This is a genomic window from Mesorhizobium sp. M0088 (genome assembly GCF_040322895.1).
Classification (GTDB): Bacteria; Pseudomonadota; Alphaproteobacteria; order Rhizobiales; family Rhizobiaceae; genus Mesorhizobium.
Genome location: NZ_JAMYUI010000035.1, coordinates 1 through 54,873 on the forward strand (window position 1 = coordinate 1; position 54,873 = coordinate 54,873).

Sequence of the window (54,873 nt, forward strand, 5' to 3'; positions counted from 1 at the left end):
CCTCGGGCCGGATGGCCATCCGGCCCGAGGCTCAATCGCTTCCATCGCACATAATCATCTCGTGCAGATACAAGGGGCAGCGCTAACTTTGCTGGCTACAGCTCGCCCTCATACGTCAGTTGCGCCTGCGTCAGCGCCCGATCCAGCCTTTCGCCCTCGGCATATCCAGCCAGATTCTGCGGCCGCTCCACACCGGGCAGCAGCCTCGGACACGGCTCGGCGGCGCCGACCACCATCCGCACCGGGATGACGCCGGCCCACACCGGATGCCCGTAATCCTCCTCGTCGTCGCCGACGCCCTTGGCGCGCACTTTGGCCGATGCCTCCTCGATGCGCATGCCGATCACCGTCGTCGCCTTGGCCTCCTGCACCGAGATCGGCCGCAGGGTCTCGCTCCGGCCGGGGTAGAAGCGGTCGACGACGCCGGCCAGCGCCTTCAGTTTCTCATCAGGCTCATCGATGATCCGCGCCGTGCCGAAACACATCGCCGAGCGGTAATTGGCGGAATGGTTGAAGCCCGAGCGCGCCAGCACCAGCCCGTCGAGATGCGACACCGTCAGACACGCCGGCGTGCCGCCGCGCAGATTGCGCAGCATGCGGCTGGCCGACGAGCCGTGCCAGTAGAGCATGTCGTCCTCGCGCCAGTGGATGGTCGGCGTGCAATAGGGCTGGCCGTCGAACGTATAGGCGACATGGCACAGCAGCCCGGCATCCAGCACCGCGAAGACTGCCGCATGGTCGTAGCTGCCGCGCTCGTGCAGGCGCTTGACGCGGTTGCGGCTGGTGGTCGGAAAGCTGGCTGGCGTGTCGTTCACAGCTTGCATCCTTGGTTGTTGTCTGCCAACCATGCGCCATGACATTGGTTGATAAAAGAGCCAATCCGATGAAGAAAAACCAGACCAATTTGCCGGATTGGTCGGCGCTGATCCCGGTCCTCCCGGGCGACGGCCCGCGCAGCCGCGAGCTTTATGCGGCGCTCAGGCGGCTGATCGAGACCGGCGCGCTGGCCGCCGGGGCCAAATTGCCGACCACCCGGGATCTCGCACAGCGCTTCGGACTATCGCGTTCGGCGGCGGTTGCCTGTTTTGAAATGCTGGTCTCGGAAGGCTTCGCCGTCGCCAGGATCGGTGCCGGAACCTTCGTCGCGCCTGACGTGCCGCATCTGCCGACAACACTGGTCAAGCCACGGCCACCCGAGATCGATGCCGCCACCTCGCTGCCTTGCGGCCTTGGCGTGGCGGTGTCCGATCCGCGCACGCTTAATTTGTTTCGCATCCTTCTGTCGCGCCACCTCGCTCGCCCCGGGCCGGAGCATTTCCGCTATGGCGATCCGCGCGGCGGCCTGCCGCTGCGCACGGCAATTGCCACCTATCTCAGGACCGCACGCGGCGTGCGCTGCGATGCCGGCCAGATCGTGCTGACTTCGGGCACGCAGCAGGGGCTGGATCTTCTGGTGCGCGCCGCGCTCAGCCCCGGCGATGCCGTCTGGATCGAAAACCCCTGCTATCCCATGGCGCAGGCCGTGCTGGCCGGCAGCGGCGCCAGGGTTTTTGGGGTACCGGTCGACGCGGAAGGGCTCGATCCCGAGATCGGCGAAAGCCTGTGCTCCAAGGCGCGCGCGGCCTATGTCACGCCCTCGCATCAATATCCGCTCGGCGTGACGATGACGATGCGCCGCCGTCTCGCTTTGCTCGACTGGGCTCGGCGCAACGATGCCTGGATCATCGAGGACGACTACGACAGCGAGTTCCGCTATGCCGGCCCACCGCTGACCTCGCTGCAAGGCATGGACGGTTCAGGCCGTGTCGCCTATCTCGGCACCTTCTCGAAAATCCTCTTCCCCGGCCTGCGCATCGGCTATGTCGTGGTGCCCGAAGCGCTGCTCGATGCCGTGATGGCGGTCAGGGCGCGCTCCGACCGCTTCCCCTCGACGCTGGCCGAAGGCGCGCTGACCGACCTGTTGAACGAGGGCCATTTCGCCGCGCATCTCAGGCGCGTGCGCCGCCGGGTGCAAGCCGCGCGCGACATGCTGGTCGCCGGCCTCGAGGCGCATTGCGGCGATGCCCTCGAAGTAACCGTGCCCGAACAAGGGCTGCACTTGATGGCGACGCTGAAGGACGCCGGGCCGGACACAGCGATCGTCGAGGCGGCGAAGGCGGCGGGTGTCGGCGCCAGGGCCTTGTCCTCCATGTTCATCGGTGGCCCGCCCCGGCAAGGCCTGGTGCTGGGTTTTTCGGGGTTTTCGGATGAGGAATTGATGGGGGCGACGGTGCGACTGGGCGGGGTGATGGGATATTGAGTGACAATGGGCAAGCACAGCGCTGCCCCTCATCCGCCTACCGGCACCTTCTCCCCGTATAGTGACGGGGAGAAGGGAGCTGCCGCGATCCTGGTGCCTTTGCCTGTGGGGATTGGCGAAAGCGCCGATGCCAGCGTCTTTCTCCCCGTCACTATACGGGGAGAAATGTCCGGCAGGACAATGAGGGGCGGCGCAACCCTCTGAGGTTCAATCCGCATCACCTGCAGGCCCGGCCTTGCCGCACTGCGCCAGCACCTTGCCGATGGCCGCGCTCGACCCCTTCAGCGGAAAGCTGATCTCGCTATATTTGGCTGAACTGACCGACACATCGCCCTTCCCACGCAACAGGTCCAGCAACGGATCGGCTTTCGCCAGATTGACCACGAAGTAGTTGTACATCGCCTCCAGCTGCAGCGTCTTCGTTACCGTCTTGCCGTCGGCCTGGAACGCGAACGAACCGCTGATGCCAGGCTCCAGCTGCTGGCCGGTGGCGCCGAGATCGTAGCTCAGCACCGGTGTGTCGAAACAGGTGAGCATCAGATGCGCATCGCCTTTCGGCCCGCCGCAGACCGAGGCGGTCAGTACACTGCCGCCCTCGTCTTCCTCCATCTTCGCACTCCAGCCGCTGCATGACGCGGCAAACACCGGCTGCGCGGCCTGCAGGACCGCTACCGCACCGGCGACGACGAGATATCCAGCTCTCATGACTTCCCCCCAATTGACTCCCTCTAGGGCATTTGCAGCACCAGCAGGCATTCTATAGGAAAAGCTGTCCTGTGGCATTGCCTGTTGCGGCGATGTCGCCCGGTCTGATTTTGCGGAGAGCGGCGTTGAAAGCCTGTGTTCGTCTGTGTTTTCTGTTGGCCGCCCTGCTAGCCTTGCCGCTCACCGCCCATGCCGAGTGGAAGCCGGTCGAGAAAATCGAGCCCTACGCGATCTCGGGCCGGTCCGGCGCCGAACTCTACCGGTCGATCGGCGAGAAAGGGCCAAAGCTCGGCATTGCCCGCGCCATCGCCTACACCAATTTCAAGCTGACTTGGGGGTTAAGGGACTACAAGCCCAGGGGCAAGGACTGCGTGCTGACGGCCGGGCGGCCGAAGCTGATCGTCACCTACACCTTGCCAAAACCCTCCGGCTCCCTGCCGCCCGCCGTCCAGAAGAACTGGGAAACTTTCATCGCCGGCGTCGCCGCCCATGAGAAGGTGCATGGCGCCAGCATGGTCCAGATGGTCCACGACATCCAAGCCGCGACGAACGGCCTGACCGTCGCCGACGATCCCAACTGCAGCAAGACCAGGGCCGAGGTGGTCAAGCGGCTTGACGCGATCTCGAAGGCGCGGGTGCTGGCAAGCCGCGGTTTCGACCGCGTCGAATTCGGCGATGGCGGCAATTTACAGAAACTGGTTTTCTCGCTCGTGACCGGCCCCTGACTGGAGCGGACCGTAGTCCGAAGTTGACGGCAGTGCTATCTTCGACCGCTGGCGCCGGCCGCTTCGCCCAGCTCACCGCGTTTCAGCGCTCGCCCTCAGCTCCGCCCGCTTCTCGTCCGAGACGACGGCCAGATCCAGCACCTTCTGCAATTCGGCGGCATGGCGGAAGGACGGTTCGGCTTGCACGCCGGTTCGCACCGCGTCAATGAAACGCTGGTAGTTGGTCGGCACCGTGCCGGCGTCGAGCTCTTCCCATATGGCGTTCTCGACGTTTTCGCCGATGCAGGCCTTGAGCGCCGAGCCGTCGAGATTATGCACCACTTCGATGCCGCCTTTCTCGCCATAGATGCGCAGGCGCAGCTCGTTGAGATGGCCAGTCGCCCAGCGGCTGGCATGCACCACGCCGAAGGCGCCGTTGGAGAAATCCAGTGTCATGGCGAAGCTGTCATTGGCGTCTAGCCCGTAGTCGCCGATGCGGTTGCCGGGCGCCTTGTCGAAGGCGCGCAGCCGGCAGAAGACATGGTCGATGTCGACGGCTGCGCCATAGCTGGCGAAATCGAGGATGTGGATGCCGACATCACCGAGCACGCCATTCGAACCGTGCCCGCGCGACAGGCGCCACAGCCATTTCGGATCGGTGCGCCAGTCGCCCCAGAATTTCGACACCAGCCAGCTTTGCAGGTAGGACGCCTCGACATGCCTGACGGTGCCGATCTCGCCCGCCTGCACCATCTGGCGGGCCCTTTGCAGCGCCGCCACATTGCGATAGGTGAGGTTCACCATGTTGACGATGCCGGCGGCCTCGGCGGCGTCGGCCATCTCGGTCGCCTTGCCATAGTTTTCGGCCAGTGGCTTCTCGCACAGCACCGGCTTGCCGGCGGCGATCAGCGCCATGGTGGTCGGGTGGTGGATGCGGTCCGGCGTGACATTGGCCACCGCGTCGAACTTACCCCATGTCAGCGCCTCCTCCAGCGCGGTAAAGCGGTTGGGAATGTCAAAACTGTCGGCGAACTCGCCGACCCGTGCCGGATCGACATCGACCGCGCCGACAATGTCGACGCCGTCGATGGCGGTGAAGCGCCGCGCATGTTCCTGCGCCATCCAGCCGGTGCCGAGTATCAAAAGCCGCATTCTTTGCTCCTTGGGGTGAGATGCCGGGATCCCCTCCCGGCCGACGCCCTCAAATAGCGCGTATGATGCCGCCGTCGACCCGGATGTTCTGGCCGGTGATGTAGCCGGCGCCTTCGGACGCCAGGAAGGCGATGGTCGCGGCGATTTCTTCCGAGGTGCCGTAGCGCTGCATCGGCACACTGTCGCGGCGTTCTTCTGTGGCCGGCAGGCTGTCGATCCAGCCGGGCAGCACGTTGTTCATGCGCACATTGTCGGCGGCGTAGGTGTTGGCGAAGATCTTGGTGTAGGCGGCAAGCCCGGCACGGAACACCGCGGACGTCGGGAACATCGGGCTCGGCTCTACCACCCAGGCGGTCGAGATGTTGATGATGGCGCCGCCCTTCTGCTTGACCATCTGCGGCGCCACGATGCGCACCGGACGGATGACGTTCAGCAGATAGACATCCATGCCGGTGTGCCATTGCTCGTCGGTGATTTCGAGGATCGGCGCGCGCGGCCCGTGGCCGCCGCTGTTGACCAGCACGTCGATGCGGCCAAAACGTTCGAGCGTCAGGTCGACGAGACGCTGCAGATCTTCATTGGATTGGTTGGAGCCGGTGACGCCCAGCCCGCCCAATTCCCCAGCCAGCGCCTCGCCCTTTCCGGACGACGAAAGAATGGCGACCTTGAAGCCGTCCGCCGCCAGCCGCTTGGCCGCCGCCGCACCCATGCCGCTGCCGCCGGCCACCACCACAGCTACTTTTTCTACACTCATCGGATTTTCCTCTCAGGGTTTGCGGGCACCGCAAGCGGTGTTTTCTGGAGCTGAGCGTTGATATAGCTGGTTTTCCCCGCTGGTTCGAACCAGAATGCCTGAAATCAACCTGTAGAAAAACTCCTGCATGCCCGAAGCCTTCCTCAGCCTGCCGCCGTTGAATGCGCTGCGCGCCTTCGAAGCCTCGGCGCGTCATCTCAACTTCCGCATCGCCGCCGAAGAGCTCAATGTCACGCAAGGGGCGGTCGCCCGGCACATTCGCGGGCTGGAAGCCGATCTCGGCACAAAGCTGTTCGAGCGGCTGCCGCGCGGCCTGGCGCTGACCGATGAGGGCCGCGCCTATGTCCCCAATATCCGCCGCGCCTTCGACCTGATCTCGGAGGCGACGCTGCTGCTTCGTCCCGAGCCGGCGCGGCTGACGATCAGCGTGACGCCGAGCTTCGCTACCAAATGGCTGATCCCGAGATTGCACGACTTCGTCGCGCACAACCCTCTGGTCGATTTGCGCGTGCTGGCCAGCGAGAGCCTATCGAGCTTTCAAGCCGATGGCGTCGACATCGCGGTCAGGCAAGGCCGCCCGCCCTTCGGCGCTGGGCTGATCGTCGACCTGCTGTTTCCCCAGCAGATCGTCGCCGTCTGCAGCCCGGCCTTGCTGCCGGAAGGTGTTGCTGAAATCGCAGCCTCCGAAATCCAGCACCATGTGCTGCTGCACGATGCCCACAATCTGTGGCCGGAATTCATGGAGAAAGCGGTCGGCCTGAAGATGACGACCGAATTGAAACGGATGCGCTTCAACCAGACGGGCCTGGCCATCGACGCGGCCGTCGCCGGCCAGGGCATTGCGCTGGCCAGCCGCTTCCTCGTAGCCGCTGATCTCGCCACGGGCCGCCTGGTTCAGTCCGTCAGCGGCGAAATGCGCGGCACGCAGGATTTTTATGTCGTGATGCCGAGAAAACAGCGCCACCCCGAGCCGACGCAAGCCGTGCGGCAATGGTTGCTGGATGCGGGAGAAAGGCCGCTGCTCTAGATCGGCAGCAAGGCGTCGGGCTTCACATTGGCGATCGAAGCGTAGGTGTGTGTCTCCCGCACCCCGGGCAGCGGCAGGATGACGCGCTGCAGGAAATCCTGGAACATCGCCATGTCGGCGATGCGCGCCTTGACCAGATAGTCGAAGCCGCCGACCACCATGTGGCATTCGATGATCTCGGGCGCCCGCAGAACCGCCTCGGCGAAGCGGTCGAACACATGCGGCGCCGTGTGGTCGAGCCGCACCTCGATGAAGACGAGCTGCGCCTGCCCGATCCGAGCAGGATCGAGCACCGCGCGCACGGCGCGGATGAAGCCTTCGGCGAACAGCCGCTTGACGCGCTGCGTCGCCCCGGTCGGCGACAGACCGACCCGGCGCGCCAGATCGAGCGTCGTGCGGCGGCCGTCCTCCTGCAACAAACGCAGCAGCGAGCGGTCGATACGGTCGATATCGTCCATTTCAGGATTCACACTTTTTGACCAGAACAAACGTGATAATCACGCAAAAATAGCAAAAGCAGTATATTTCATCACGCTCCCGGACCGCAATACCGTTGCCGTGCAACCGACAACGAAAGCGGATCCCATGACATCAGCGATATCGACCTCCCGCAGCGCCCAGGTCAAGGGTGACATGCCCGTACTCATCCTGAGCGAGGCCGAGGTGAAAACCTGCATCGACCTGCGCCAGCTTCTCGACGTGCTCGCCGGCGGCTTCAAGGCCTTGTCCGGCGGCAAGGTGGTCAATCCGGCACGGCCGCAGCTCGACATTCCGCAGGCCGGCTATTCGCTGGCGATGTCGGCATGGATGGCGGGCATGCATCTGACGGTGAAGATCGTCAACGTCTTCGAGGGCAACATCGCCAAAGGCATCCCCAGCCACCTCGCCACCATCCATCTGTTCGACCCGCAGACGGGCATGCCGGTCTGCGTCATGGACGGCACCTACATCACCGCCGTGCGCACCTCCGGCTCGGCCGTGCTTTCGGTGCGTGAACTCGCCCGCCGCGACGCCAAGGTCGCGACGGTGGTCGGCGCCGGTGTGCAGGCCGGCCAGCATCTGCATCTTTTGCCGCTGGTGCGCGATTTCGCCGAAATCCGCGTTGTCTCCAAGGAATTTTCAGATGCGCAAGCACTTGCCGCGCAACATCCGGGTGTCGTTGCCGTCGCCGATATCGAGGCCGCGGTGCGTTCGTCCGACGTCGTCTGCCTGGCAACGCATTCCTATGCGCCGGTGATCTCGGCCGAATGGGTGCGGCCGGGCACCCATGTCTCGTCGGTAGGCGTCGCCCCGCCGGGCGGCGAATTGCCGGTCGAGCTTGTCGGCCGGGCCAGCCTGTTCGTCGAGACCAGGGATGCCTTTGCCCCGACGCCGGTCGGCTCTTGCGAACTGGCGGGCATTGATCCGAAAGCCGGAATCGAGCTCGGCGACATGCTGCTCGGGCGGCGGCCGGGACGGGTCAGCGCCGATCAGGTCACCGTCTACAAGGCCATGGGCGTCGCCATGGAAGACATGGTGGCCGCCGATCTCGCCTACCGCGAGGCGGTTCGGCGGGGAATGGGACGTGTAGTTGCGCTGTAGCGGAGCCGCTCAATTGTTGGAGCCAGCGCCGCCCGTCGATAGGATCGTCCTTCTCCCCGTTTACGGGGAGAAGATGGCGGCAGCCAGATGAGGGGCGGCACCAACGTGGAGGGTTGGGACCAGCCCCTACCCGTCCACAGTCTCCAGCACGCTCAGCAGCGCGCCCTCCATGTCAGGCTCGTCGCCGGAGCAGACGCAGAGCATCTCGGCGTCGCCCTCGCCCACCGACAGATAGGCGTGACCCATGGTGGAATCGATATAGACGCTGTCGCCCTGTTTCAGCCGCACCGGCGCGTACTGGTCGGTGTGCAGCTCGATCTCGCCCTTGAGCACGATCAAAAATTCCTCGCCGGCATGCCTGGTCAGCGGGCCGAATTCCTGCGGCGTGCGGGCGCGTGCATAGGCGTGGATCGGCACCATGCGCTTGCGCACCAGATCGGTGGCCAGATAGCGGTAATCGTAGTTGCGGGTCAGCTGGCGCAGCGTGTTGGACTGAGAGGTCACCGAGCGGCGGGTGCGCGCAGACGGCTGCTTGCGGTCGCCGCTCAGCAGCTCGGTGACATGGATGCCCAGCCCCTCGCAGATCTGCAGCAGCTTGTCGTAACTCAATGACATCTGGTCGTTCTCGACCTTGGACAGCGTCGACACCGCGACGCCGGTCAGCGTGCTGACCTCCTGCAAGGTCCAGCCATGCGTCTTCCTCAAGCCGCGCAGACAATCACCGAGGTTCGGTTGCTCCGACATCGTCAGCTCCTGGCGCGGCCACCGGGCCGCTTCTTCACCCTAGGTAGTCCAACTCCCTGCCGCCATCAACAACGCTAAAAATTTTCTTATACGCTAAATATTGACTGGATACGAAATTATTTCTACCCCTAGGACATGCAGTCCAAGTCTCTCCAAAAAATCGTCGTCATCGGCGGCGGCATTGCCGGCCTTTCGCTGGCGGCGGCCGTGCAATCCTGGGCCGAGATCACCGTGCTCGAGCGCGAGCCGCATCTCGGCTACCACGCCAGCGGCCGCTCCGCGGCGCTGTTTTCCGAAACCTATGGCAATGCGCTGGTGCGGGCGCTGTCGCTGGCCAGCCGACAGGCGATCATCAATGGCGGCTTCGCCGCCCACCGGCGCGGCGCGCTGCACGTCGGCGGTGTCGAAGACAGTGCAGCCGTCGACCGCATGGCGGCCGAGATGCAGGCGCTGGTGCCGAGCGTACGGCGCCTGTCAGCAGCAGAAGTCACCGCGCTGGTGCCGGTCATCGCCACGGCAACCACCTGCGGCGGCGTGCATGAACCCGGCGCGCTCGATGTCGACACGGGAAAGATGCTTGCAGCTTCAGCCTCCGCGCTCAAGGCCGGCGGCGGCGTGATCCGCACCGGCGAGGAAGTGCTGGAGATTTCCCGCGTCGCAAATGGCTTCAGCGTCACCACCAATGCCGGCGCCTACCAGGCCGACATCGTCGTCGACGCCGCTGGCGCCTGGGTCGATGTCGTCGCCGGGCTGGCCGGTCTCTCCGGTCTCGGCTTCCGGCCGAAGCGCCGCACCGCCTTCCTTTTCGATCCGCCCGCCGGCACCGACATCAGCGCCTGGCCGCTGGTGGTCGATTTGCATGAACAATTCTACTTCAAGCCCGATGCCGGCAGGCTGATCGGCTCGCTGGCCGACGAGACCGATTCCGAACCCTGCGACGCCTATCCGGAAGACATCGACGTCGCCATCGCCGTCGACCGCATCGAACAGGCGACGTCGCTGCGCATCGGCCGTCCGTCGACGCCATGGGCGGGCCTGCGCACCTTTTCGCCCGACCGCACGCCGGTCATCGGTTTCGACCCGCGCCTGCCCGGCTTCTTCTGGCTCGGCGGCCAGGGCGGCTACGGCTTCCAGGTGTCGCTGACGCTGGCGCGGCTGGGTGCGGCGCTGCTGCGCGGCCAGCCGCTGCCGGACGATCTCACGGCACGCGGTATCACCTCCGCCGCGCTTGCGCCCGACCGTTTCATCACCCCGGCGGCGACGCCATGAACTTCACCGGCCTGCCCTTCCCTCAACCCGTAAAGTGTCATCAGGAGCGTTTGCGATGAAATCCGTTCTGCGCGCAGTCCTTAGCTCGTCCTTGCTGGCCTCGTCCGTCCTTCTTGGCGGACAGGCCTACGCCAAAACCCTGGTCTATTGCTCGGAAGCCAATCCCGAAACCTTCAACCCGGCGATCGGCACGGCGGACTCCACCATGGATGCCGCCGCCAAGACGATCTTCAACCGGCTGGTCGAGTTCAAGCCTGGCACCACCGAGGTCGGGCCGGCGCTGGCCGAAAGCTGGGAGGTCTCAGCCGACGGCAAGATCTACACGTTCCACCTACGCCACGGCGTGAAATTCCAGTCGAACGACCACTTTTCACCGTCGCGCGAGTTCAATGCCGACGACGTGCTGTACACCTTCAACCGCCAGCGCGACGCCAGCAATCCCTACCACAAGTTCGGCGGCGGCGCTTACGAGTACTTCAACGCACTGGGCATGGGCTCGCTGATCGACAAGATCGACAAGGTCGACGACCACACCGTGCGCTTCACGCTGACGGCGGCCAACGTCACCTTCCTGCCCGGCATTGCGCTCGACTATCTCTCTATCCTGTCGTTGGAGCAGACCGAAAAGATGGTCGCCGCCGGCACGCCGGAACTGATCGATAGCGAGCCCGTCGGCACCGGCCCGTTCGTGCTGCAGGCCTATGTGCCCGACAGCCAGATCCGCTACGCCGCCAACAAGGATTACTGGCGCGGCGCGCCGAAGATCGACACGCTGGTGTTCGCCGTCACGCCCGAACCGACCACGCGCGTCGAGCGTCTTAAGGCCAATGAGTGCCAGGTCGCCGCCCCGCCGCCGCCAAGCGCCGTCGCCGATTTGCGCACCGATCCCGACATCACCGTGCTCGACCTCAAGGGCCAGAACATCGGCATTCTCGGCTTCAATGTCGAACATCAGCCGCTCGGCGATGTGCGCGTGCGCATGGCGCTGGCCAAGGCCGTCGACCGCAAGGCGATCGTCGACGCCGTCTATGCCGGCGCCGGCACGGTCGCCGGCAGCGTCGTGCCGCCGGCGCAGATCGGCGCCGTCACCGATGCCGGCATCGACTATGACCCGGATGGCGCGAAGGCGCTGCTGAAGGAAGCCGGCCACGAGAGCGACCTGAAAATCAGCCTGTGGGCGATGCCGGTATCGCGGCCCTACAATCCCAATGCCAAGCGCATGGCCGAGATGATCCAGGCCGACTGGGCGAAAGTCGGCGTCAAGGCCGAGATCGTCAGCTTTGAATGGGGCGAATATCTCAAGCGCACCGCGGCGGGCGAACAGGACGCCTATCTGCTCGGCGGCAGCAGCGACAATGGCGACCCCGACAACATGCTGAGCTACCTGCTGTCCTGCGACGGCGTGAAGGGCGGCTCCAACCGCTCGCGCTGGTGCGATCCGGCCTTCGAGAAGCTGCTGCAGGACGGCCGCGTCGCCGCCGATCCGAAACAGCGCGCCGACATCTACGCCAGGGCGCAAGCGATCCTGAAGGTCGAGGTGCCGGTGGCGCCGATCGCCCATTCGGTGGTGGCGATCCCGATCCGCAAGAGCGTGCTCAACTACGTGCTCGACCCCTTCGGCCGGCAGAACTTTGCCGCGGTCGATATGACGGAGTGAAGCTTGGCGACCCTGCCCTCGGGCTCGGCCCGAGGGCGCACCGACATGAATAAAACCAGCAATTTGGCGGCGAAAGCAGAATCCATGCGTGAAGACCTGAACGCCCTCCTCAAGACCTATCTCACCGATGGCGCGGTGGGCGCCTCGCTCGCCTACTCGACAGGCGCCGCACCAACCGCCCTCACTGCCGGCCTCGCCGACCGGGAGCATGGCATTGCCGTCTCGCCCGACCGCCTGTTCAAGATCGGCAGTTGCACCAAGACCTTCGTCGCCGCCGCATTGGTCAAGCTCGCTCAGGACGGCAAGCTCGACCTCGGCGCGCCGATCGCCTCCTGGTTTCCCGACCTCCCGGGAGCAGAAGACATTTCGGTGCGCCAGCTGATCAACCACCGCAGCGGCCTGCCCGAGTTCGAATATTACATTCCGATGGATCCGAGCCGGCAATGGACGCCACAACAGCTGGTCGACATAGCCTTCGTTTCCGACAAGCAGAAGGCGCCGGGCTGGCCCGCCGTCTACAACAACACCGGCTATGTGCTGGCCGGCATGGTGATCGAGGCTGTCACCGGCCAGTCGCTGGGCGGCTATGTCAGAAGCGCGGTGCTGCAGCCGCTCGGCCTGACAAACACCTGGTCGCCGGCCACCGAGGCCTTTCCGGAGAAATCGATGGTACGCGGCTATTACCACCGGCCGCCGCCGGCGGCGAATGCGCCCGCCGATATCGCCTCGGGCGGCGAGATGTGGCGCATGGACGGCGTGCTGCCCTATTCCGACGACTTGCAGGATTCTTCCGATTCCTTCCCGTTCGGCGCTGCCTATGGCTGTGGCGACATGGTGTCGACGCCGTCCGACATGGTGGGTTTCATGCGCGGCCTGTTTTCCGGAAAGCTGCTGTCGCCGCCGTTCTTCGCCGAGATGTTCGAACACCGCGTCCCGGCAAGTTTCCCTGGCACACGCATGCGCGAAACCGGCGCCGGCATGTTCCAGAGCGCCTACGCCGATCGCGCCTTCTACGGCCACCAGGGCAGCATCCCCGGCTACGTCGCCGTGATGCTGCACGACCCGCTGTCCGGCCTGACCATCGCCATGACCAGCAATGTCGGCTCCGGCAACCGGCTGTCCTTCCAGGCCAGTGGCCTCCATCCGGTGGTCGATAAGGCGATCAGGATCATTCTGGAAAACTAGCCGCGAAAGATCGCCACGGCGGCAGCGATGATCGCCGCGTTGTCCTTCGCCACAGTTCCATCGGCGAGCGTATTGCCGTCTTCCAGACCGACCCGTGTCGACCAGCGCTTGCGATGCGCAACCTTGACGAAGGGCCAGACAGTTGCATCGACGCCATGCAGCAGGATCGGCCGCCGTACCCCGGCGCGCTCGAGCACGGCGACGATGCCATGCGCTTCGTCGAGTGCAGCGGACAGGTCCGGGATGTCGATCTCGATCAGAATGCGCAGCACCTGGTCGTGGCCGGGAAGCGCTACGAAGCGCTCGGCATCGGCGACGACGGCAAGCCCCGCCTCGATGCCGACACCACGCTGGCGCAGCAGTTCCATCACGGCGGGCGCATCCGGTTCGGACAGGTTGACCGAAGCATAGTCGGGCAGGTCTCGCCAGCCGGCGATCGCCGTGCGGGTCCGCTCGACGTCGTTCTCGATCCAGGCGCCGGTCGACACGCCGACCAGTGTTCCCGGGCAGGTCCGGCGCACCGCCAGCACGGTGGCGTCGACGGCTGCCAGGCTTTCGCGCCCGTCAGTGCCGCGCGGATGGATGTGCAGTTCGGCCGCTCCAGCGGCGACGCAGGCTGCCGCATCGCTGGCCATTGCCTCGGCAGTCAGCGGCAGCTTCGGGTGGAAATCGCGCACGCGCGCGCCGTTGATGCAGGCCTGGACGATCATCGGTCTCACCTTGCGCAGGAAGTTGACAGTCTAATCACGCGGCGGTGAAGCCGCCAATCTCCCCCGTGTGGGGGAGATCTTCAATCTCATCAAGCGTGCAGGCTGCGAAACAGATCGAAAATCTGATTGTTCAGGTCGGCAGGACAGCGCCCCCCTTTATCCTGCCGGACATCTCCCCCACGGGGGGAGATTGGCAGCATCAACGCCGCGCGCCTCCCCGCAACATTCGGCGGCATTTGAATAAAAGCCGCTTGTGGATATTTACCCGGCGTTCCCTCGTCTCCGGCAAGGTCTTCTAGGGCGGGATCATGGAGGGACCATTGACCAGCGATTTTTCAGCCGCCCGCATCCACCTCGAACGAGCCTATCATTATCTGCAAGGCAACGACGAGACGAGTCGCGCGGCCTGTGAAGCGCTCGATCTGTTGATCGAAGCGGTGACGGAAGCGCAGCACAGGCGACCCGAGGCTGGAGTGCTGGAGTTTCCGCAATCGACGGCGCGGCGAACCGGATAGAATGCGGCGAGTTTCAGGTCAGTTCGGCCTGGCCTGAAACTCGCCGCACCCGGATCACGATGCCTTGCGGGCCGTCGCTCCCTTGGTCGCACGCGCGACAATTCGTTCCAGCGGCTCTGGCCGGTGCAGCAAAAATCCCTGGCCGAAGGCGACGCCCATGTCGCTCAACATGGCCAGCGTGTCCTGCTGTTCGATCTTCTCGCCGACCACGTCACAGCCGAGGCTGCGGGCGATGCTGGTGATGGCCAGCACGATCTCGCGGTCGAAACGGCTTTGCGTGATGTGTTCGATGAAGGAACCGTCGATCTTGATCGTGTCGACGGGGAACCGCCGGAGATATTCGAACGAGCTCATACCGGCGCCGAAATCATCGAGGCTGACCCGGCAGCGCCGCTCGCGCGCCTTGCGCACAAACTGTTCGGCGGCGTCGAAATTGGTGACGGCGGCGGTTTCGGTGATCTCGAAGCCGATGCCCGAATGCGGCGCCCCGGTTTCTTCTATGACGTTGTCCACGAAGTCCCAAAGCTGCGGGTCGCTCAGCGTCTGCGCCGACAGATTGAAGCCAAGCGTCAACACCCCCGAACGCAAGGCGGCACCATGCCGCGACAGCGCGGTGCGGATGATCCAGCGGTCGAGCCGCGACGCTATGCCGAACCGCTCGGCCACCGGAATGAACTCGCCGGGTGGCACCAGCCGGCCGTTGCGGGCGGCGAGCCTGGCCAACACTTCGACATGGCGGCTTTCCAGCCAGGGACGGCCCAGCCGATGGATTTCCTGGCCAAACAGCTTCAGCCTTCCGTCTTCCATGGCATCGACCGTATCGGCGACGACGCGCGCCGCGTTGAGGCCACCCGAACCCGATGCCGTATCGGTGGAGAAGACGGCAAATCGGTTCCGCCCGGCGGCCTTGGCCGCGTAGCAGGCGTCGTCGGCGCAGGCCAGCGCGTCGGCCACCGTCGTGTTGGCGTCATCGACGAAAGCGATGCCGATTGAGGCCGCCAGCTTGCGCGACGTGGCCGTCGATCCTAGTTCGGCATCGCGAACCGCGGCAAGTACCGCATCGGCCAGCCTCCCGGCCTGCGCCGTATCGCAATTGGGCATCAGCAGCGCGAACTCGTCACCGCCCAGGCGCGCGGCATGCGCCGTCGGGGGAAGGCAGCCCAGAATGCCTAGGGCAACGCTTTTCAGTGCCAGGTCGCCGGCCGCGTGGCCGGCAAAATCGTTGAGCGCCTTGAAGTAGTCGAGATCGACGTAGAACACGGAAAGCGGCAGCAACTGCGGGGCCACGATGTGATCGGCCAGCAGCCGGTCGAACGCGGCGCGGTTCAAGAGACCGGTGAGCGCGTCATGGCGGGCCGCATAGGCAAGCTCCTGCTCGCGCTGCTTGTCTTCGGTGATGTCGCGCACCGTGCCCAGGATCTGCCCCGCCAGCCGGCGGTCCGGGATCTGCGGGTCGGCAATGAAACGCAGCAGGGATTCTATGTGCCGGACCTCTCCGTCGCGCCGAACGATGCGGTATTGCACGGCGGTGACCTTGTCCGTTTCGAGCGGCACCAGATGCGCGCGCGACGCGGCCTCCTTATCGTCCGGATGCAGATAGCCGAACCAGTGGTCGCGCTCGACTTCGGCGGTGTCGGAGACAAGCCCGAAAATCTCCCTGGTGCGTTCGTCCCAATAGCTTTTGCCGGTGGCGAGGTCGTGGTGCCAGATGCCGGTACCGCTGGCGGCGAGCGCCAGGCGGAAGCGCACATTGACCTGCTCGAGTTCGGCTTCGGCCGCCTTCTGCTTGGAGATGTCGGTCTGCACACCCATCAGCCTGAGCGGCTTTCCCATCGCGTCGCGCTCGACGGCGCCGCCGCGATCGAGCACCCACACCCAGTGTCCCTGCTTGTGCTTCAGCCGCAATTCGGTCTCGATGGCGTCAGTCAGGCCGGCAATGTGGCGGTCGCCGCTGGCCAGCGCCCGCTCGCGGTCGTCGGGATGGGTCAGTTGCAGCCACAGGTCGCTGGTGTTGGCAAGTTCGCTCTCATCATAGCCAAGCATCCGCGCCCAGGTCGCGGAATAGAAGCAGTCGCCGGTCACAAGATCCCAGTCCCAGACGCCGAGATGGGCGCGCTCCAGGGCCTTGGCCCAGAACGTTCCATTGCGACTTTTCTTGCCCTGACGCGCCATCGTCTGCTTCGCCTGCTCCACCGCGGCGCAATCTGCGGCAAACCAGAGAACAAACAGTTACCGCGGCGGGCGGGCTGCTTTGTCGGCTCCTCACCTGCCGCGTCTGCTCTTCGATTGGCCGGCAAGAACCGGAGTTTCGCATCGGCCGGATCTTCCTAGTGATGGCTCCAGATCATCGGCCAATCCGATGATCCCATGCAGAGACAAGAGGACCTCCCAATGACCAAGCAAGAAGACAACAAGGCCGTCGTCGTCAGATGGTTCACCGACTTCTGGGGTGAAAGCTGCGACCTGTCCGTCGTCGACGACATCGCGGCACCCGACATGCTGCTGAAATACTCGCTGCACGAGCCGCGCCGCGGCCGCGACGACATCAAGGCCTTCATGAGCGGCTTCCGCGCCGCCTTCCCGGATCTCAACTTCTGGGCCACCGCCGACCTGATTGCCGAGGGCGACTATGTCGTCGGCCAGTGGGAGGGCGGCGGCACGCATACCGGCCCGGCCTTCAGCGACTTCCTCGCCGGTTCGCTGCCGGCCGCCACCAGCCGCACCATGCGCTTCACCGGCACCACGGCGCTGAAGGTGGTCGACGGCAGGATCGTCGAGGAGATCGGCCTCGATGACGGCGTCACCGCCCTCACCCAGCTCGGTCTGATCAAGGCCGCTTGATTCGAAAGGAGCCATCGCCATCCGGGCGATGGCCCACCTTCAACGGATCGGATGCTTCGATCGGATAGTGCTTGTCCTCATAAGCCTCGATCAAAGTTGCGAGAACGTCAAAGCGGTCACCATCGAGAGAGCCGACCTCCGGCTCATTGCCGAAATATTTGGTGATTTCGGCAATTGCCCAATCGTAATCGGCTTCGTCCTTAATGGGTCGAATGTTTTCCATCACACCTTTTCCGGATCAATCTTGTCATACTCTTTGTGCGTCCCGACGAACAGGCCTGCACCCTCCTGACAGTTGGCAGGAAACGGGTGGCGAGGCCGGCTTTTGGCGGCTTCAATGCGGCCATGTTCATCACTCTGGCGAAAAATCTGAAATCCGCGCCGCTGCCGGTTGCCGACGATCCGCGCTGGGCGCGCATCGTTGCGCGCGACAAGTCGGCCGACGGCGCATTCTGGTATTCGGTGGCGACGACCGGCGTCTATTGCCGGCCTTCCTGCCCGTCTCGGCGCGCCAATCCGAAAAATGTGCAGTTGCACGACACGCTCGATCAGGCCAAGGCCACCGGCTTTCGCCCGTGCCGGCGCTGCGACCCGGATGGCCCGTCGCTCGAGGCCGGCAACGCGGCGATGGTCGCCGCTGCCTGCCGCAGGATCGAGCAGAGCCAGGAAGAACCGTCGCTGGCTGAGCTGGCTGATGCTGCCGGCCGCAGCGCCGGTTATTTCCATCGTATCTTCAAGGCGGCCACCGGGCTGACGCCGAAGGACTATGCCGCCGCGCACCGCGCCGCCAGGGTCCGCCAGGGCCTGGAAGACGGCGCCAGCGTGACGACGGCGATTTACGATGCCGGTTTCAACTCAAGCGGACGTTTTTACGAGAAATCCACTGGCATGCTCGGCATGACGCCGACGCGCTATCGCGCCGGCGGCGCCGATGAAGAGATCCGCTTCGCCGTCGGCGAGACCTCGCTCGGCACCATCCTGGTCGCGTCCAGTCAAAAGGGCGTCGCCTCGATCCTGCTCGGCGACGATCCCGACGCGCTGGTGCGCGATCTGCAGGACCGTTTCCCCAGAGCACGGCTGATCGGCGGCGACCGCGATTATGAGGCGCTGGTCGCCCGCGTCGTCGGTTTCGTCGAAGTTCCGGCGCTCGGTCTCGATTTGCCGCTCGACGTGCGCGGCACCGCCTTCCAGCAGCGTGTCTGGCAGGCTTTACAAGACATCCCCGTCGGCCGCACGGTTTCCTATGCCGAGATCGCGCAGCGCATCGGCGCGCCGAAGGCAACCCGTGCCATCGCCGCCGCCTGCGCCGCAAACAATCTTGCCGTCGCCATCCCCTGCCACCGCGTGATCCGCAGGGATGGCGCCCTGTCCGGCTACGCCTGGGGCGCTGAGCGCAAACGTGCACTGCTCGACCGCGAGGCGGACGGGTCGAACGCACCCGGCAGCGCTTACCGATCCGCGCGGAGATGACGGCCAAGCATGCGCGCGATGGCAAGATCTCACGACAGCGTCACCGATGGGACAGCCCGCACCACCGCCGCCGGCAACCGCGCCCAAGAGGCGAAGTCCCAGGTCATGGCCGCCATCGGCGGGCTGGTCGATGAGGGTAAGGCTGAGTGGAACCACACCGCAACCGGCGACATCGAGCTGCGCCTGCTGAGCGGTGAAGTGTTCGTGCTCGGCGAGGTGTCGGTCACGCGTGTCGAATGAGCACCATCAGCGCTCTACGGCGCCCCCCTCTGTCCTGCCGGACATCTCCCCCACAAGGAGGGAGATTGGCAGTTCCGGCGCCGGCTCTCGTCCTGCAACGTTGGAGATTGGAGAAGGCCGTGATGACAGCCAATCTCCCCACCCGTGGGGGAGATGTCCGGCAGGACAGAGGGGGGCGCCGTAGAGCACCTACCTTTGCGCCTTCAGGCAGATTTGAATTTGAAAGCAAGCACCGGAGTGAGACACGGCCGGCACGTGGCTAGGGTTCAGCCGCAAACAAAGGAGTGAAGGCAATGAACCTTATACAAACCGGCATGCCGGTGGCCGCCTGCAACGTCGCCGCCCTCGGCACCATCGCTTACGCCATCGGCGAATCCTCCATCGGCAAAATCCTGACGGCGCACAGCCACATCGGCGTCTGCGCCATCCTGATCGGCTCCGACGCCGACGCGCTGGAGCGGGACCTTGGCCATCGCTTCCCCGGCAAGATACTGGTCGAGGACGAGGCCGCACTGCGCGACGATCTCGCGGCAATCGCGCGCTTCATTGAGACGCCCGGCGGCGGCCTCGACCTGCCGCTCGACATGCGCCATGGCACGCCATTCCAGCAGCGTGTTTGGGACACGCTGCGTTCGATCCCGTGCGGCGCCACCATCACCTACACCGCGCTCGCCCGGCATATCGGCCAGCCGAACGGCGCCCGCGCCGTGGCGAGGGCCTGTGCGGCCAATGCAATCGCGCTGGGCATTCCCTGTCACCGTGTTGTCCGCGCCGCCGGCACGCTGTCGGGCTACCGCTGGGGCCTCGAGCGCAAGCGCGCCCTGCTCTACAAGGAGGCTACGATATGAATGCCCATGCCAAAATTGCCGCATCGGTGGTCGAAGCTGCTCAGACACGCATCGCCGGTTACGACTGGCCGGCCCTTGCCGCCGAACTGGACGGCTTCGGCTGCGCGGTGTTTGAAAAGCTGCTGTCGCCCGAAGAGTGCCGACAGATCGCCGACCTCTATCCCGAGGAGAAGCATTTCCGCAGCCACATCCATATGGCCAGGCACGGCTTCGGCAAGGGCGAGTACCGCTATTTCCGCTATCCCTTGCCCGACCTCCTGGGTGGCCTGCGCAGCGCGCTCTATCCCAGGCTGGCCGAGGTCGCCAATCGGTGGAACGAGCGCATGGGGCAGGCCATGCGTTATCCCGCGACGCATGCCGCGTTTCTCGAGCAGTGCCATGCCGCCGGCCAGACACGGCCGACGCCGCTGCTGCTGCAATATGTGCCTGGCGACTTCAACTGCCTGCACCAGGATCTCTATGGCGATCTCGCCTTTCCGCTGCAGGTGGCGATCCTGCTCTCCGAACCGGGCCGGGATTTCACAGGCGGCGAGTTCGCGCTGACCGAGCAGCGGCCGCGCATGCAGAGCCGAGTCGAAGTGGTGCCGCTGCGGCAGGGCGACGCCGTTGTGTTCGCCGTCCACAACCGGCCGGTGCAGGGCACCAAAGGCAATTACCGGGTCAACCTGCGCCATGGCGTCAGCCGGCTGCGCTCAGGCATGCGCCACACGGTAGGGATTATTTTCCACGATGCCAAGTGAGCGAGAGTGCCACTTCACCCCAACGGCGCGTAGCGGTTGACCACCATACCGCAGGCATAGGCCTTCGAGCCGAGCAGCGCCAGGTTTTGGAAACCGCCTTGGTCGAAGATGCGGCGTCCGGCACCCAGCACCGCTGGGTTGATGAACAGCTGGAACTCGTCGACCAATCCGGCCGCGATCAGCGCCGACGCGAAGCCGGCGCCGCCGAAGACGGCCATGTCGCCGCCCTCGCCCCCCTTCAGCAAATTAACTTCACGCGGCAGGTCGCCGCTGGCGACCCATGTGCGCTCCCAAGCCGGCTCCCAGGCCGATTGCTCGAGCTTGTCGCTGAGCACCACTTTGCGTGCGTCGACGATGCGCTGCGCAAAGGCGTAGAACGGATCGCGCGGAAATTTCTTCGCCGCATTGCCCCAATGGGTGAGATAGCCCTCCTGTGCCATCTTGCGGCTGAGCAGGATGGTATCGACGCCTGCGAAAACGGCGTTGAAGTCCTGCTTCAGCGCGTCGTCCCAGGCGCTGTCGTCGCCCCATTCCCAGAGCTGCCAGGGATGGTCCTCATTGGCGCCGACAAAGCAGTCGACCGACATCTGCATCTGAAGGATCAGCTTTTTCATCGTCGTTCTCCTCGGTCGTCCGGCTCAAAGCGTGCGCCGGTGAGCCATCGCGATCATAAATGGTTTACATTTGGAACCATTGACGCGTAGTCAAAATGATGTCAATAGTAAAGTGATTTAAAAATGGAAGCATAGATGTCGACGCGCGAAAAATCCGGCTGCCCGATCAACCTGTCGCTCGAACTGATCGGCGACCGCTGGACGCTGCTCATCATCCGCGACATGGCCTTCGCCGGCAAAAGGCACTTTCGCGAATTCCTGCAATCCGACGAAGGCATCTCCTCGCGCACGCTGGCCGAGCGGCTGCAAACGCTTCAGGAGGAAGGCATCCTCACCAGAAGCGACGACCCGACGCATGGCTTGAGAACGGTCTACCGGCTGACCGAGGCAGGTATCGACCTCTTGCCGGTGCTGGCGACGCTCGGCGCCTGGGGCAGCAAGCACCGCAAGGCCGACGATAAGCTGGCCAGGATTGCCGGCGAATTGGCGGCAGGCGGCGAAGCGGCGCTGGAAAAGATGAAAGCGGCGCTGCGATCGGAGCATATTGTCTAGGCGTTGCGCTGTTTCCCTTCTCCCCCTGTGGGAGAAGGTGGATCGGCGCGCAGCGCCGAGACGGATGAGGGGTGTTCCAGCGGAGTGAGACGCTGGCGTTCCCTGGAACACCCCTCATCCGTCGCCTTCGGCGACACCTTCTCCCACAAGGGGAGAAGGGGGAGCTTTCCACAGCTTGCTTGACAACGATCCACCTTTGTTCTTTATTTGTTCCAATCTATCAGCAACTGCGGATGTGCGGTCGATGGAAACGACAGCCACCATCCTGCATGCCGATCTCGACGCTTTCTACGCCTCGGTCGAGCAGTTGCTCGATCCGTCGCTGCGCGGCAAGCCGATCGCGGTCGGCGGCGGCGTCGTGCTCGCCGCTTCCTATGAGGCCCGCGCCTTTGGCGTGCGCGGCGGCATGCCGGGGCGCAAGGCGCGTGAGCTGTGCCCGCAGCTGATCTTCGTCGGCGGCAATTTCAGCCACTACCAGCGGCTGGGCGACGCGGCGATCAAGGTGCTCGACGATTTTACCCCGGTGGTCGAGCGCATCTCCATCGACGAGGCGTTTGCCGACGTCGCCGGCTGCACGCATTTGTTCGGCTCGCCGCAGGAGATCGCAACGACCATCCGCCGCCGCGTGCGGGCCGAACTCGGCCTGCCGATCTCGATCGGCGTGGCGCGCACCAAGCATCTGGCCAAGATCGCCTCCCAGGTGGCAAAACCCGACGGGCTAGTGGTGGTCGACCCCGGCAGCGAGCTCGCCTTCCTGCACGACCTGCCGGTCGGGCTGATGTGGGGCGTCGGCCCGGTGACCAGGGCGCGGCTGGCGGAAATCGGCGTCGAGACCATCGGCCAGCTGGCCAGGACGCACAGCGGCGCGCAGTCGCGGCTGCTCGGTCCCGCCGCCGGCGAAAAGCTCGCTGCCTTGTCATGGAACCGCGATCCGCGAAAGCTCGAAACGCATCGCCGCGCGCATTCGGCCGGCGCCCAATCGGCGCTGGGCCAAAAACCCGCCGTGGCGCGGATCATCGTGCCCACTCTGCTGCATCTGGCCGACCGCGTCGCCAGCCGGCTGCGCGCCAAGGCGCGGCCCGGCCGCACGGTGACGGTGCGCGTGCGCTTTGCCGATCTCAGCGCCGTCACGCGCTCGATCACGCTTGACCAGCCGATCTCGGCGACCGCGATGCTGGCCGAGATCGCCGGCGATCTGGTGCGCGGCGTCCTCGCCGACAACCCCCACGAAAGAACGATCTCGCTGCTGGCGATCTCGGTGTCGCATCTTGAGGAAAGCTTCGAGCTGCAGCTCGAACTGCCGCTCGGCCTCGCCGACGAGAAACGCCGGCCCGGCACCCGAAAAGGCCTGGCACGCTTCGACGCCGACCGCGCCATCGACAAGATCCGCGAACGCTTCGGCAAACAGGCGGTCGGCTACGGCACGGTGGCACTGGAAGCGGCGCGCTCCGTGCCCGACGAATTCAGGGAGCTGGCGGAGAAGGAGCTTTGAGGCCAGGGCAAGGCTATGGGCCGGTACGCGAGTAGCGATGGACCCGGACGCCACTAGAGCTTGTCCCGTGCCAGGGCTCGCAGGCTATGCCGTCATGGTCGGCATCGTGAGTCGGCCAATAGCCAGGTTCGCCCCTATGCGCAGAGGCGAGGCCAACGGCACGGGCGGCAGTGCAGTTCGGGAATGCCGCAAGGTGCCTCAGCACCGAGAGAGATGTATCAAACCGAATGCCGATGAAGCCATAGATGATATAGCCCGACAACAGAATGAACGGCGCAAACAAGGCCACCCATCTCAGCCTGCCAAGGCGGCGACGGTGATAGGGTGAAGGCCGTCGCAAGAATGGCAGGAGCATTCCCCGCCAACTCCCCGGTTGGAGTGCCCGAACCAGACTAGCGTCACCCAGGTACAGTAGCAATAACGGTCATCTCCGAACGGTTTCCTGCGTTCAGAGCGCGGCTATTGGATAGCGAAACGCCAGTTCTATGCCTCGCCGTCCCAGTACCGCCTCACCGCTCCCATGTCGAAAATGCCGTCGCGCCGGCGCAAGGCGTCGACCGCCATCTTGTTGGAATCGGGATAGACGCAGACCTCCTTGGGATTTTTCTCGCCGATCATCAGATAGCGGCACGGTTCCGTACCGCTGTTGAGGAAGGAATGCCCGACCGTCAGGCCGGCGGGAAAGCAGACATAATCGCCGGCCTTCATCTCGTGACGCTCCTCGCCAAGCAGCAGCGTCACCTGCCCTTCCAGAATCAGCGCGTGCTCCTCTTCGAGCATGTGGTAGTGCCTGGGCGCCAGGCGCATGCCGGGGGCCGGCGCCTCGATCAGCATGCCGACATGATAGTCTGGTCGTCCCAAAGCCGCATAGGTCAGATGCCTGGACCGGCCGCCGAACCGCGGGCCTTCGCCCTCGACCTTCCATTCGACGGCATCGCTGGCGACAGGCGGGATCGGCGCGGCTGGGGGTTTGGTGATACCGGGCATCACATCCGACGGCAGCGGATCGCCGGCGGCAAGGCCGGTGTTCTCGCCGTCCCAGTAAGTTCGGGTTGCCGAGAGGTCGAAGATCGCGCGCCTGCCCAGCGCCCGCACCAGGACCTTGTTGGAGGCCGTGTAGACGACCACGTCATTCGGGTTGCGCTCGCCGACGATGACATAGCGGCACGACGCGCCGCCGGTGTTGATGAGGCAATGCCCCGCCGCGGCACCAGCCGGAAAGCAGATGTAGTCGCCAGTCGTCATGGCATAGGCAGCGTCGCCGACATAAGCGGTCAGCATCCCTTCGAGGATGAAGACATGCTCTTCCTCGAAAATATGGTAATGCGCCGGCGACGTCTGCTTGCCCGGCGGCAGTTCCTCGATCGCCACGCCGACATGGTAATTCTCGCCGAGGGCGGCAAGCGAAAGATGCCGGTAGCGCACACCGAAGCGCGGCACATCGGACCATTCCGTCCATGGCACGCTGTCCGATGCGAATGGCACGGGCGCTTTATCGTCTGCCATAGGGCCTCCCTGGTCCTGTCCCCCTGCCCTCGTCGCACTGCCATGCTGCTAGAGGATCCACGACAGGACAAAGCTGCCAGCTTCCGGCTAAACCGCCAAGCGGTGTTCGCGACGCTCCTGACAAAGCCAGACAGGAATCGCTCGCTTCAGCCCCTGATCGCCTTGCCCGCCTGCTGCAGCAGCTCGAACGCCGCGAAGCGTTTTGCATGCCAGCCGCCCAGCGTAGCGTCGGGATGATAGACCTCGCCGAGTTCCGACATGCCGGCCATCGCCCGCGTCAGATCCTTGTAGGCACCGGCGGCGACCGCGCCCAGCATCGCCGAGCCGAGCAGCACCGGTTCCGGCGAGGTCGACGCCACCACCACCATGCCTGTCGTGTCGGCAAGCAGCTGGCGCACCAGCGGGCTTTGGCCGGCGCCGCCGCTGACCACGATGGTGTCGACGGCAATGCCCTTGTCATGCTCGGCCCGCACGATCTGGCGCGCGCCATAGCCCAGCCCGCAGACGCCGGCGACATAGAGCCCGACCAGGCTGTCGAGGCTGGTGTCGAGATCGAGCCCGGCGATCAGCGCTCGCGCGTCCGGGTCGGCGAAAGGTGCGCGGTTGCCGAGAAACTCCGGCACCACATGGATACCGCCGACCAGCGCCGGCGTTGCTGCGGCCCCGTTGCGGCTTTGCGCCTGCAACGACAGCCAGGCGCTGAGGCTGAGCCCCTCGGCTTGCGCCTTGGCGGTCGCTTCGCCAGCCGCGGGATGCATGCGCACCAGATGGTCGATAGCAGCACCGGCTGCCGACTGGCCGCCCTCGTTCAGCCACAGGCCCGGCACCATGGCCGAGAAATACGGACCCCAGACGCCGTCGACGAAGGCCGGCACCGCGGTCGACGACATGGTGCAGGCCGAGGTGCCGAAAACATAGGCCATGCGCGACAGAACGCTGCCGAACTCGCCGCGCGCACCGACCGTACCGACGCCACCGGCATGCGCATCGATCAGGCCGGCCGCTACCGCGATGCCGGGGACGAGGCCAAGGTCCGCAGCCGCCTGCGCGGTCAGCCCGCTGCCAAGTGCGGCACCCGCCGGCACGATCTGCGTGCCGATGCGCGCGAATGCCTCGTCGGCCAGGCTCCCTAGTCCGATGGTGCGGAAATAGGCCTCGTCCCAGCGGCTTTCATGCGCCAGATAGGTCCATTTGCAAGTCACCGTGCAGACCGAGCGGGCAAGGCTGCCGGTCGCCCGCCAGGTGAGGAAATCGGGGAGGTCCATGAACTGCCAGGCGGCGTTGAACGTGTCGGGCAGGTTTTCGGCCAGCCAAAGGAGTTTCGGCGTTTCCATCTCCGGCGAGATGACGCCGCCGACATAATTCAGCACCGCCTCTCCGCTGCGGTTGATGCGGCGCGTCTGCTCGACCGCGCGGTGATCCATCCAGACGATGATGTTGCGTTCCGAATTGCCGGATCTGCTCACCGGCAGCGGCACGCCGCCCTCGCCCAGCACCACCAGCGAACAAGTGGCGTCGAACCCGATGCCGGCGATCGCCTCGGGCGCCACGCCCGATTGAGCGACCGCTTCCCGCGTGGCCGCGCACACCGCCCGCCAGATGTCGTTGCTCGACTGCTCGACAATGTCGCCGGCCTCGCGCCAGACCTCGATATCGCGCTTGGCAGAGGCGAGCATGTTTCCAGTGTGGTCGAACACCCCGGCCCGCGCGCTGCCGGTGCCGACGTCGATGCCGAGATAGTGGGGCATGTGAAACCTTCGGTTTGGCGAGTAGCGAGTAGCGAGTAGGTAGGTCGTTGGATTCTTCCCTATTCGCTAATCCCTATTCCCTATTCGCTTAGAGATCATTGCTCTGCGGCAAAATCACCAGATCGCGGATCGTCACGTTGCGCGGGCGGGTCAGCATGAACATCACCGCTTCGGCCACTTCGCGCGGCTGCATCAGGCCACCGGCGGCGAGTTCTTCCTCGAGCTTGGCCTTCGGCCAGTCGTCGACCAGTGCCGTCACCACCGGGCCGGGCGCCACCGCACCGACGCGCAGGCCGTGCTTGGCGACCTGCCGGCGCACCGTGTGGACGAAGGCCTGCACGGCGTGCTTGGAGGCCGTGTAGATCGGCTCCCAGACCACCGGAACCAGACCGGCGATCGAACTGGTGACGATGATGTCGCCGGTCTTGCGCTCGATCATGTGCGGCAGCACCGCCTGGATCGAGCGGAAGCAGGCATTGATGTTGAGGTTGAGCATCCGGTCCCAGGCGTCGGGATCGCCGGTCGCCACCTCACCGCCGACATAGGCGCCGGCATTGGCATGGAAGATATCGAGCTGGCCGGCCTTCTCCAGGATCTGCGGCATCATGCTGGCGACGCTGGCCGGCTGCATCAGGTCGATGACCAGCGGGATCGCCTTGGAACCGAGTTCGGCGCACAGTTTGTTCAGCGTCGCCTCGGCACGGTCGACCAGCACCACGGTGGCGCCAGCCGCCAGCATATGCCTGGCGCATTCGAGGCCGATGCCTGATGCCGCGCCGGTGACGGCGGCAACTTTTCCGGACAGTTCTTGGCTCATGTCTTGCTTCCTGTTGATGGGTTCAGGCCCGGCCATGGGAGACACGCGAGCGGCGTGCCAGCGAGTCGACGATGACCGCGATGGCAAGCACGGCGCCGGTGATCATGTACCGAAGCGACGAGGACAGATCGAGCAGCGTCAGGCCGCTGGCGATCGACTGGATGACGATGATGCCGAGCAGCGCCGAATACGCACTGCCGCGACCGCCGAACAGGCTGGTGCCGCCGATGACGGCTGCCGCGATGGCGTTGAGGTTGACGTCGCCGGTGCCGGCCTGCTGGCTGGCCGAGGCCAGGCGGGCCGCCGACAGCACGCCGCCGAAAGCGGCCAGCATCGAGCACAGCACGAAGGCGCTCGAATAGATCAGCCGCACATTGATGCCGGCGCGCCTTGCCGCCTCGCGGTTACCGCCGACCGCCGACATCGAGCGGCCCCATTTGGTCCGCGTCAGCGCGTAATGCATCGATATGACCAGGCCGACGAACAGGCCGAACATCCACGGAATGCCGCGCGCCTGGTTGAGATAGAAGACGATGAGTTCGAGAATGACCGTGATCACCACCGCCCGTATAACCAGGCCGCCGGTCGACGGCGCCGACAGATTGGCGGCGCGGCGGCGCGTAACGGTGCGCAGGCCGGTGACCAGCATGACGATGCCGGGCACGGCCGCCAGGGCGAACGAAACAAATTTCGGCATCATCAGCAGCTGGCCGAAATTCACCAGGTTCGAGCCGTAGGGCAGATTGATCGAGCCGGTCGAGCCGAGAATGTAGAGCTGCAGGCCAAGCACCGCCAGCAGACCGGCCAGCGTCGAGACGAAGCTCGGCATGCCCAGCCGGTTGAACAGCAGCGCGTAGAGTGCGCCGATAAAGCCGCCGACAGCGACAGCGGCCAGAATGGCGAGCGCCACCGGCCAGCCCTGGTTGACCCAAAGTGTGCCGACCATAGCCGAGGCAAAGCCGCTGATCGAACCGACAGACAGGTCGATCTCGCCGACCATCAAAACGCAGACGATGCCGAGCGCAATGACGCCCACGGTGGAGCAATCGAACAGCAGATTGACCAGATTGCTTGATGACAGGAAGATCGGGTTGATGCTGGCAAACACCGTCCAGATGATGACCAGCCCGACGATCACCGGCAGCGAGCCGAGATCGCCCGAGCGGACCCGGTCGAAGAACCTGCGGATGGCGCCGCCGATCCCCGCCTCATGCTTGACGCGCACATCGGCGCGGTCGAGCTGCGGCGGCACAGGGGCGGCCTGTTCGGCTTCGCGGCTCATGGGCGTGGCTCCTGGGTTTGGTCTTGCCTGGCCTGTCTGCGCTCGGCGCGCCGCGATACCGAATTGTTCGACGCGCCAGTGATGGCGCTGACCAGTTCCTGGTTCGAGGCGTCGGGCGAGAAGATGCCATTGTTGCGGCCAAGCCGCAGCACGACGATGCGGTCGGCGACGGCGCGCACGTCTTCCATATTGTGGCTGATGATGACGACGCCGAGGCCGCGGTCGCGCACGCGCTCGATCAGGTTGAGCACTTCCGCCGTCTGCGCCACGCCGAGCGCCGCCGTCGGCTCGTCGAGCAGGATGAGCTTGGGTTCGAGCAGCAGCGAGCGGGCGATCGCCACCGTCTGGCGTTGGCCGCCCGACAACGAAGCGACCACTTCGCGCACGCTTGGGATGCGCGCCGATAGCTCGTTGAGCAGCGTCCAGGCGCGCACTTCCATCGCCACCTCGTCCAGCCGCAGCGGGTTGAGCTCACGGCCGAGAAAGATGTTGGCGACGATGTCGAGGTTCTCGCACAGCGCCAGATCCTGGAACACGGTGGCTATGCCGAGCGTCAGCGCCGCACTCGGATCTGCAAGCGTCACCTGTTGGCCGCGATAATTGATGGTGCCCGAACTCGGCTGATGCACGCCGGCCAGGATCTTGACCAGGGTCGACTTGCCGGCGCCATTGTCGCCGACCAGCGCCACCACCTCGCCAGCATGGACATCGAGATCGATGTCGGTGAGCGCCGAAACGGCGCCGAAATTCTTCGAAACGCCGCGCAGGCTGAGCACCAGCTCGCCTGCCGGAACCGGTTCGTCCGGGGTATCGATCATGCCAGGAAGCCTTTCAAAACCGGTTCAAATGTCGGATGAGCGCTGCCTGGCCACCGCACGGTGGCCAGGCAGCGGAGCGGGCAAGGGTCGCGGTCAGTTCCCGATGCCCAGCTTCTTGCAGCCTTCCGCGTAACGATCGACGCAGAGTTCGGCCGCGGTGTTGATCTTCTTGTCGATGATCTCGGCCTTCAGGTTTTCCTGCGTCACCACGGCTGGCGTGAACAGCTGCGAGGGCGTGTCGTACAGCGTCATCTCGGCCTTCGGCGTCTCGCCCGAAAGCAGCTTGATGGCGATGTTGGCGGCGGCCGCTGCCACGATCTCGCTCGGCTTGGAGATGGTGTTGTACTGGTCGCCGGCGATGATCAGCTGCAAGGCCGCGATCGTCGCGTCATTGCCGGTCACCGGCGGCACCGGATCGACGCCGGCCGCCTTGAAGGCCGCGATCGCGCCGCCGCCGGTGCCGTCATTGGCCGCAACCACGCCGAGGATTTTTGGTCCGAAGCGGGTGATCTGGCCGCCGGCCCATTGCTGCGCCTTCGGCGGCGCCCATTCCGGCGTGTCGTATTCGGCCAGGATCTTGTAGCCGCTGTTGTCGAGGCCGGCATGGATGCCCTTCTTGATCAGGCCGGCCGCCGCGTCGGTCGGCGAGCCGTTGATCTGCAGCACGCCGCCGCTGGCCGGATCGACCTTCAGCGCCTTCAGGTGCTCGACCAGCGAGTCGGCGATGGCCTTGCCGATGCCTTCATTGTTGAACGACACATAGAAATCGGCCGGCGCGGTCGGGATCGGCCGGTCGTAGGCGATGACCTTGATGCCCTGGCTCTGCGCCAGCTTGACCAGCGAGGCGGCGGCGGTCGAGTCGACCGGGTCGAGCACGATCGCCTTGGCGCCCTGCGAGATCACCGAGTTGAACTGCTGCTGCTGGCGCGAGGCGTCGGCATCGGCGTTCTGGTAGAGCACCTTGCAGCCCGGGCACAGCTTCTTCATCTCGGCCGCGAAGCCGGGATAATCATGCTGCTCGTAGCGGGTCGAGGCCTGGTCGGGCATCAGGAAGGCGACGGTCGCGTCGGTGACTTCGGCGGCCCTGGCGATAGCGGCGGTGCCGGCCAGCAGCGACAGCGCAAGGGCTGCCACGCCGGCGGACTTGCCAGCGGACTTCAATGAAGATGAAAGTTTGGTCATTCGGTCTTCTCCGTTTCTGGATATGGTTGTAAGAAGGTCGTTGACTGCTTTGGTCTGAAGACACCCATCCGCCCTCGCCCAAACTGCATTGGGAACCGGGACCCGGCGCCGGCCTTTCGAGCCGCGCCGACAACCTCCGCCGACGGAGGAATTCGAGACGAGCGTTCTCCATCGCGAACCGCTCCACGCGGCTCACGTCGTCATGCAAAAGAAAAAATCCTCCCTTGGTTCCTCCCTGGCTCCTCCGTTAAGCGGCTTTTCCCGCGTTGATGTTGTCGGCCAGCAGGCGCCTGAAGCGCGAGGGCGGCATGCCCTTCTCCGCCAGGAACTGCCGGTTGAAATTGGACAGATTGTTGAAGCCGACCTCGTAGCAGATGTCGGTGATCGAGGCCTGCTCGTCGCTCATCAGGATCTGGCAGGCAAGGTTGATGCGCAGCCGCTTCACATACTGCACCAGCGACATGCCGGTGTGACGGCGAAACGAGCGTGAGAAAGCGCCGGTCGATTGGCCGGCGATGGCGGCGAGGTCCGCCTCGTCGAACAGCTGCGTCAGGTTTTCCCTGATATAGGCGAGCGCCTTGTTCATGCCGGCGGTCATGTAGCCGGAGGGATCGGGCCGGTAGCTGGCGCTGGCCAAAAGCTGGAATTCCTGGGCGCGGCTGAGCAGGCCGGCGATCATCATGAACAGCTCGATGCGGCGCACACCTTGCGCCTGCATCATCTCTTCCATCAGCGGCGCCAGCGCCTTGCTGGTGCGGCTGGAAAACAGCACGCCGCGCCGTGACGCCTCGAGCAGAGCCGTGAGCCCCGCCAACTCCGGCAGCACATGCATGGCATCGCCGATGAAACTTTCGGAAAACTGAATGATGCGGCCGCGCAGCGGGATCGAACTGTCCCTGGCGATATCGCTGACCCAATTGTGCGGCAGGTTCGGCCCGGTCAGCACCAGATTGCCCGGCTCGAACTCGCCGATGAAGTCGCCGACGAAATAGCGGCCGTTGGTGAAGATCACCTGATGCAGTTCATATTCGGGATGGAAGTGCCAGCGCACCGTATGGAAGGGGTAGCCGTGCGACCACGCCTTGAAGGACTCACCGCGTCGTATCTGGACAACTTCCAGGTCCGGTTCCATGTCCGTTTCCTCCCGGGCCGGCACGGATATCTGCCGCGTTCGGCCCAATTCCCTAAACCGGCCGAATTGGTTTCGGCTCTGCATTTCAAGAGCCAAGGTACCGGCTCATGACAACAGGCGCCACCACGATTCGAGACAACGGATGATACTTTTTTAACCGGGAGGCGGCGCTCAGAAGCGCTATTCGGGCAGAACAGGTCAGTCTTGCTGACGCGTTCGCTCATTGACCGACGACGATGCCGCCCGCCCGGAAAGGAATTCCGGCGTCTCCGTGTTCGCCTGGCCTATCGCAAGAACCCACCGAAGATCGGATGCGATGGCGCTTGCCGTGAACGCATTGACGAGCTGAGTGTCTGGCTACGCTTCGTGACATTCCCCGCTGATTGGCGGATCAGGCAAGCACGATCTTCATGGCGGATCCGATCTATGGGCCCACATGACGCCGCCAGCACTTTCGAACAAGATTACCAATTTCCATATTTGTAAAACGATCGGGCCGCGCTAGCCTGAACTCATGCGGGGAAGAGGAATGGAGCTTCAGCTCAACGGCAAGGTGGCGCTGGTCACCGGCTCGACGCAAGGCATCGGCCGCGCCATCGCCGAGACGCTGGCGCGCTGCGGCGCCGGCGGCCTGCTCGTCACCGGGCGCGAGAAGACCCGCGGCGATGCCGTGGCGGAAGAGCTTTCGCGGCTCGGCACGCCGACAGTCTTCGTCGCCGCGGACCTCGCCGACCCGGCGGCCTCTGCCCTTTTGGCGCAAGCCTGCATCGAGCGCTTCGGCCGCATCGATGCGCTGGTCAACGCCGCAGGGCTGACCGACCGGGCCTCGTTCCTCGACGCCGATCTCGACGGCTGGGCCTCGCTGTTCGCGGTTAACGCGCGGGCACCGTTCTTCCTCATGCAGGCGGCCATCGCCGACATGAAGAAGCGTGGCCAGGGCGGCGCCATCGTCAACATCCTGTCGATCAACGCCCATTGCGGCTCGCCGGAACTCGCCGTCTATTCCGCCAGCAAGGGCGCGCTGGCCACGCTGACCAAAAACGCCGCCAATGCCCATCGCTTCGATCGCATCCGCGTCAACGGCATCAATGTCGGCTGGACCGACACGCCGGCCGAACGTGTCATGCAGGCCGACACGTTGGGCAACGGGCCGGGCTGGCTCGATGCCGCCAACGCTTCGCAACCCTTCGGCCGCCTGTTCTCGACGAGCGACATCGCCAACCTCGCCGTCTTCCTGCTTTCGGATGCTGCCGGGCCGATAACCGGCACGCTCGTCGACCAGGAACAGTGGGTGATCGGGGCGAACCGGTGAGCGCCATCGAAACGCATGCGCCCTTCATGACGCATTTCGGCGTCGGCGCTTTCACCGTTGCCGTCAGAAGTTGGTCGCGATGACGGTGACTGAAAAAGCCTATCGCCCCATTCGCTCAAAGCACCCGCGCCGCCTCACAGCGCCAGGCTCCCCTGCTCCACCTCCTCGGCATTCGGATCTCCCGGTGCGGTGGCCCAGGCCAATTCGACCAGCGTCACGGTGCGCCGGCCTGTCCCGTCGAGTTGGCAGACGATGAGCCCCTGCTCCTCGATATAAGTCAAGAGGCGCCGGGCGCGGCGCAGCGAGTGCGAGCCGTAGGCACGGGCGATCGCGGCGTCGCTCGGGCACGGCCAGCCCTCTTTCGCCGCGCGGGCGATCATCATGAACACGCCCTGCATGTCGTCGGGCAGCAGCGACGCGCGGACGGAAACGTCCCGCCATGCGTCATCCTGCGTCGTCTCGGAACCAAGGCCGGCACGGGCGCGCGTCAGCATGCGGCGGAACTCCGGGAGGTCAGGCACGACCGAGGCCAGGCCTTCGATGCGGCAGCGGACTACGAACTCCTGATAGAGAACGCCAATCACGCGAAAACCGGCATCGGGCTGCGCCAGGATGGCGCGCAGCACACGGTCGACGCGTTCACGACGCTCGGCCAGATCCTCGGCGCTGACTTGCGGCTCCGCCGGTTCGGGGCGCATTTCCAGTGCCGCCGATTTGGCCGCCATCAGCTGGTCGAGCAAGTCCGGCGACGCCGGGCGGCGCGGCGTGCGCACCGTCTCGGGTGGCGGCGCCGCCAGGATGATCGCGCGTGCGTCTTCCAGCGCGGATTCCGGCATTGCCATGAGCCGCGGCGTGCCGTTGCGCGGGCTGGTGTCGGTCGGGCCGATGCGCAGCCCCAGCGGACGGCGCGACAGGGCCGGGCCGAGCGCCATGAACTGCCCGCGTTCCAGATCGCGGAACGCTTCCGCCTGGCGTCGCTCCATGCCCAGAAGATCGGCGGCGCGCGCCATGTCGATATCGAGGAAGGTGCGGCCCATGAGAAAATTGGACGCCTCGGCGGCGACGTTCTTGGCGAGCTTGGCCAGCCGCTGGGTGGCAATGATGCCGGCCAGCCCGCGCTTGCGGCCACGACACATCAAATTGGTCATGGCGCCGAGCGAGAGCTTTCGCGCTTCGTCCGACACCTCTCCGGCCACCGCCGGCGCGAACAGCTGCGCCTCGTCCACCACCACCAGCATCGGGTACCAGTGGTCACGGGCGACCTCGAACAGCCCGCCGAGGAAGGCGGCGGCACGCCGCATCTGGTTCTCGGCGTCGAGCCCTTCGAGATTGAGCACGGTGGAGACGCGATGCATGCGCGCCCGCTCGCCGGCCGCCTGCAGGCCGCGCTCGGTATGCTGCTCGGCATCGATCACCAGATGGCCGTAACGGTCGCCCAGCGAGACGAAGTCGCCCTCGGGATCGATGATGGTCTGCTGCACCCAGGGCGCGCTCTGCTCCAGCAGGCGCCGCAGCAGATGCGACTTGCCGGAGCCTGAATTGCCCTGCACCAAAAGGCGAGTCGCGAGCAGTTCCTCAAGATCCAGCTTCGCCGGGGCGCCCGCGGTCGTCTGTCCCATCTCGATCGCAACGGTCATCTCGACTCAGGCGCTCCTTTCGCAGACGGGCTTATCAACTGGGTCACAGCCCGTCGAGCGTGCATGACCGCCTGCGGCGTGTTGCGCACAACTGTGCAGGCACCGCCTGGAGGGGTCATCAGCCGATGCCTGGCGCAAACTTTGGGTTGACCCCTTCGGACCACGAGGCGACACTCCACCCAACGCTACGAGTGCGAGGAGGAATGCGATGGACGAGCCCGAACGGTGGCGCCACATGTCGACGGCGCCGAAGGATGGCAGCCGCATCCTGGTCACGGTGCGTCCGTCCGAACAGGGACCGGCGGAAGTAGACCTAGCCTATTGGTCGCGTGCCGACCAGTTCGCCTCGGAAGGCTGGCGCGCGTCGGACTCTTCGCCGGGGCGCGTCATCGAATACGCCGACCCGGAACTGAAGTGCTGGATGCCGTTGCCGACCGCCAACCTCAGCCGCGCGTCCATGCCAGCGCCCTGGGAAGGCGAAGACGCCCAGCAGTTGGATGGGTCCGGGATTTAAGCGCGCGGAGAGGCCGGAGATTGGCCAATCTCCCCCTCGTGCGGGAGATTGGCAGCTTCGCGGTCGGCAGTCCTCAGAACAGGAACGCGGCTGTGGCGGGGTTGGGCCCGTTGCGGCCTTCGGGCGAGTCCATGCCGCGGATCGTCTGCAGGTCCTGGGCATCCAGTTCAAAATCGAAGACATCGAAATTGGCGGCGATGCGATCCCTGCGGATCGACTTTGGAATGACGATCAGCCCCTCTTGGAGATGCCAGCGGATGATCGCCTGGGCGACGGACTTGCCATGTTTTTTGGCGATGCCTGAAATGGTCGGATCGCCGAGCAGCCGGCCGCTGCCCAACGGGCTCCAGCTTTCGATACGGATGTCGTGCTTGGCGTGAAAGTCCCTGACACCGCGCTGCTGCAACTGGGGATGCAACTCGATCTGGTTGACGACGGGCGTCACGCCGATTTCCGCGATGATCCGCTCCAGATGATCCTGGTTGAAGTTCGAAACGCCGATCGACTTGATGCGGCCGGCCTGCCGGAGTTCGACCAGCGTCTTCCAGGCCTCGACATATTTGTCCTGGCTGGGCACAGGCCAGTGGATCAGGAACAGGTCGATCTGCTCAATGCCGAGCTTGGCCATGGTGTCATCGAAGGCGCGTAGCGCCGCATCGCGCTGGTGTGCGCCGTTGCGCAGTTTCGAGGTGATGAACAGCTCAGCCCGCGACACGCCGGCGCTGCGGATCGCCTCTCCGACCCCTTCCTCGTTCTGGTAGCCTTCGGCGGTGTCGATCAGACGATAGCCGGCCTCGATGCCCCAACCCACCACCTCGGCGGTAATATCCTGGTCGACCTGCCACACGCCAAGGCCGAGCTGGGGAATGGCGGAGCCGTCGTTCAATGCAATCTGTTCGGGCATGATGGGCTGTTCAGGCATGGGGGGATCCTTTGCAAAGCGGGTCCGGGCGGTCTGCCCGGTGCACAGCCTATCTAGGTCCGACAGGATGCGACGACCAGCCGACAGCGGACAAATTGCCGTGTGAAGTGCCCTGCAAGTGTGGCTTTCGGCGTCGGCCGCATCCTCACCGCGGCCGGCGCACCGCCCTCACCACCCCGGCGGATGTGCTGCCGCAATAGAGGCGGTCGCCGCCATCGGATTCCAGCCCCGACACGCCCATGCCGGCCGGCATGTCGAGCTTCTCGAGAACCTTGCCTGATCGCGGGTCGACGCGGCGCAGGTCGCTCTGGTCGCCTTCCCAGGTGGCGTGCCACAGCTCGCCCTCGACCCATGTCACCCCGGTGACGAAGCGGTTGGATTCGATGGTGCGCAGGATCGCCCCTGTCTCCGGGTCGATCTGGTGGATCTTGCGTTCGCGATATTGCCCCACCCAGAGCGTCCCTTCGGCCCAGGTCAGCCCGGAATCGCCGCCGCCGCCCGGCGCCGGAATGGTCGCCAGCACCTGGCCAGTATCAGGGTCGATCTTCTGTATCAGGTCGTCGGCAAGCTGGAAGAAGTGCTGGCCGTCCCAGGCGGTGCCGGCATGCGCCGCGACGTCGATCGAGCGCAGCGCTTGGCCGTTTTCCGGGTCGAAGGCGTTCAGCTTCTCGCCCGAGGCGAACCAGACATTGTTGCCGTCAAAACTCACCCCATGCACCCTCTCCACATCTGGAAAGGGTCCGTATTCGCGCAGAATTTCGGCCGCTGACTGTTTCATGTCCTTGTCCTCACTGAGATGGTCTGATGTCCCTTACTAACCACTCGGCAGCGGCGCCGGGAGTAACAAGGTGGTCGTGAATCCCGCCACCGGCGGCGTCATCCAGCGGCGCGCCCGGCCGTGACCGAAAAACTGCACCTTGCCGGCCTCGCCAAGCTGCTCCAGCGCCCGTTGCACACTGCGTTGGCCGGTGCCAAGCGCCAGCGCCAACGCCGAACTCGCCCAGGATTCACCATCGGCAAGGAAAGCCAGCACCGCCGCGTGCCGCTCCTCGATCGGCCGCGCCAGCACCAGCACCTCGCGTGCCTGGCGCGGCGCCAGCGCGAAGCCCTGGCTGGTCGCGCCGATGTCGGCCAGGCCGCGCAATTCGGTGCGCAGCCGGCCGATCTCGACCCGCAGCCGTGCCCGGTGCGATTCATCGGCGTGCCTGCCGCCGAAGGCTTGCGCGATCAGCCTCGCCCTCGACACATCGCCTGGCCACGCTTCGGCGAGCGTACGGGCCAGCGCAAACAGCACCGGGCGCGTTGCCAGCGAGACCGTTTTCTCCTGTTGGCGCACGACATAGCGAAAGCTATCGACCAGCAATGCCGGCGACGCTTGCAACGCCTCGACGTCCTCAAGCAGCAACGAGCGCTGCTCGCCAGCCGCGATCAGCCGCGCCGCCGGTGTGTCCAGCGCCAGGAATGCGCGATCGACTTCAGCGATGAGCCCCGCAATGCCGGCCTGGCGGGCGGCGTGGCGTGCCCACTCCAACGCCCTGCGCGCCCGCTTCGTCTTGAGGCGCCGCATCGCGATGCCGGCGACGGCCAGCTCGTGGGCGGCGCGCGAGGCCGGCGGAAGCGGCATCGGATCGAGCCCGCCCAGCACGTCTTCGGCCTCGTCGAGACGGCCGATCAATAGCAGGCGGCGCACCTTGAGGTGGCCGGCATGCGCTGCGTTCAGCCGGTCGCCATGCTTTTCCAGCGTCGCCCGCGCCGCATCCAAAGCCTTGGCCGGCCAGCCGAGATCCCGTGAGACCAGCGCAATCTCGGCCTCGGCAACAACGCATCTGGCACGCGCTACCGCTTCTTTCGGGCCGAAGCCACGCGCGGCCCGCCGCAGCAGCGCCTTGGCGCGATCGAGATCACCGAGCTGCGCCATGGCAATGCCGCGCAGCGCCAGCGCCGGAGGGTCCTCGCGCAGGGCGACGCGATCCAGCGCGCCGAGCGGATCGCCTCCGGCCAGCGCCAGCGCCGCGGCGGTGATCAGCGAATCCATTCAAATCCCGTCACACTTGTAACTCCCACCCTTGTGCGTCGCCGCCCTAACTTAAATCCGTACCATCAACCGGCAAGCCGCATCGGCCAACTCTTTCGGCAACGTGCGGCATGCCAAGGGAGAACCGACAATGCCAACCGACACTCCTCTCCGTAACGCGGCCGAAGGCACCGTGAGGGTGCGCCACCCCTGCTGCGACGGGCCGGCTCCTGCAAATCCCGTCACACTTGTAACTCCCACCCTCGCGCTTCACCGCCCTATTCTGGCTGACAGCAAGCGACAACAGACTGGCAAAGGAGACGACCAATGACCAAGCACATCGCAATGAAGACCCCGCCGATCGTTTCGAGGCAGGACTGGGAAGCTGCCCGCGAACAGATGCTGGTGAAGGAAAAGGCAACGCTGCGGGCCAAGGACGCATTGGCCGCCGAGCGCCGGCGCATGCCGTGGATGGAAGTCGACAAGGCCTATGTGTTCGAGGGGCCGAACGGCAGAGCGAGCCTGCTCGATCTGTTCGAAGGCCGCCGCCAGCTGATCGTCTACCGCGCCTTTTTCGAGCCCGGCGTGCATGGCTGGCCCGATCACGCCTGCCGCGGCTGTTCGCTGGGCGCCGACCAGGTCGGCCACCTCGCCCATCTCAACGCCCGCAACACCACGCTTGCCTACGCTTCGCGTGCCCCGCAAGCCGACATTGCGCGGCTGAAGCAGCGGATGGGCTGGCAGATGCCCTGGTACACAATCACTGACAGTTTCGACAAGGACTTCGGCGTCGACGAATGGCACGGCCACAACGTCTTCATCCGTGACGGCGACCGCATCTTCCGCACCTATCTCATCAACAGCCGCGGCGACGAGGCGATGGGCACCGTCTGGAGCTATCTCGACGCGACGCCGCTCGGCCGCCAGGAAATTTGGGAGGATTCGCCCGAAGGCTATCCGCAGACCCCGCTCTATTCCTGGTGGAACTGGCACGACAATTACGACGCCGGGGCCGACAAGAAATGGGAAGAAGTGTCTGCTGCCGGCGAGGCTGCATTCCGCGACAAGGGCGAGCAGTAACGGTTGTTCAGTCTGGGTTCCTCTCCCCACTCCGTGGAGAGAGGAACCTGTCGTGGCTGGCATGATCATCAAGGATTAAGGCGATGAGCGATATCCATACCGGTGCCGGCAGCACGATCCCGGAAGCCGCAACCCTCGGGCTGGCCGACTGGCTTTGCCTTGCCGCGGCACCGACTTTCGCCGTGATGGCGCTGCTCACCTGCATCTTCAGCGGCGATGCGGCCATGCAGTGCATGGGCATCGACGCCTCGCCCCTCACGGGCATGGCCGCGATGTATCTGCTGATGAGCGCCTTTCATCTGGCGCCCTGGCTGCGGGTGATCTCAGGCCGGCAGGCCCGCTAGGCGCAGCGCGCAGTTCCAATTCCAGACACCCCACACATCGGAGAAGACAATGAGACTGGTCAGGCTGAGAGCGCCGGGCGGCTTGGGCAATCTCGACCTGGTCGAGGAAGATCCGCCCCAGCCAGGGCCGGGCGAGGTTCTGGTCAGGATCCGGGCCTGCGCGTTGAACATGCGCGACGACTTTGCCGTGCAAGGCAAGATGCCTCACGCCGACGGCCGCGTTCCCCTCTCCGACGGCGCCGGCGAAGTGATTGCCCTCGGCGACGGTGTCGATGCACTCAAGCCCGGAGACAGCGTCGTCAGCGTCTTCTACCCCTGGTGGCTGGGCGGTGACATGACGCCCAGCACCCGGCGCGATATTCCGGGAGACAGTTTCGACGGCTTCGCCAGCGAGTATGTCTGCATGCCGGCGCACGCTTTCACCAAGGCACCGGCAGGCTATACGCATGTCGAGGCGGCGTCGCTCACCTGCACCGGCGTTACTGCCTGGCGCGGCCTGGTTGTGTGCGGCAAGGTGAAGCCGGGCGACGCGGTGCTGGTCCTCGGTTCGGGCAGCGTATCGCTGTTCGCGCTGCAATTCGCCAAAGCCGCCGGCGCCCGGGTCATCGCCACCTCATCCGACGAGCAGAAGCTGGAGCGGCTCAAGCGCCTCGGAGCCGACGCCGTCATCAACTACAAGTCCGTCCCGGACTGGGGTCGCAAGGCCAGGGATCTGACGGGCGGACGCGGTGTCGATCACGTGATCGAGGTCGGCGGACCCGCCACCCTGGCGCAGTCGATTACCGCCTGCCGCACGGGCGGTCACATCGCCCTGGTCGGCGTCCTGACCGGTTTTGCGGCGGAAGTGTCTATCCCCGCCCTGTTTTCCAACCAGATCCGCATCAGCGGCATCTCCATCGGCAGCCGGGCCGACCAGGAGGATATGATCCGGGCGATAGAGACTATCAGGCTGAAGCCCGTCATAGACCGCCATTTTCCGCTGCAGGACATCGCCACCGCCTTCGCGCATTACGAAACCCAAAAGCATTTCGGCAAGGTCTGCCTCGACGTTTGAGCGGCCTCCGCCAGCAGCACGATGAAGAGGACCGTCGGGTCCGCGCCTTCGTCGTGATCCTGCCTAGGTCGCGATGTCGTTGACCGGCATCAGGGGCTTGGGAAGATCGGCCTCGCCGAGCCCGCTGCGCAACTCGATCTCGATGTCGCGGCAAATCTGCGAGATCGGGACGTCGTTGGCGTTGCCCTCGAACGGGTTGGCGCTGCTTTCGCCGACCTGGTCGAGGGACATGTAAGCCCAGCCCAGCAGCGTGCTGAACGGGATCGTCAGCCAGATCGCGATCGACCCGAGCGCCCCACCCAATTTGCCCATATCGGCAAAGACGGGAACGACCCCGAACGGCAACAGCGTGCAGAAGATCATCACGAACATCGAACTGACGATGGCGTATTGCCGGGGATAGGGATTGTTCTTGATGCGATCGCAGCGCGCCTGCTGGTCATGGAAGTCGCGGATCAGCTTGGTCAGTTCGCCATAGATCTGAGGAGGGAGCTTTGTGTCCTTGAACAGCGCATTGACCTGGACAGATTGCAGTTCGAGCAGGGCTATCGCCGGCTGGGGCGATTTCAGGACGTCCTCGGCCTGTTCGGCGAGCAGTGGACGCAATTCGTCGGCGATCGAGCTCGCATCCTCATGGATGCGGTAGCGCCGCCGGTATTCGATATTGGCGGCCCGCGCCATGGATTCCCATGGCATCGGCCGGCGCAGGGAAAAACGCAATGCCGTCATCCAGGCGATGTGGCGATAGATGAGCTGTCTGGCCGTCGGCGCGTCGTGGAAATCCCTGCAGAAATTGGACCACAACCGGCTGCTGGCCGTAATTTGCGTAAAAGCCTGCAGCGCGTCGCTGCTGCGGGTGAACACCTGCGAATTCTTGAACCCGGCAACGAGTGACACGGTGGTGCCAAGCACCAGCACCACCGACCATGGCACCGAAAACCCGGCGATGCCTGGAAGACGGTAGGCCGCCACGGCCAGTCCGCTCACCACCACCATGTAGATGACGCTGCGCCGCGACCAGAGCGCGAAATCCACTATTTTGTAGGAACGGCCTACATACATCGGGTCCCCTCAAATCGACAGGTGTGGTTTGCACGGGCGGAATCTCGTCACCTCATTGTGCCTTTGCAGCCCCGAACCGCAACCCGTCCATCAACAGCTTGACCAGCCGGCGCGAGCGGTCGCGCCATTCGGGGGTGTCGGGCGCTGAATAGATGCCGCCCAGCGCGTGCAGCACATCGGAAGCGTCGACGTCGCCGCGGATGGTGCCGTCGGCCACCGCCGCTTCGACCAGCTGTCGCAAGGCTTGCGACACCCGGCCGAACGTGTCGGAAAACAGCGTCGAATTGGTGGTGAGCACGATGCGCAGGCTGGTCGCCAGGCCGCGCTTGGTGGCGATGTAGTCGACGAAGCGCTGCATCCACTGTTCCAGCGCGACATCGGACGGATGTTTCTGGGCAAGCTCGCCGGCGGCCGCGCAGAGCGCCTCCACCTCACGGCGATAGACCACCTCGACCAGATGCTCGCGCGTCGGGAAATGCCGGTAGAGCGTGCCGATGCCGACGCCGGCGCGGCGCGCGATCTCCTCCAGCGAGCCATCGATGCCGCGCTCGGCAAAGACCGACACCGCCACCTCGACCAGCCGGTCGCGGTTGCGCCGCGCATCGGCGCGCAGCGGCTTCGCGTCTACGGCCTCGGCCTTCTGTTCTGCAATGGCGGACGGCTCGCTGGCCAATTTTTTCTCCACATCGTGTCAGGGGGCTTGAACCCGGCCGGTTCAGCCACCACGTATTAAACGGAGGCGCCTCCGTTTTAGTGGAGAACCTTTATCATATAATCAGGGGAACCGGTATGTCACGTCTTTCGAACACGCAAGCCGACATCTCCCCTGCCCACTGGGCGTCGAAAACGCTGGAGAGCGTAATCTCCCCCCTTGAGGGGGAGATGGCCGGCAGGCCAGAGGGGGGCGCTGTCCCGCCGACCCATCAACTGATCGTAATTGCTTCCTCGGACAGGTTTCCACCTGGAGGGGGCAGAAGTCGCAAAGTTAGCGATCCTTCGCGCCCCCCTCTGCCCTGCCGGGCATCTCCCCCTCAAGTGGGGAGATTGGCTGTCGCCACTGTCTTCGCCCTTCAGACCTAGCCGTCCCTGCACTTGCCCTTCTTCGGCAAGACACCAAATCCTTCCCATCCGCGTCAAGCAACTGGAGCCAGACGCCCATGACCAGCCTTCCCATCACCCTCACCATCAACGGCCACCGACACGAACTGGAGGTCGATCCACGCGTAACCCTGCTCGACCTGCTGCGCGAGCGGCTCGATCTCACCGGCACCAAGAAGGGCTGCGACCGCGGCCAGTGCGGCGCCTGCACGGTGCTGGTCGACGGCAAGCGCATCAACTCATGCCTGGCGCTGGCGGTCAGCCATGACGGCGCCCAAGTCTTGACCATCGAAGGCGTCGCCCACGGCGAGGAACTGCATCCTGTGCAGGCCGCCTTCATCGCCCATGACGGCTTCCAGTGCGGGTTCTGCACACCCGGCCAGATCATGAGCACGCTCGGCCTGATCGCCGAGGCACAGGCCGGCGACGATCCCGAACGCATCCGTGAGGGGCTGAGCGGCAACATATGCCGCTGCGCGGCCTATGGCGGCATCGTCGAGGCCGTCCTGGAAGCCCAGCAACAGCTTGTCAAAGCCGACCGGAGGACCGCAGCATGAGAGACTTCGACTACATCAGGCCCGCCACCATCCTCGACGCCATCGCCGCGGCAGCCGAGCCGGGTTCGGCCTATCTCGCCGGCGGCACCAATCTGCTCGACCTGATGAAGGGCGGCATCACCAGTCCCGAGCGTATCGTCGACATTTCCCGGCTGCCGGAGCTCAACCGCATCGAACGGCTGGACGATGGTGGCCTGCGCATCGGCGCGCTGGTCCGTAATGCCGACCTTGCCTACGATCCGGCGTTCGCGAAATCCTATCCGGCGGTGGCCGAGGCGCTGCTGTCGGGTGCTTCGGCGCAGCTTCGCAACGCCGCCACCGTCGGCGGCAATCTGTTGCAGCGCACGCGCTGCAGCTATTTCTACGACACCGCCAGCGCCTGCAACAGGCGCGAGCCAGGCGCCGGCTGCGATGCGCTGGGCGGCGAGAACCGCCTGCACGCCGTGCTAGGCTGGAGCGACGCCTGCATCGCCACCCACCCGTCGGACTTCTGCGTGCCGCTGGTGGCGCTCGACGCCGTGGTCGAGATCGAGGGCAAGAAGGGCCGGCGTCATGTGACACTGGAGGAATTCCACCGGCTTCCCGGCGAAACGCCGCAGCGGGAGAATGCGCTGGAGCCCGGCGACCTGATCGTGGCGGTGCGCCTGCCGGCGGAGGCGGCCTCCTTCTCCGCCAATGCCCGTTACCTGAAAGTCCGCGAACGCACCTCTTATGCTTTTGCCGTCGTATCGGCCGCGGCAGCGCTCGTCGTCGATGGCGGCAAGATCCGCGCCGCAAGGCTGGCACTGGGCGGCGTCGCGGCCAAGCCGTGGCGAGCCCGAACGGCGGAAGCCGTCCTGCTTGGCGCGGACGCCAGCGAGGCGACCTTCTCCAGCGCCGCGGACGCTGCCTTGGCCGATGCCAGCCCCTCCGGCGACAATACCTTCAAGATCGAGCTTGCCCGCCGCATCGTGGTCAGGGCGCTGATATCTGCGCTTTCGGGAACGCCCGAGCGTCTGCCAGCCCTTCCTGCCTCCCCGTTCTCGAACATTCCCGGAGCGCGCCATGACGCTTGAACTCAGCCTCAACCAGCAACCCGCCCATGCCCGGCAGGGCTCCAGCATCGGCCAGCCGCTGACCCGCCGCGACGGCTTTCTGAAAGTCACCGGAGCCGCGCGCTATGCCGCCGACAACCACCCGCCCGGCATGCTCTACGCCGTGCTGGCGGTCAGCAGCATCGCGCGCGGCCGCGTTGCCGCTCTGGATATCGAGGCGGCCAAGGCGCACCAGGGCGTGGTCGAGGTGATGACGCCCAAGAACCGGCCGGCGCTCGCCGCTGACCCGGACGCCAAGGACCACCCCTTCATGTTCCGGCTCGACCTGCTGCAGAACGATCAGGTCCGCTACCCCAACCAGAGCATCGCCGTGGTAATCGCCGAGACGCTGGAGGCGGCAACCGAGGGGGCGGCTTTGCTGTCGCCGCGCTATGAAGTGCTGCCGGCGCGCGTTGGCCTGGACGGCGCTGAAAGCTTCGTGCCGCGTGGCGTCGGCGTCGGCGGTCCGGCCGTGCAGCACAAGGGCGATGTCGAGGCCGGCCTCAAATCGGCAAAGACACGGATCGAAGTCACCTACGAGACGCCGGCCCAGTACCACAACGCCATGGAGCCGCATGCGATCGTCGTCGCCTGGAATGGCGACACACTGTCGATCGACACACCGAGCCAGGGCCTTGCCATGGCGCAGAGCCGCATCGCCGGCCTGTTCGGCATCGCGCCGGAAAACGTCCACATCCGCAGCCCGTTCCTGGGTGGCGGCTTTGGCTCGAAAGGCATGATCTCCGGGCCGCAGGTGCTCGGCATTCTGGCGGCGCGCCTCGTCGGCCGTCCGGTCAAGCTGGTGCTGCGGCGTGAGCAGATGTACGGCCCGGTCGGCCACCGTGCGCCGACGCGCCAGACGCTGCGCTTGGGCATGGATGGCGAAGGGCGGCTGACGGCACTCGACCATCACGCCAAGACTGCGTCGAGCACGTTCGACGATTTCTTCGAACCGGCGGCGGATGCCTCGCACACGCTCTACGCCAGCCCGGCCATCGCCACCTCGCACGATGCGGTGCGGTTGGACACCGGTACGCCGCTGTTCATGCGGGCGCCCGGCGAAGCGACCGGCTCGATCGCACTCGAAAGCGCCATCGATGAGGCGGCACACGCCTGCGGCATGGACCCGCTGGAGTTCCGGCTGCGGAACTATGCCGAGGTCGAGCCGATGACCGGCAAGCCGTTTTCCTCCAAGGCGCTGCGCGAGTGCTACAGGCAAGCGGCCGAGACGTTCGGCTGGGCGAGCCGCCCGCTTCAGCCCCGGCTGATGCGCGACGCGGACGGTTTCCTGACCGGCTGGGGCATGGGCACGGCGACGTTTCCGGCCCTGATGTTCCAGGCCGAGGCCCGCGCCGTGCTGAGAAGCGATGGCAGCGGCCTGATGGAGACCGGCGCGCAGGACATGGGGCAAGGCGCCTGGACCGCCTTCGCCCAGATCGCCGCCGACGGACTGGGACTGGATATCGACCAGGTCGATTTCAGGGCCGGCAGTTCCGATCTGCCCAATGCAGGCATTGCCGGCGGCTCCGGCCACACGGCGACGGCCGGCATGGCGATCCACAATGCGGGTGCCGCCGTCATCGCCAGGCTCGCCGATCTCGCCACCGGTGACGAGCACTCACCGCTCTACGGCGCCGGCAATGAAGGCGTGCTGGCGCGCGGTGGCCGCCTCTATCGGCGCGACGATGAAAGCCGCGGTGAAAGCTATGCCGAGATCCTCACACGTGCAGGCCTCACCGAGATCGAGGGCCATGGCAAGGGCGCTCCGGACCCGGCATCCCAGGAAACCTATGCCAAGCACGCGCACGGCGCCGTGTTCGCCGAGGTGAAGGTCGATCCGGATTTCGGCCAGATCCGTGTCACAAGGCTGGTCGGCGCGTTCGCCGCCGGGCGGATCATCAATCCCAGGCTGGTGCGCAGCCAGTATTATGGCGGCATGATCTGGGGCGTCTCGTTCGCGCTGCATGAGGAAGCCATCACCGACCGGCGCTCTGGCCGGATCCAGAATGCCAACCTCGCCGAGTATCATGTCCCGGTGAATGCCGACGTTCCGTCGGTCGAGGCGCTGCTGGTCCACGAGGACGACCCTCACGTCAACGCGCTCGGCATCAAGGGCGTCGGCGAAATCGGCATCACCGGCACGGCCGGCGCCGTCGCCAATGCGGTCTGGCATGCGACCGGGGTGCGACCCCGGCGCTTTCCGATCCGCATCGAGGATCTGCTGGGGTGAGGAGTGGTCCGCATAGCGGACGGGAAGCCAGTTGCTTGCTTCCCGAACGACGAACGGTGAAGGCCCGGTCCGCCTTCGGGCGGATCAAAAGGTCCAGTGGACCTTTTTAAAGGGCTGAACGCCGAACGGTCCGGAGCGACAGCGAAGGGCCGGACAGCGGGCGCTCGGTCCTCGCCGGCCCAACATGAGATCAACGACTTCGCGTCAAGCAACTGGAGCCAGATGCCCATGACGAACACAACGATCCCGATCCATCTCGACATCAACGGCGACCTTCACGGGCTCGACATCGAGCCGCGTGTGACACTGCTCGACGCCTTGCGCGACCGGCTCGGCCTGACCGGCACCAAGAAGGGCTGCGACCACGGCCAGTGTGGCGCCTGCACCGTGCATATCGACGGCGAGCGCGTGCTGGCCTGCCTGACGCTGGCCGCCCAAGCCGAAGGCCGCACCGTCACCACCATAGAGGGGCTTGCACGCGAGGGCGAAATGCATCCCGTGCAGGCTGCCTTCCTCGAACAGGACGCCTTCCAGTGCGGCTATTGCACGCCGGGCCAGATCATGTCGGCGGTCGCCTGCATCCGTGAGGGCCATGCCGGCTCCGACGGCGAGATCCGCGAATACATGGCCGGCAATCTCTGCCGCTGCGGCGCCTATCCGCACATCGTCGCCGCCATTCGCCAAGCCGCCTTGGAGGTCGCATCATGAGGGATTTTTCGTATGTGCGCGCCAGCTCGGTCGATGCGGCACGCCAGGCGACCGCCCTGCCCGGCGCCATGCTCTTGGCCGGCGGCACCACGCTGGTCGATCTCGCCAAATGCGGCGTCGCCGAGCCCGAGACGCTGGTCGACATCGCTCATCTCAAGGGGTTGGACACCATCGAGGTGAACGAACGCGGCGCCACCATCGGCGCGCTGGCCAGGATGAGCCATGTCGCCGACCATGCCGACATCAAGAGCCGCTTTCCTGCGGTGTCGGAAGCCCTGTGGCAGGCGGCTTCCGCGCAGATCCGCAACATCGCGACCATCGGCGGCAATCTGATGCAGCGCACGCGCTGCCCCTATTTTCGCGACCCCGCGAATTTCTCCGCTTGCAACAAGCGGGAACCCGGCAGTGGCTGTTCGGCCATAGGCGGCGTCACCAGGGGCCACGCCGTGCTCGGCGCCAGCGACGCCTGCATCGCCATGTATCCAGGCGACCTCGCCGTGGCGCTGGTCGCCTTCGACGCAACAGTTCATCTCGGCGAGCGCCAGATGCCGGTCGACGACTTTTTCCTGTTGCCCGGCACCACGCCGGATAGGGAACATGCGATCGAACCGGGCGAGATGATCACCGCCATCGAGATCCCCGGCTCGTCCTCTGCCCGGCGTTCGATCTACCTGAAAATCCGCGACCGGCAATCCTATGAGTTTGCCGCCGCCAGTGCGGCGGTCGGCATTGAGTTCGAAGCTGACGGCCGAACGATCCGCGATTTGCGCGTGGCGCTTGGCGGCGTCGCGACCAAGCCGTGGCGTGCGCGGGCCGTCGAGGCGGCCTTGATAGGCAAGGTGCTGGAGCCGGACGCAGTCCGCGCCGCCAGCCTGCTCGCAGTCGAAGGCGCCGTTGATCACGGCGCCAACCACTACAAGATCGAACTGGCGCCGCGCGTCGTCGCCCGCGCCATCCTCAAATTGGGAGAGACGGCATGACCGTTCACAACATCAGGCATGGAGCGTCCGACGGCGCTTTTGCCGAAGCCGTCGGCGGCCGGCTGTCGCGCGTCGACGGCCCGGCCAAAATCACCGGCGCGGCGAAATACGCCATCGAGCAGCAGCTCGAAGGCCTCGCCTACGCCGTGCTGGTCGAAAGCACGATTGCATCCGGCAAGGTGCGCGCGATCGACACCACTTCCGCCGAGGCAGCACCCGGCGTGCTGCAGGTGCTGACGCCGGACACCATCATCAGCCTGAGGACCGCGGCGGACTGGTTCGGCACGCCGCCGCCCGACAAGCCCTATTGCCCGCTCGCGCGCGACATCACCTTTTCGGGCCAGCATGTCGCCGCTGTCGTCGCCGAGACCTTCGAGCGGGCGGTCGCGGCGGCGGCCCTGGTCAAGGTCAGCTATGACGAGACGTCTGCCATCGTCGACCTCAGCGACGCCAAGGCCGGCGACGGCATCCCGATCGACGCCATGACCAAGGAATGGGGCGATGCGCAAGGTGCGTTCGCCTCGGCACCGGTCCGCATCTGCGCCGCCTATAACACGCCGCGCGAATACCAGGCGCCGATGGAGCCGCATGGCCTGATCGCCCGCTGGGAGGGCGACAAGCTCACCGTGTGGGAGCCGAGCCAATGGCTGGATGGGATGGCGCGCACCTATGCCGAATGGTTCGGCGTGCCGTTCGAGAACGTGCGGCTGGTCTCGCCCTATATTGGCGGCGGCTTCGGCTCCAAGGCACTGGCGCTCAGCCATGGCGCGGTGGCCGCATGTGCGGCCAAAATGCTTAGCCGGCCGGTGCGCCTGGTGATGACGCGGCCCCAGACCTTCACCGGTTACGGTGGCCGCGCCGCGACGCGGCAGACGGTGACGATCGGCGCCGACGCTGACGGAAAGATCCAGTCGATCGTGCATCGCGGCGTCAATGAGACCTCCATCGACGGCATGTGGGTCGAGCCGCTGGGATCGGTCACCTCGATCATGTATGCGACGCCGAATTTCTCCTCGAAGCAGAATGTCGTGCGGGTCAATTCGGTGGTGCCGGGCGCCATGCGCGCACCGGGCGAAAACCCCTCGGCCTTCGGCATCGAAAGCGCCATCGACGAGCTCGCTTACGAGGTCGGCATCGATCCGCTGGAAATCCGGCTCCGGAACTATGCCGAGCAGGATCCGCATGCCAAAAAGGCTTGGTCTACCCGGCAGTTGCGCGAGGCTTTTGCCGCAGGTGCGGAGCGCTTCGGCTGGGCCAGGCGCTCGCCCGAACCGCGCTCGATGCGCGACGGCACCCAGTTGATCGGCTGGGGCGTCGCGGCCGGCACCTATCCGGTTCGGCGCGCCTATGGCGAGGCGATCGTGCGTATCCTGGCCGACGGCTCGGTCGAGGTCGAAAGCTCGTCGATCGACATGGGCCAGGGCACCTACACCATTCTGGCGCAGACCGCCGCCGAAACGGTCGGCGTGCGAGCTGACGACGTGGTGGTGAAGCTCGGAGACTCCCGCTTTCCGCGTGCCGGCGTCACCGGCGGCTCGCGGCTGGCCGGCGTCATGACCGGCGCCGTATACAAGGCCGCGAGCTCAGCGCTCGACCAGTTGGTGGGCCTTGCCATCAGCGATCCGCGGTCGCCTTTCCACGCGCTGCAGGCCAACACGCTGGTCGTCGCCAATGGCCGCATCGCTTCGCCGCGCGGCGACGGCCCCGATGTCTCGATCGCCGAACTGCTCAAAAGCGTCGGCCGCGACCACATCGAAGCCACCGGCGACACCATGCCGGAAAACTCGACGCCAGAGGAGCGCTACAAGAACTACACCACCATCGCCATGGCGCTGCCGCACACCGAGGGCGACTATTCCCGCCACTCCTGGTGCGCGCATTTCATCGAGGTGCGCGTCGACGAGGACTTCGGCACGGTGCGTGTATCGCGTGTGGTGTCGGCGCTGGATTCGGGGCGGCTCTACAACCCTAAACTTGCCGAAAGCCAATGGAAAGGCGGCATCATCATGGGCATCGGCCAGGCGCTATTGGAAGAAGGCATCGTCGACCGCCGCCACGGCCGCATCGTCAATGACAACCTCGCCGACTATCTCGTGCCGACCAATGCCGACATCCCCGACATCGAGGTGATCTCGGTCGGCATCCCCGACCTGCATTCCTCGGTGCTCGGCGGCAAGGGCGTTGGCGAACTGGCCATTGTCGGCGTGGCGCCGGCGATTGCCAACGCGGTGTTCCATGCGACGGGAAAACGCGTGCGGGATTTGCCGATCACGCTGGAGAAGCTGATTTAAGGGCGGTGGCCGATCTCCCCCTTGAGGGTCCCCTTGTGGGGAGGCCAGGCCGCAGCTTCGGGCGGTGGTGCTCCCTCCACACTTTCACCTTCAGCACTCGCGCAACCATCAAGGGGTAAGACCATGAGCGACATCCATTTTGGCACCGGCAAAATGCCCCCTGAAAACATTACCCCCTCAGCATCGCCAACTGGCTGTGCCTTGCCGCGACCATAGCCGAAACCGAGGCCCGCCACGCGATCCGAAAACCGCTGACCCGGACGACGAGCCGTGACTTCCTTATGCAGGTTTTCTGCTCCGTTGCTGCTCAAAGCCCAAATCGGCAAGACCGCGCTCCACGAAGCCCTCAAAGCCGAAAAATTAGCCACATCCACCGTCAAACCGAAATGGGTTCTTCTGGTGACTCCATGGCTAACCAGTTAACCCGACGCTACCCATCGCGGGTGCTATCATATTGATCTCGGTCAACGGACGGCGGGTACGCGATGCGCGGCCACAGGAGCGGCCGCGCATGACGGGATTATCCGCTTAAGCCGCGGTTTCGGCGCCGGCCTCGCTTTGCGCGGCATAGTGCGCAAATGTCGCCTTGAAGCGGCCGTTGACGTATTCGCCCGACGTGATCGGGGGGTACTTCGCAGGATGATCCTCATCAATGCAACTGGGAAGCACCTCGATCACGGCATCATAGTTTGGACCGAAGAAGAACGGGATCGAATAGCGTTCTTTGCCGGAACGGTTCACCGCGCGGTGGACGGTCGAGGCGAAAAGGTCATTGGTCCAACGCGCCATCTGATCTCCCACATTGACGACGAAGCAGCCGGGGACGGGATCGGCCGCAATCCACTCGCCTGTTGCATTCAGTACCTGCAAGGCTGAAATACCATCCTTCTGGGCCAGGATCGTGAAGCACTCATAGTCCGAATGCGCCCCAATGCCGATCTGTCGGTCATCGATCTCGCCAAACTGCGGTGGGTAGTGGAGCACCCGCAAAGTTGCGAGCGGCTTGCCGACCAGCAGGTCGAAATATGTCTCCTCCAACCCAAGAGCCAGAGCAAAGGCATGGAGCAGGTGGCCACTCAGCGTCAGCATCTCGGCATGGTAGGCTTCCAGTGCCGTTCGGAATTCCGGCCTGCCCGCTGGCCACTGGTTGGGACCGTAGAGTACTTTGCCGGCCTTCACGTCCGGATCGTCGGCTGGCACATCCAACGCAATATCATAGGATTCGTGCAGGTCTCCGCGCGCGGTCGGATCCGTATTCTCTTCCAATATTGCCGCATAACCGCGATTATTCTTTGAATTGGAAACGTGATTCTCCATCTTCACGTCGTCGGATTCGGCGAAATACACCTCCGCCACCTCAAACGTGGCATCGATGACATCCTTCGGAACGTGATGGTTCTTGATATAGAGGAAGCCGACTTCCGTGCAGGCCTCGCGCAGTTCCTGGGCGAGCTTTCGCTTGGCCGCCTCGTCGCCTGTGAACATGGGCTCGAGATCAATGATCGGGATCTTGTCGAAGCTGACACGCTGCGGGTCGAGCCCTCCCCCTTTCATTGCACGCGCGCCGTTGCCGGTTTCAAGGACCTTCATTTTTCTGTTCCCTTTTCTTGCTGGCTTGCATCGAAAATTGTTTCGACGTAGTAGCGCGGCCCCGTGAAAACGAAGCCGGGCGAGAAATAGCGGCCGCAGACATCCATGAACGCGGTCATCTTACGCGACGGAGCGTGCGGGCGCGATATGCGGATGCTGACCCGCTTTTCCGCGGACTCCCATGTGTCGAGCAACGGAATGAGGTGGCCGCGTTCACACTCGATCGTGGTGAAGAAGTGCGGTAGATAGGCAATGCCCTCGCCCGCAACGGCGAAGTACTTGATAGTCCAGTATTCGTTGGCGATCAGGTTGCTGCGCGGCAAGATACTTTCCTGCGCGGTACCTTTCTGTAGCCGCCAGTGCTGCAGGCCCGCCGAGGTGCGATAGACAATGCCCTGGTGTTCCGCCAAATCGGCGGGTTTTCGTGGCATCCCGGCACGCTCGACATAACTCTTGCTGGCAAAGAGTGCGAATTTTGCGGTGGAGAGCGTTTCGCCGCCTTCGATACCTTCGTCCCATGAAATCACGGCGTCGAGCATATCGAGGCTCTCCGGCGCGTAGAGAACGTGCGGCGAAAAGAAGGTGAGTTCAATTTCCACCTTGGGGTAGAGCTTTCTGAACGCCATGAGCATCTGCGTGTAGTAGGCCGTGCCGAACTCCCCCGTGGCGCCGATCCGCAAGGTTCCGGTCACGTCGTCGCTCAGTTCCGTCACGGCGGCCCGCGCCGTATCGCAGCTTTGCAGTATCTGCCGCGCGTGCCCGAGCAGGGTTTGCCCTGCCTCCGTGAGCAACAGGACACGGCCGGAGCGCTCGAACAGAGCGACCTTCAGATCGTCTTCAAGCTGCTTGAGCCGAAGACTGAGCGTGGATTTGGGCAGGCCGTACAACTTCGCCGCGGCGGACAATGACCGCAGTTCCGCGATTTTTACAAATGATGCCAGAGCATCGGTGTTCATTTGATCGTTCACATTTCTGTGCAAAATGCCCAAAAAATGAGCATGATTATTTTTGTTGCATGAACGAACGTAATCGGCTGTTATGCACTGCACAAGAGCCAATTCGCTTTTGCCAAATCAAAAAAGACGCTCCGGCGGCAATCGTCACCGTGCAGGGAAGCTTCATGGGCGCGGCATGCTTCCGGCTGAGAAAAACAAAGAAAACAAGGGGAACCACGAAATGAAAGAGCGCAACACGAAGCCGTCCGGCTCAGTTCGCCTGTTCGCGGCGGCGGCCACGGTTTTCGCATCCTGTGCTGCGTCCGGCGCATATGCCTTTACTCTGGAAGGGTCGCCCAAGGTCGCGTTCATCTATGCAAGTTCAGCGCAAGACGGCGGATGGAACGAAGCCCTCGAGGCCGGCCGCAAGGCCGTGGAGGAACAGCTACAGGTGCCTGTCTCGGTGACGGAGAACATACCGGAAGAGGCCACGAAGCTGCGCGCGGCGATCGATCTCTACGTCAAGCGCGGCTTCAACATCATAATCGGCACCACCTATGGCTACAGCGCCCCAATGGCCGAAGCGGCCAAAGCCTATCCGAATGTGGCGTTTCTCAGTGCTTCGGGCACGGAGAATGGGGCCAACATGGAAAGCTTCTATGCCCGCACTTACCAGGGTTGGTACCTTGCAGGCATCGCGGCAGGACAGGCGACGAAGACGAAGAAGATCGGCATCCTCGCCGGCTTCCCGGTCGGCGTGGTGAACTGGGATATCAACAGTTTTGCACTCGGGGCCCATTCGGTCGATCCTACGATCGAAACGGTCGCGGTCTTCGCCAACTCCTGGTGGGACCCGGTGAAGGAAGGGCAGATCGCTCAGGCCATTCTCGACCAGAAGGCCGACGTGCTCGCCACGAATCTGAGCGCGACCTCGGCGCTCGACGCCGCCGAAAAGGCAGGCGTTCCTTCGATAGGCTTTCAGCTCGACATGTCGCATGCCGCGCCGCGGACGATCCAGACCTCCGTCATCTTCCGCTGGGAGAAATATCTTGTGCCGACGATCAAGGAGATCATCGACGGCAACTGGAAACCCGAGGAATACGGCGCCTTCGAAGGCCTTGAAGCCGGCGTGGTCGATCTCGCTCCTTTTGGCCCCTCGGTTTCCGAGGAGACCAAGGCAAAGGTCGAGGCAGCAAAGCGGGAGATCATCACCGGCAAGCTTGATCCGTTCCAGGGCCCTCTGAAAAAGCAAGACGGCACCATCGTTGTCGACGCCGGCGGGAAGGTCGACGATGCGGCGCTCTGGTCGATGGACTATTTCGTCGACGGTGTCATCGGCACCATGCCGGCGAAGTAATGACGACGGCGCTTCCGCAGGCAGGAGACATGCGACAACCGCCGGGCACGCCGGCGGCTCTGTTGATGCGCGGCATAGGCAAGTCGTTTGACGGCAAAGCCGCGCTCCGCGATGCGTCCTTCTGTCTCGAATGGGGAGAGGTGCATGCCATCGTCGGTGAGAACGGTGCAGGCAAGTCCACTTTGATGAACGTGGCGGCCGGCGTCTATGTAGCTGACGGGGGCGACCAATCGATCGACGGCGAAGCGATCAGTTTGCGCAGCCCGCTGGAAGCCGCCGCCGCCGGTCTCGGCATGGTCCATCAGCATTTCCGGCTGGTCGAGAGTTTTACGGTTGCCGAAAATGTTCTCCTCGGCTTCGGTCGCAAGGCTGCTGTGAAAACGCTGAGCGATGCGGCGGCGATCGTTTCCGCCAAGTCGAGCGAGATCGGCCTGCCCGTCGATCCGCACAAGCTGGTAGCGAACCTTTCGATCGCCGAACGCCAGCGCGCCGAGATCATCAAGGTCATGCTTCTGGGCGCCCGAATTCTGG

At 64.9% G+C, this 54,873-nt stretch carries 54 protein-coding genes (1 of these 54 only partly in view); 28 read left to right on the top strand and 26 right to left on the bottom strand.

The window, feature by feature from the left end:
* Positions 1-95: 95 nt before the first annotated feature.
* A complete protein-coding gene (locus tag NKJ67_RS31435; protein ID WP_189367975.1) occupies positions 96-848 on the bottom strand; it encodes a pyridoxamine 5'-phosphate oxidase family protein in 753 nt (250 codons plus the stop codon).
* Positions 849-883: 35 nt separating this feature from the next.
* On the opposite strand from NKJ67_RS31435, the gene pdxR reads away from it, so the two are divergent.
* Positions 884-2,299, top strand: coding sequence for a MocR-like pyridoxine biosynthesis transcription factor PdxR (gene pdxR, locus NKJ67_RS31440; protein WP_352585181.1), 1,416 nt, complete (start codon positions 884-886; stop codon positions 2,297-2,299).
* 207 nt (positions 2,300-2,506) lie between these two features.
* Here pdxR and NKJ67_RS31445 read toward each other — a convergent pair whose 3' ends face one another.
* Positions 2,507-3,004, bottom strand: coding sequence for a hypothetical protein (locus NKJ67_RS31445; RefSeq protein ID WP_352585183.1), 498 nt, complete (start codon positions 3,002-3,004; stop codon positions 2,507-2,509).
* 92 nt (positions 3,005-3,096) lie between these two features.
* On the opposite strand from NKJ67_RS31445, the gene NKJ67_RS31450 reads away from it, so the two are divergent.
* On the top strand, positions 3,097-3,729 hold the full coding sequence (locus NKJ67_RS31450; RefSeq protein WP_502905254.1) for a DUF922 domain-containing Zn-dependent protease: 633 nt from the start codon (positions 3,097-3,099) through the stop codon (positions 3,727-3,729).
* A gap of 72 nt (positions 3,730-3,801) precedes the next feature.
* On the opposite strand, the gene NKJ67_RS31455 is transcribed toward NKJ67_RS31450, so the two are convergent.
* Together NKJ67_RS31455 and NKJ67_RS31460 are read right to left on the bottom strand one after the other, a co-directional pair.
* On the bottom strand, positions 3,802-4,860 hold the full coding sequence (locus tag NKJ67_RS31455) for a Gfo/Idh/MocA family protein (RefSeq protein WP_352585187.1): 1,059 nt from the start codon (positions 4,858-4,860) through the stop codon (positions 3,802-3,804).
* Between the two features lie 49 nt (positions 4,861-4,909).
* The gene (locus NKJ67_RS31460; RefSeq protein WP_023813851.1) at positions 4,910-5,614 is read right to left on the bottom strand and encodes an SDR family oxidoreductase; all 705 of its coding nucleotides are present in this window, start codon (positions 5,612-5,614) and stop codon (positions 4,910-4,912) included.
* A gap of 127 nt (positions 5,615-5,741) precedes the next feature.
* Between NKJ67_RS31460 and NKJ67_RS31465 the strand changes: the two genes are divergently transcribed.
* Complete coding sequence (locus NKJ67_RS31465; protein WP_352585189.1) at positions 5,742-6,641, top strand: LysR substrate-binding domain-containing protein; 900 nt, start codon at positions 5,742-5,744, stop codon at positions 6,639-6,641.
* Here NKJ67_RS31465 and NKJ67_RS31470 read toward each other — a convergent pair.
* Positions 6,638-7,099, bottom strand: a complete 462-nt coding sequence (locus NKJ67_RS31470) for an Lrp/AsnC ligand binding domain-containing protein (protein ID WP_352585191.1) — start codon at positions 7,097-7,099, stop codon at positions 6,638-6,640. The genes NKJ67_RS31465 and NKJ67_RS31470 overlap by 4 nt on opposite strands.
* 127 nt (positions 7,100-7,226) lie before the next feature.
* Here NKJ67_RS31470 and NKJ67_RS31475 point away from each other — a divergent pair, with 127 nt between their 5' ends.
* Entirely contained in the window at positions 7,227-8,222 is a 996-nt protein-coding gene (locus tag NKJ67_RS31475; protein WP_352585193.1) for an ornithine cyclodeaminase family protein, read from the top strand.
* 126 nt (positions 8,223-8,348) lie between these two features.
* On the opposite strand, the gene NKJ67_RS31480 is transcribed toward NKJ67_RS31475, so the two are convergent.
* A complete protein-coding gene (locus NKJ67_RS31480; RefSeq protein WP_352585195.1) occupies positions 8,349-8,966 on the bottom strand; it encodes a helix-turn-helix domain-containing protein in 618 nt (205 codons plus the stop codon).
* 135 nt (positions 8,967-9,101) lie between these two features.
* Between NKJ67_RS31480 and NKJ67_RS31485 the strand changes: the two genes are divergently transcribed.
* The 3 genes from NKJ67_RS31485 (at position 9,102) to NKJ67_RS31495 (ending at position 13,077) form a co-directional block, all read left to right on the top strand.
* The gene (locus NKJ67_RS31485) at positions 9,102-10,235 is read left to right on the top strand and encodes an NAD(P)/FAD-dependent oxidoreductase (RefSeq protein WP_352585197.1); all 1,134 of its coding nucleotides are present in this window, start codon (positions 9,102-9,104) and stop codon (positions 10,233-10,235) included.
* 55 nt (positions 10,236-10,290) lie between these two features.
* Positions 10,291-11,892 carry an ABC transporter substrate-binding protein gene (locus NKJ67_RS31490; RefSeq protein WP_352585199.1) on the top strand — a complete coding sequence of 534 codons (1,602 nt, stop codon included), beginning with the start codon at positions 10,291-10,293 and terminating at the stop codon, positions 11,890-11,892.
* 84 nt (positions 11,893-11,976) lie between these two features.
* Entirely contained in the window at positions 11,977-13,077 is a 1,101-nt protein-coding gene (locus tag NKJ67_RS31495; RefSeq protein ID WP_352585201.1) for a serine hydrolase domain-containing protein, read from the top strand.
* On the opposite strand, the gene NKJ67_RS31500 is transcribed toward NKJ67_RS31495, so the two are convergent.
* Positions 13,074-13,787 carry a 3-keto-5-aminohexanoate cleavage protein gene (locus NKJ67_RS31500; RefSeq protein ID WP_127269269.1) on the bottom strand — a complete coding sequence of 238 codons (714 nt, stop codon included), beginning with the start codon at positions 13,785-13,787 and terminating at the stop codon, positions 13,074-13,076. The two genes, NKJ67_RS31495 and NKJ67_RS31500, sit on opposite strands and share 4 nt — an antisense overlap.
* A 320-nt stretch (positions 13,788-14,107) precedes the next feature.
* Between NKJ67_RS31500 and NKJ67_RS31505 the strand changes: the two genes are divergently transcribed.
* Complete coding sequence (locus NKJ67_RS31505) at positions 14,108-14,302, top strand: hypothetical protein (RefSeq protein ID WP_164748793.1); 195 nt, start codon at positions 14,108-14,110, stop codon at positions 14,300-14,302.
* 54 nt (positions 14,303-14,356) lie between these two features.
* Here the strand turns inward: NKJ67_RS31505 and NKJ67_RS31510 are convergent, their stop codons facing one another.
* Positions 14,357-16,474 carry an EAL domain-containing protein gene (locus NKJ67_RS31510; protein ID WP_352585204.1) on the bottom strand — a complete coding sequence of 706 codons (2,118 nt, stop codon included), beginning with the start codon at positions 16,472-16,474 and terminating at the stop codon, positions 14,357-14,359.
* Positions 16,475-16,693: 219 nt separating this feature from the next.
* Here NKJ67_RS31510 and NKJ67_RS31515 point away from each other — a divergent pair, with 219 nt between their 5' ends.
* Positions 16,694-17,143, top strand: coding sequence for an ester cyclase (locus NKJ67_RS31515; protein ID WP_352585206.1), 450 nt, complete (start codon positions 16,694-16,696; stop codon positions 17,141-17,143).
* Here the strand turns inward: NKJ67_RS31515 and NKJ67_RS31520 are convergent.
* Entirely contained in the window at positions 17,130-17,366 is a 237-nt protein-coding gene (locus NKJ67_RS31520; RefSeq protein ID WP_352585208.1) for a helix-turn-helix domain-containing protein, read from the bottom strand. The two genes, NKJ67_RS31515 and NKJ67_RS31520, sit on opposite strands and share 14 nt — an antisense overlap.
* 122 nt (positions 17,367-17,488) lie before the next feature.
* On the opposite strand from NKJ67_RS31520, the gene ada reads away from it, so the two are divergent.
* The 4 genes from ada (at position 17,489) to NKJ67_RS31540 (ending at position 20,441) form a co-directional block, all read left to right on the top strand.
* The gene (gene ada, locus NKJ67_RS31525) at positions 17,489-18,613 is read left to right on the top strand and encodes a bifunctional DNA-binding transcriptional regulator/O6-methylguanine-DNA methyltransferase Ada (protein WP_352585262.1); all 1,125 of its coding nucleotides are present in this window, start codon (positions 17,489-17,491) and stop codon (positions 18,611-18,613) included.
* An 18-nt stretch (positions 18,614-18,631) separates the two neighbouring features.
* Positions 18,632-18,853 carry a hypothetical protein gene (locus tag NKJ67_RS31530; protein WP_352585210.1) on the top strand — a complete coding sequence of 74 codons (222 nt, stop codon included), beginning with the start codon at positions 18,632-18,634 and terminating at the stop codon, positions 18,851-18,853.
* A gap of 293 nt (positions 18,854-19,146) precedes the next feature.
* Positions 19,147-19,701, top strand: a complete 555-nt coding sequence (locus tag NKJ67_RS31535; RefSeq protein WP_352585212.1) for a methylated-DNA--[protein]-cysteine S-methyltransferase — start codon at positions 19,147-19,149, stop codon at positions 19,699-19,701.
* Positions 19,698-20,441 carry a 2OG-Fe(II) oxygenase gene (locus NKJ67_RS31540; RefSeq protein WP_352585214.1) on the top strand — a complete coding sequence of 248 codons (744 nt, stop codon included), beginning with the start codon at positions 19,698-19,700 and terminating at the stop codon, positions 20,439-20,441. Before NKJ67_RS31535 ends, NKJ67_RS31540 begins: the two co-directional genes overlap by 4 nt.
* Before the next feature lie 14 nt (positions 20,442-20,455).
* Here the strand turns inward: NKJ67_RS31540 and NKJ67_RS31545 are convergent, their stop codons facing one another.
* Positions 20,456-21,055 (bottom strand): dihydrofolate reductase family protein, encoded by a 600-nt coding sequence (locus NKJ67_RS31545; protein ID WP_352585216.1) that lies wholly within the window; start codon positions 21,053-21,055, stop codon positions 20,456-20,458.
* Positions 21,056-21,190: 135 nt separating this feature from the next.
* Here NKJ67_RS31545 and NKJ67_RS31550 point away from each other — a divergent pair, with 135 nt between their 5' ends.
* Positions 21,191-21,607: a winged helix-turn-helix transcriptional regulator gene (locus NKJ67_RS31550; RefSeq protein ID WP_352585218.1), complete on the top strand. Its 417-nt coding sequence runs from the start codon at positions 21,191-21,193 to the stop codon at positions 21,605-21,607.
* A gap of 244 nt (positions 21,608-21,851) precedes the next feature.
* Positions 21,852-23,099: a DNA polymerase IV gene (dinB, locus tag NKJ67_RS31555; RefSeq protein WP_352585220.1), complete on the top strand. Its 1,248-nt coding sequence runs from the start codon at positions 21,852-21,854 to the stop codon at positions 23,097-23,099.
* Positions 23,100-23,112: 13 nt separating this feature from the next.
* Here the strand turns inward: dinB and NKJ67_RS31560 are convergent, their stop codons facing one another.
* From NKJ67_RS31560 to NKJ67_RS31595, 8 genes are all read right to left on the bottom strand, one after another.
* Complete coding sequence (locus NKJ67_RS31560) at positions 23,113-23,454, bottom strand: excalibur calcium-binding domain-containing protein (protein WP_127320209.1); 342 nt, start codon at positions 23,452-23,454, stop codon at positions 23,113-23,115.
* A 128-nt stretch (positions 23,455-23,582) separates the two neighbouring features.
* A complete protein-coding gene (locus NKJ67_RS31565; RefSeq protein WP_352585223.1) occupies positions 23,583-24,605 on the bottom strand; it encodes a cupin domain-containing protein in 1,023 nt (340 codons plus the stop codon).
* 146 nt (positions 24,606-24,751) lie between these two features.
* Positions 24,752-26,353, bottom strand: a complete 1,602-nt coding sequence (locus NKJ67_RS31570; RefSeq protein WP_352585225.1) for an FGGY-family carbohydrate kinase — start codon at positions 26,351-26,353, stop codon at positions 24,752-24,754.
* A gap of 88 nt (positions 26,354-26,441) precedes the next feature.
* The gene (locus NKJ67_RS31575; protein WP_352585227.1) at positions 26,442-27,170 is read right to left on the bottom strand and encodes an SDR family oxidoreductase; all 729 of its coding nucleotides are present in this window, start codon (positions 27,168-27,170) and stop codon (positions 26,442-26,444) included.
* Positions 27,171-27,192: 22 nt separating this feature from the next.
* Positions 27,193-28,452: a sugar ABC transporter permease gene (locus NKJ67_RS31580; protein ID WP_292336825.1), complete on the bottom strand. Its 1,260-nt coding sequence runs from the start codon at positions 28,450-28,452 to the stop codon at positions 27,193-27,195.
* Positions 28,449-29,270: an ATP-binding cassette domain-containing protein gene (locus NKJ67_RS31585; protein ID WP_127320219.1), complete on the bottom strand. Its 822-nt coding sequence runs from the start codon at positions 29,268-29,270 to the stop codon at positions 28,449-28,451. The genes NKJ67_RS31580 and NKJ67_RS31585 overlap by 4 nt, the downstream gene beginning before the upstream one ends.
* A gap of 93 nt (positions 29,271-29,363) precedes the next feature.
* Complete coding sequence (locus NKJ67_RS31590; protein WP_127270010.1) at positions 29,364-30,452, bottom strand: ABC transporter substrate-binding protein; 1,089 nt, start codon at positions 30,450-30,452, stop codon at positions 29,364-29,366.
* 247 nt (positions 30,453-30,699) lie between these two features.
* Entirely contained in the window at positions 30,700-31,584 is an 885-nt protein-coding gene (locus NKJ67_RS31595; RefSeq protein WP_127270012.1) for an AraC family transcriptional regulator, read from the bottom strand.
* A gap of 529 nt (positions 31,585-32,113) precedes the next feature.
* Between NKJ67_RS31595 and NKJ67_RS31600 the strand changes: the two genes are divergently transcribed.
* Positions 32,114-32,896, top strand: a complete 783-nt coding sequence (locus tag NKJ67_RS31600; protein ID WP_352585230.1) for an SDR family oxidoreductase — start codon at positions 32,114-32,116, stop codon at positions 32,894-32,896.
* Positions 32,897-33,030: 134 nt separating this feature from the next.
* On the opposite strand, the gene NKJ67_RS31605 is transcribed toward NKJ67_RS31600, so the two are convergent.
* Positions 33,031-34,533, bottom strand: a complete 1,503-nt coding sequence (locus tag NKJ67_RS31605) for an ATP-binding protein (RefSeq protein ID WP_128307828.1) — start codon at positions 34,531-34,533, stop codon at positions 33,031-33,033.
* Between the two features lie 208 nt (positions 34,534-34,741).
* Here NKJ67_RS31605 and NKJ67_RS31610 point away from each other — a divergent pair, with 208 nt between their 5' ends.
* Positions 34,742-35,047, top strand: a complete 306-nt coding sequence (locus NKJ67_RS31610; protein WP_013530714.1) for a hypothetical protein — start codon at positions 34,742-34,744, stop codon at positions 35,045-35,047.
* Positions 35,048-35,120: 73 nt separating this feature from the next.
* Here NKJ67_RS31610 and NKJ67_RS31615 read toward each other — a convergent pair whose 3' ends face one another.
* The 3 genes from NKJ67_RS31615 to NKJ67_RS31625 all read right to left on the bottom strand — a co-directional run bounded on the left by NKJ67_RS31615 (position 35,121) and on the right by NKJ67_RS31625 (position 38,004).
* Entirely contained in the window at positions 35,121-35,969 is an 849-nt protein-coding gene (locus NKJ67_RS31615) for an aldo/keto reductase (protein WP_352585233.1), read from the bottom strand.
* Positions 35,970-36,114: 145 nt separating this feature from the next.
* Positions 36,115-36,747, bottom strand: coding sequence for a Vgb family protein (locus NKJ67_RS31620; protein WP_127267443.1), 633 nt, complete (start codon positions 36,745-36,747; stop codon positions 36,115-36,117).
* Between the two features lie 36 nt (positions 36,748-36,783).
* Positions 36,784-38,004 (bottom strand): helix-turn-helix domain-containing protein, encoded by a 1,221-nt coding sequence (locus NKJ67_RS31625; RefSeq protein WP_127267444.1) that lies wholly within the window; start codon positions 38,002-38,004, stop codon positions 36,784-36,786.
* Positions 38,005-38,310: 306 nt separating this feature from the next.
* Between NKJ67_RS31625 and NKJ67_RS31630 the strand changes: the two genes are divergently transcribed.
* From NKJ67_RS31630 to NKJ67_RS31640, 3 genes are all read left to right on the top strand, one after another.
* Positions 38,311-39,063, top strand: coding sequence for a DUF899 domain-containing protein (locus NKJ67_RS31630; RefSeq protein WP_013530710.1), 753 nt, complete (start codon positions 38,311-38,313; stop codon positions 39,061-39,063).
* Positions 39,064-39,146: 83 nt separating this feature from the next.
* Entirely contained in the window at positions 39,147-39,407 is a 261-nt protein-coding gene (locus NKJ67_RS31635) for a hypothetical protein (protein WP_127267446.1), read from the top strand.
* Positions 39,408-39,456: 49 nt separating this feature from the next.
* Positions 39,457-40,461: a zinc-dependent alcohol dehydrogenase family protein gene (locus NKJ67_RS31640; protein ID WP_352585236.1), complete on the top strand. Its 1,005-nt coding sequence runs from the start codon at positions 39,457-39,459 to the stop codon at positions 40,459-40,461.
* A 63-nt stretch (positions 40,462-40,524) separates the two neighbouring features.
* Here the strand turns inward: NKJ67_RS31640 and NKJ67_RS31645 are convergent, their stop codons facing one another.
* Positions 40,525-41,523 carry a bestrophin family protein gene (locus NKJ67_RS31645; RefSeq protein ID WP_352585238.1) on the bottom strand — a complete coding sequence of 333 codons (999 nt, stop codon included), beginning with the start codon at positions 41,521-41,523 and terminating at the stop codon, positions 40,525-40,527.
* Between the two features lie 52 nt (positions 41,524-41,575).
* The gene (locus NKJ67_RS31650; RefSeq protein ID WP_127327753.1) at positions 41,576-42,196 is read right to left on the bottom strand and encodes a TetR/AcrR family transcriptional regulator; all 621 of its coding nucleotides are present in this window, start codon (positions 42,194-42,196) and stop codon (positions 41,576-41,578) included.
* 484 nt (positions 42,197-42,680) lie between these two features.
* Between NKJ67_RS31650 and NKJ67_RS31655 the strand changes: the two genes are divergently transcribed.
* The 6 genes from NKJ67_RS31655 to NKJ67_RS31680 all read left to right on the top strand — a co-directional run bounded on the left by NKJ67_RS31655 (position 42,681) and on the right by NKJ67_RS31680 (position 50,460).
* Positions 42,681-43,178 carry a (2Fe-2S)-binding protein gene (locus tag NKJ67_RS31655; RefSeq protein ID WP_127322359.1) on the top strand — a complete coding sequence of 166 codons (498 nt, stop codon included), beginning with the start codon at positions 42,681-42,683 and terminating at the stop codon, positions 43,176-43,178.
* The gene (locus NKJ67_RS31660) at positions 43,175-44,233 is read left to right on the top strand and encodes an FAD binding domain-containing protein (protein WP_352585240.1); all 1,059 of its coding nucleotides are present in this window, start codon (positions 43,175-43,177) and stop codon (positions 44,231-44,233) included. Before NKJ67_RS31655 ends, NKJ67_RS31660 begins: the two co-directional genes overlap by 4 nt.
* A complete protein-coding gene (locus NKJ67_RS31665; protein ID WP_352585242.1) occupies positions 44,223-46,481 on the top strand; it encodes a xanthine dehydrogenase family protein molybdopterin-binding subunit in 2,259 nt (752 codons plus the stop codon). Before NKJ67_RS31660 ends, NKJ67_RS31665 begins: the two co-directional genes overlap by 11 nt.
* A 228-nt stretch (positions 46,482-46,709) precedes the next feature.
* Positions 46,710-47,189: a (2Fe-2S)-binding protein gene (locus NKJ67_RS31670; RefSeq protein ID WP_292336814.1), complete on the top strand. Its 480-nt coding sequence runs from the start codon at positions 46,710-46,712 to the stop codon at positions 47,187-47,189.
* The gene (locus tag NKJ67_RS31675; protein WP_352585245.1) at positions 47,186-48,169 is read left to right on the top strand and encodes an FAD binding domain-containing protein; all 984 of its coding nucleotides are present in this window, start codon (positions 47,186-47,188) and stop codon (positions 48,167-48,169) included. Before NKJ67_RS31670 ends, NKJ67_RS31675 begins: the two co-directional genes overlap by 4 nt.
* The gene (locus NKJ67_RS31680) at positions 48,166-50,460 is read left to right on the top strand and encodes a xanthine dehydrogenase family protein molybdopterin-binding subunit (protein ID WP_352585247.1); all 2,295 of its coding nucleotides are present in this window, start codon (positions 48,166-48,168) and stop codon (positions 50,458-50,460) included. Before NKJ67_RS31675 ends, NKJ67_RS31680 begins: the two co-directional genes overlap by 4 nt.
* 528 nt (positions 50,461-50,988) lie before the next feature.
* Here the strand turns inward: NKJ67_RS31680 and NKJ67_RS31685 are convergent.
* Together NKJ67_RS31685 and NKJ67_RS31690 are read right to left on the bottom strand one after the other, a co-directional pair.
* Entirely contained in the window at positions 50,989-52,050 is a 1,062-nt protein-coding gene (locus NKJ67_RS31685; protein ID WP_164898615.1) for an isopenicillin N synthase family dioxygenase, read from the bottom strand.
* Positions 52,047-53,006, bottom strand: coding sequence for a LysR family transcriptional regulator (locus NKJ67_RS31690; RefSeq protein WP_127268795.1), 960 nt, complete (start codon positions 53,004-53,006; stop codon positions 52,047-52,049). Before NKJ67_RS31690 ends, NKJ67_RS31685 begins: the two co-directional genes overlap by 4 nt.
* Positions 53,007-53,226: 220 nt before the next feature.
* On the opposite strand from NKJ67_RS31690, the gene NKJ67_RS31695 reads away from it, so the two are divergent.
* A complete protein-coding gene (locus NKJ67_RS31695; RefSeq protein ID WP_352585249.1) occupies positions 53,227-54,342 on the top strand; it encodes a BMP family ABC transporter substrate-binding protein in 1,116 nt (371 codons plus the stop codon).
* Positions 54,343-54,407: 65 nt separating this feature from the next.
* Positions 54,408-54,873, top strand: partial view of an ABC transporter ATP-binding protein gene (locus tag NKJ67_RS31700; RefSeq protein WP_352585250.1) — the 5' end (the start) only. Its footprint extends 1,019 nt past the window's final position; only the first 466 of its 1,485 coding nucleotides appear in the window; the start codon lies at positions 54,408-54,410; its stop codon lies off the right edge, out of view.

Coding starts and splice junctions, on each gene's coding strand:
- NKJ67_RS31435 (WP_189367975.1), bottom strand. CDS start 848: ATGGTTGGCAGACAACAACCAAGGATGCAAGCTGTGAACGACACGCCA.
- pdxR (WP_352585181.1), top strand. CDS start 884: ATGAAGAAAAACCAGACCAATTTGCCGGATTGGTCGGCGCTGATCCCG.
- NKJ67_RS31445 (WP_352585183.1), bottom strand. CDS start 3,004: ATGAGAGCTGGATATCTCGTCGTCGCCGGTGCGGTAGCGGTCCTGCAG.
- NKJ67_RS31450 (WP_502905254.1), top strand. CDS start 3,097: ATGTCGCCCGGTCTGATTTTGCGGAGAGCGGCGTTGAAAGCCTGTGTT.
- NKJ67_RS31455 (WP_352585187.1), bottom strand. CDS start 4,860: ATGCGGCTTTTGATACTCGGCACCGGCTGGATGGCGCAGGAACATGCG.
- NKJ67_RS31460 (WP_023813851.1), bottom strand. CDS start 5,614: ATGAGTGTAGAAAAAGTAGCTGTGGTGGTGGCCGGCGGCAGCGGCATG.
- NKJ67_RS31465 (WP_352585189.1), top strand. CDS start 5,742: ATGCCCGAAGCCTTCCTCAGCCTGCCGCCGTTGAATGCGCTGCGCGCC.
- NKJ67_RS31470 (WP_352585191.1), bottom strand. CDS start 7,099: ATGGACGATATCGACCGTATCGACCGCTCGCTGCTGCGTTTGTTGCAG.
- NKJ67_RS31475 (WP_352585193.1), top strand. CDS start 7,227: ATGACATCAGCGATATCGACCTCCCGCAGCGCCCAGGTCAAGGGTGAC.
- NKJ67_RS31480 (WP_352585195.1), bottom strand. CDS start 8,966: ATGTCGGAGCAACCGAACCTCGGTGATTGTCTGCGCGGCTTGAGGAAG.
- NKJ67_RS31485 (WP_352585197.1), top strand. CDS start 9,102: ATGCAGTCCAAGTCTCTCCAAAAAATCGTCGTCATCGGCGGCGGCATT.
- NKJ67_RS31490 (WP_352585199.1), top strand. CDS start 10,291: ATGAAATCCGTTCTGCGCGCAGTCCTTAGCTCGTCCTTGCTGGCCTCG.
- NKJ67_RS31495 (WP_352585201.1), top strand. CDS start 11,977: ATGCGTGAAGACCTGAACGCCCTCCTCAAGACCTATCTCACCGATGGC.
- NKJ67_RS31500 (WP_127269269.1), bottom strand. CDS start 13,787: ATGATCGTCCAGGCCTGCATCAACGGCGCGCGCGTGCGCGATTTCCAC.
- NKJ67_RS31510 (WP_352585204.1), bottom strand. CDS start 16,474: ATGGCGCGTCAGGGCAAGAAAAGTCGCAATGGAACGTTCTGGGCCAAG.
- NKJ67_RS31515 (WP_352585206.1), top strand. CDS start 16,694: ATGACCAAGCAAGAAGACAACAAGGCCGTCGTCGTCAGATGGTTCACC.
- NKJ67_RS31520 (WP_352585208.1), bottom strand. CDS start 17,366: ATGGAAAACATTCGACCCATTAAGGACGAAGCCGATTACGATTGGGCA.
- ada (WP_352585262.1), top strand. CDS start 17,489: ATGTTCATCACTCTGGCGAAAAATCTGAAATCCGCGCCGCTGCCGGTT.
- NKJ67_RS31530 (WP_352585210.1), top strand. CDS start 18,632: ATGGCAAGATCTCACGACAGCGTCACCGATGGGACAGCCCGCACCACC.
- NKJ67_RS31535 (WP_352585212.1), top strand. CDS start 19,147: ATGAACCTTATACAAACCGGCATGCCGGTGGCCGCCTGCAACGTCGCC.
- NKJ67_RS31540 (WP_352585214.1), top strand. CDS start 19,698: ATGAATGCCCATGCCAAAATTGCCGCATCGGTGGTCGAAGCTGCTCAG.
- NKJ67_RS31545 (WP_352585216.1), bottom strand. CDS start 21,055: ATGAAAAAGCTGATCCTTCAGATGCAGATGTCGGTCGACTGCTTTGTC.
- NKJ67_RS31550 (WP_352585218.1), top strand. CDS start 21,191: ATGTCGACGCGCGAAAAATCCGGCTGCCCGATCAACCTGTCGCTCGAA.
- dinB (WP_352585220.1), top strand. CDS start 21,852: ATGGAAACGACAGCCACCATCCTGCATGCCGATCTCGACGCTTTCTAC.
- NKJ67_RS31560 (WP_127320209.1), bottom strand. CDS start 23,454: ATGCTCCTGCCATTCTTGCGACGGCCTTCACCCTATCACCGTCGCCGC.
- NKJ67_RS31565 (WP_352585223.1), bottom strand. CDS start 24,605: ATGGCAGACGATAAAGCGCCCGTGCCATTCGCATCGGACAGCGTGCCA.
- NKJ67_RS31570 (WP_352585225.1), bottom strand. CDS start 26,353: ATGCCCCACTATCTCGGCATCGACGTCGGCACCGGCAGCGCGCGGGCC.
- NKJ67_RS31575 (WP_352585227.1), bottom strand. CDS start 27,170: ATGAGCCAAGAACTGTCCGGAAAAGTTGCCGCCGTCACCGGCGCGGCA.
- NKJ67_RS31580 (WP_292336825.1), bottom strand. CDS start 28,452: ATGAGCCGCGAAGCCGAACAGGCCGCCCCTGTGCCGCCGCAGCTCGAC.
- NKJ67_RS31585 (WP_127320219.1), bottom strand. CDS start 29,270: ATGATCGATACCCCGGACGAACCGGTTCCGGCAGGCGAGCTGGTGCTC.
- NKJ67_RS31590 (WP_127270010.1), bottom strand. CDS start 30,452: ATGACCAAACTTTCATCTTCATTGAAGTCCGCTGGCAAGTCCGCCGGC.
- NKJ67_RS31595 (WP_127270012.1), bottom strand. CDS start 31,584: ATGGAACCGGACCTGGAAGTTGTCCAGATACGACGCGGTGAGTCCTTC.
- NKJ67_RS31600 (WP_352585230.1), top strand. CDS start 32,114: ATGGAGCTTCAGCTCAACGGCAAGGTGGCGCTGGTCACCGGCTCGACG.
- NKJ67_RS31605 (WP_128307828.1), bottom strand. CDS start 34,533: ATGACCGTTGCGATCGAGATGGGACAGACGACCGCGGGCGCCCCGGCG.
- NKJ67_RS31610 (WP_013530714.1), top strand. CDS start 34,742: ATGGACGAGCCCGAACGGTGGCGCCACATGTCGACGGCGCCGAAGGAT.
- NKJ67_RS31615 (WP_352585233.1), bottom strand. CDS start 35,969: ATGCCTGAACAGCCCATCATGCCCGAACAGATTGCATTGAACGACGGC.
- NKJ67_RS31620 (WP_127267443.1), bottom strand. CDS start 36,747: ATGAAACAGTCAGCGGCCGAAATTCTGCGCGAATACGGACCCTTTCCA.
- NKJ67_RS31625 (WP_127267444.1), bottom strand. CDS start 38,004: ATGGATTCGCTGATCACCGCCGCGGCGCTGGCGCTGGCCGGAGGCGAT.
- NKJ67_RS31630 (WP_013530710.1), top strand. CDS start 38,311: ATGACCAAGCACATCGCAATGAAGACCCCGCCGATCGTTTCGAGGCAG.
- NKJ67_RS31635 (WP_127267446.1), top strand. CDS start 39,147: ATGAGCGATATCCATACCGGTGCCGGCAGCACGATCCCGGAAGCCGCA.
- NKJ67_RS31640 (WP_352585236.1), top strand. CDS start 39,457: ATGAGACTGGTCAGGCTGAGAGCGCCGGGCGGCTTGGGCAATCTCGAC.
- NKJ67_RS31645 (WP_352585238.1), bottom strand. CDS start 41,523: ATGTATGTAGGCCGTTCCTACAAAATAGTGGATTTCGCGCTCTGGTCG.
- NKJ67_RS31655 (WP_127322359.1), top strand. CDS start 42,681: ATGACCAGCCTTCCCATCACCCTCACCATCAACGGCCACCGACACGAA.
- NKJ67_RS31660 (WP_352585240.1), top strand. CDS start 43,175: ATGAGAGACTTCGACTACATCAGGCCCGCCACCATCCTCGACGCCATC.
- NKJ67_RS31665 (WP_352585242.1), top strand. CDS start 44,223: ATGACGCTTGAACTCAGCCTCAACCAGCAACCCGCCCATGCCCGGCAG.
- NKJ67_RS31670 (WP_292336814.1), top strand. CDS start 46,710: ATGACGAACACAACGATCCCGATCCATCTCGACATCAACGGCGACCTT.
- NKJ67_RS31675 (WP_352585245.1), top strand. CDS start 47,186: ATGAGGGATTTTTCGTATGTGCGCGCCAGCTCGGTCGATGCGGCACGC.
- NKJ67_RS31680 (WP_352585247.1), top strand. CDS start 48,166: ATGACCGTTCACAACATCAGGCATGGAGCGTCCGACGGCGCTTTTGCC.
- NKJ67_RS31685 (WP_164898615.1), bottom strand. CDS start 52,050: ATGAAGGTCCTTGAAACCGGCAACGGCGCGCGTGCAATGAAAGGGGGA.
- NKJ67_RS31690 (WP_127268795.1), bottom strand. CDS start 53,006: ATGAACACCGATGCTCTGGCATCATTTGTAAAAATCGCGGAACTGCGG.
- NKJ67_RS31695 (WP_352585249.1), top strand. CDS start 53,227: ATGAAAGAGCGCAACACGAAGCCGTCCGGCTCAGTTCGCCTGTTCGCG.